Source organism: Microbacterium sp. FG3, assembly GCF_057809335.1.
In genome coordinates this window covers 1-56925 of sequence record NZ_JBMDJT010000003.1, presented here as the reverse complement: position 1 = coordinate 56925, position 56925 = coordinate 1, and the positions used below count along the sequence as shown (strand labels likewise).

49 protein-coding genes, 1 tRNA gene and 1 riboswitch (1 of these 51 only partly in view) are annotated in these 56925 nt (G+C 72.6%); of the genes, 22 read left to right on the top strand and 28 right to left on the bottom strand.

Translation table 11 applies throughout. The features are described 5' to 3' along the window. On the top strand, window positions 1–307 hold the 3' portion of the coding sequence (locus ACODR5_RS01760) for an NUDIX domain-containing protein (RefSeq protein WP_488982534.1). It extends 176 nt beyond the left edge of the window; the window shows 307 of its 483 coding nt (coding positions 177–483); its start codon lies off the left edge, out of view; it ends in the stop codon at window positions 305–307. A gap of 25 nt (window positions 308–332) precedes the next feature. Here ACODR5_RS01760 and hisS read toward each other — a convergent pair whose 3' ends face one another. Further along, window positions 333–1610 (bottom strand): histidine--tRNA ligase, encoded by a 1278-nt coding sequence (gene hisS, locus ACODR5_RS01755; RefSeq protein ID WP_488982533.1) that lies wholly within the window; start codon window positions 1608–1610, stop codon window positions 333–335. Between the two features lie 65 nt (window positions 1611–1675). Then, window positions 1676–1769: riboswitch (TPP riboswitch) on the top strand. Here hisS and thiM point away from each other — a divergent pair. The 4 genes from thiM to ACODR5_RS01735 all read left to right on the top strand — a co-directional run bounded on the left by thiM (window position 1760) and on the right by ACODR5_RS01735 (window position 5426). Continuing rightward, entirely contained in the window at window positions 1760–2587 is an 828-nt protein-coding gene (gene thiM / locus ACODR5_RS01750) for a hydroxyethylthiazole kinase (protein WP_488982532.1), read from the top strand. Its footprint overlaps the riboswitch before it by 10 nt. Next, window positions 2584–3252: a thiamine phosphate synthase gene (thiE, locus tag ACODR5_RS01745; protein ID WP_460817947.1), complete on the top strand. Its 669-nt coding sequence runs from the start codon at window positions 2584–2586 to the stop codon at window positions 3250–3252. The genes thiM and thiE overlap by 4 nt, the downstream gene beginning before the upstream one ends. Continuing rightward, window positions 3249–4667, top strand: a complete 1419-nt coding sequence (gene thiD, locus ACODR5_RS01740; protein WP_488982531.1) for a bifunctional hydroxymethylpyrimidine kinase/phosphomethylpyrimidine kinase — start codon at window positions 3249–3251, stop codon at window positions 4665–4667. Before thiE ends, thiD begins: the two co-directional genes overlap by 4 nt. A 126-nt stretch (window positions 4668–4793) precedes the next feature. Continuing rightward, complete coding sequence (locus tag ACODR5_RS01735) at window positions 4794–5426, top strand: nucleoside triphosphate pyrophosphohydrolase (RefSeq protein ID WP_488982577.1); 633 nt, start codon at window positions 4794–4796, stop codon at window positions 5424–5426. A 21-nt stretch (window positions 5427–5447) separates the two neighbouring features. Here ACODR5_RS01735 and nhaA read toward each other — a convergent pair whose 3' ends face one another. The 4 genes from nhaA to ACODR5_RS01715 all read right to left on the bottom strand — a co-directional run bounded on the left by nhaA (window position 5448) and on the right by ACODR5_RS01715 (window position 11808). Beyond that, on the bottom strand, window positions 5448–6665 hold the full coding sequence (nhaA, locus tag ACODR5_RS01730) for a Na+/H+ antiporter NhaA (protein WP_460817949.1): 1218 nt from the start codon (window positions 6663–6665) through the stop codon (window positions 5448–5450). Between the two features lie 79 nt (window positions 6666–6744). After that, window positions 6745–10359 carry a transcription-repair coupling factor gene (gene mfd / locus ACODR5_RS01725; protein WP_488982530.1) on the bottom strand — a complete coding sequence of 1205 codons (3615 nt, stop codon included), beginning with the start codon at window positions 10357–10359 and terminating at the stop codon, window positions 6745–6747. Between the two features lie 196 nt (window positions 10360–10555). After that, window positions 10556–11143: an aminoacyl-tRNA hydrolase gene (gene pth, locus ACODR5_RS01720; RefSeq protein ID WP_460816717.1), complete on the bottom strand. Its 588-nt coding sequence runs from the start codon at window positions 11141–11143 to the stop codon at window positions 10556–10558. A 71-nt stretch (window positions 11144–11214) separates the two neighbouring features. Continuing rightward, on the bottom strand, window positions 11215–11808 hold the full coding sequence (locus ACODR5_RS01715; protein WP_460816719.1) for a 50S ribosomal protein L25/general stress protein Ctc: 594 nt from the start codon (window positions 11806–11808) through the stop codon (window positions 11215–11217). Between the two features lie 260 nt (window positions 11809–12068). Here ACODR5_RS01715 and ACODR5_RS01710 point away from each other — a divergent pair, with 260 nt between their 5' ends. Both ACODR5_RS01710 and gndA read left to right on the top strand, forming a co-directional pair. Beyond that, window positions 12069–12194 (top strand): hypothetical protein, encoded by a 126-nt coding sequence (locus ACODR5_RS01710; RefSeq protein WP_449853609.1) that lies wholly within the window; start codon window positions 12069–12071, stop codon window positions 12192–12194. 5 nt (window positions 12195–12199) lie between these two features. After that, a complete protein-coding gene (gene gndA / locus ACODR5_RS01705) occupies window positions 12200–13645 on the top strand; it encodes an NADP-dependent phosphogluconate dehydrogenase (RefSeq protein WP_449853610.1) in 1446 nt (481 codons plus the stop codon). A gap of 35 nt (window positions 13646–13680) precedes the next feature. Here the strand turns inward: gndA and ACODR5_RS01700 are convergent, their stop codons facing one another. After that, window positions 13681–13998 carry a BBE domain-containing protein gene (locus ACODR5_RS01700; RefSeq protein WP_488982529.1) on the bottom strand — a complete coding sequence of 106 codons (318 nt, stop codon included), beginning with the start codon at window positions 13996–13998 and terminating at the stop codon, window positions 13681–13683. 130 nt (window positions 13999–14128) lie between these two features. After that, window positions 14129–14614, bottom strand: a complete 486-nt coding sequence (locus ACODR5_RS01695; protein ID WP_449853612.1) for a hypothetical protein — start codon at window positions 14612–14614, stop codon at window positions 14129–14131. A gap of 86 nt (window positions 14615–14700) precedes the next feature. Between ACODR5_RS01695 and ACODR5_RS01690 the strand changes: the two genes are divergently transcribed. From ACODR5_RS01690 to ACODR5_RS01675, 4 genes are all read left to right on the top strand, one after another. Continuing rightward, a complete protein-coding gene (locus ACODR5_RS01690; protein ID WP_449853613.1) occupies window positions 14701–14913 on the top strand; it encodes a helix-turn-helix transcriptional regulator in 213 nt (70 codons plus the stop codon). Then, window positions 14900–15337, top strand: a complete 438-nt coding sequence (locus ACODR5_RS01685; protein WP_449853614.1) for a hypothetical protein — start codon at window positions 14900–14902, stop codon at window positions 15335–15337. The genes ACODR5_RS01690 and ACODR5_RS01685 overlap by 14 nt, the downstream gene beginning before the upstream one ends. A 72-nt stretch (window positions 15338–15409) precedes the next feature. Further along, a complete protein-coding gene (locus tag ACODR5_RS01680; RefSeq protein ID WP_449853615.1) occupies window positions 15410–16135 on the top strand; it encodes a response regulator transcription factor in 726 nt (241 codons plus the stop codon). Beyond that, window positions 16132–17670, top strand: a complete 1539-nt coding sequence (locus ACODR5_RS01675) for a sensor histidine kinase (RefSeq protein WP_488982528.1) — start codon at window positions 16132–16134, stop codon at window positions 17668–17670. The genes ACODR5_RS01680 and ACODR5_RS01675 overlap by 4 nt, the downstream gene beginning before the upstream one ends. Before the next feature lie 37 nt (window positions 17671–17707). On the opposite strand, the gene ACODR5_RS01670 is transcribed toward ACODR5_RS01675, so the two are convergent. From ACODR5_RS01670 to ACODR5_RS01660, 3 genes are all read right to left on the bottom strand, one after another. Next, window positions 17708–18742: a ribose-phosphate diphosphokinase gene (locus ACODR5_RS01670; RefSeq protein ID WP_449853617.1), complete on the bottom strand. Its 1035-nt coding sequence runs from the start codon at window positions 18740–18742 to the stop codon at window positions 17708–17710. Beyond that, window positions 18717–20177 (bottom strand): bifunctional UDP-N-acetylglucosamine diphosphorylase/glucosamine-1-phosphate N-acetyltransferase GlmU, encoded by a 1461-nt coding sequence (glmU, locus tag ACODR5_RS01665; RefSeq protein WP_488982527.1) that lies wholly within the window; start codon window positions 20175–20177, stop codon window positions 18717–18719. Before glmU ends, ACODR5_RS01670 begins: the two co-directional genes overlap by 26 nt. Window position 20178: 1 nt before the next feature. Next, a tRNA-Gln gene (locus ACODR5_RS01660) sits at window positions 20179–20250 on the bottom strand. 62 nt (window positions 20251–20312) lie between these two features. Here ACODR5_RS01660 and ACODR5_RS01655 point away from each other — a divergent pair. Next, window positions 20313–20813, top strand: coding sequence for a MarR family winged helix-turn-helix transcriptional regulator (locus ACODR5_RS01655; RefSeq protein ID WP_488982526.1), 501 nt, complete (start codon window positions 20313–20315; stop codon window positions 20811–20813). Between the two features lie 136 nt (window positions 20814–20949). Then, window positions 20950–22737 (top strand): ABC-F family ATP-binding cassette domain-containing protein, encoded by a 1788-nt coding sequence (locus ACODR5_RS01650; protein WP_488982525.1) that lies wholly within the window; start codon window positions 20950–20952, stop codon window positions 22735–22737. Between the two features lie 13 nt (window positions 22738–22750). On the opposite strand, the gene ACODR5_RS01645 is transcribed toward ACODR5_RS01650, so the two are convergent. The 11 genes from ACODR5_RS01645 to ACODR5_RS01595 form a co-directional block, all read right to left on the bottom strand. After that, complete coding sequence (locus tag ACODR5_RS01645) at window positions 22751–24454, bottom strand: ABC transporter ATP-binding protein (RefSeq protein WP_488982524.1); 1704 nt, start codon at window positions 24452–24454, stop codon at window positions 22751–22753. Then, a complete protein-coding gene (locus tag ACODR5_RS01640) occupies window positions 24451–26133 on the bottom strand; it encodes an ATP-binding cassette domain-containing protein (protein WP_488982523.1) in 1683 nt (560 codons plus the stop codon). The genes ACODR5_RS01645 and ACODR5_RS01640 overlap by 4 nt, the downstream gene beginning before the upstream one ends. Before the next feature lie 77 nt (window positions 26134–26210). Beyond that, complete coding sequence (locus tag ACODR5_RS01635) at window positions 26211–27119, bottom strand: ABC transporter substrate-binding protein (RefSeq protein ID WP_488982522.1); 909 nt, start codon at window positions 27117–27119, stop codon at window positions 26211–26213. A 23-nt stretch (window positions 27120–27142) separates the two neighbouring features. Then, a complete protein-coding gene (locus ACODR5_RS01630) occupies window positions 27143–27829 on the bottom strand; it encodes an ABC transporter permease (RefSeq protein ID WP_488982521.1) in 687 nt (228 codons plus the stop codon). Continuing rightward, window positions 27826–28506, bottom strand: a complete 681-nt coding sequence (locus ACODR5_RS01625) for an ABC transporter permease (RefSeq protein WP_488982520.1) — start codon at window positions 28504–28506, stop codon at window positions 27826–27828. Before ACODR5_RS01625 ends, ACODR5_RS01630 begins: the two co-directional genes overlap by 4 nt. Further along, entirely contained in the window at window positions 28503–29357 is an 855-nt protein-coding gene (locus ACODR5_RS01620; protein WP_460816738.1) for an ABC transporter ATP-binding protein, read from the bottom strand. The genes ACODR5_RS01625 and ACODR5_RS01620 overlap by 4 nt, the downstream gene beginning before the upstream one ends. Window positions 29358–29363: 6 nt before the next feature. Further along, on the bottom strand, window positions 29364–29663 hold the full coding sequence (locus tag ACODR5_RS01615) for a DUF427 domain-containing protein (RefSeq protein ID WP_449853634.1): 300 nt from the start codon (window positions 29661–29663) through the stop codon (window positions 29364–29366). Between the two features lie 108 nt (window positions 29664–29771). Continuing rightward, window positions 29772–30704 (bottom strand): 4-(cytidine 5'-diphospho)-2-C-methyl-D-erythritol kinase, encoded by a 933-nt coding sequence (locus tag ACODR5_RS01610; RefSeq protein ID WP_488982519.1) that lies wholly within the window; start codon window positions 30702–30704, stop codon window positions 29772–29774. A 7-nt stretch (window positions 30705–30711) separates the two neighbouring features. Further along, a complete protein-coding gene (locus tag ACODR5_RS01605; RefSeq protein WP_449853636.1) occupies window positions 30712–31788 on the bottom strand; it encodes an aldo/keto reductase in 1077 nt (358 codons plus the stop codon). 56 nt (window positions 31789–31844) lie between these two features. After that, the gene (gene rsmA, locus ACODR5_RS01600; protein WP_488982518.1) at window positions 31845–32687 is read right to left on the bottom strand and encodes a 16S rRNA (adenine(1518)-N(6)/adenine(1519)-N(6))-dimethyltransferase RsmA; all 843 of its coding nucleotides are present in this window, start codon (window positions 32685–32687) and stop codon (window positions 31845–31847) included. Window positions 32688–32744: 57 nt separating this feature from the next. Further along, the gene (locus tag ACODR5_RS01595) at window positions 32745–35252 is read right to left on the bottom strand and encodes a DEAD/DEAH box helicase (RefSeq protein WP_488982517.1); all 2508 of its coding nucleotides are present in this window, start codon (window positions 35250–35252) and stop codon (window positions 32745–32747) included. Window positions 35253–35506: 254 nt separating this feature from the next. Here ACODR5_RS01595 and ACODR5_RS01590 point away from each other — a divergent pair, with 254 nt between their 5' ends. Continuing rightward, window positions 35507–37081 carry an ABC-F family ATP-binding cassette domain-containing protein gene (locus tag ACODR5_RS01590; RefSeq protein WP_488982516.1) on the top strand — a complete coding sequence of 525 codons (1575 nt, stop codon included), beginning with the start codon at window positions 35507–35509 and terminating at the stop codon, window positions 37079–37081. A 14-nt stretch (window positions 37082–37095) separates the two neighbouring features. Here ACODR5_RS01590 and ACODR5_RS01585 read toward each other — a convergent pair whose 3' ends face one another. From ACODR5_RS01585 to rsmI, 5 genes are all read right to left on the bottom strand, one after another. Further along, complete coding sequence (locus tag ACODR5_RS01585; protein ID WP_460816745.1) at window positions 37096–38034, bottom strand: cation diffusion facilitator family transporter; 939 nt, start codon at window positions 38032–38034, stop codon at window positions 37096–37098. Further along, the gene (locus tag ACODR5_RS01580) at window positions 38034–38396 is read right to left on the bottom strand and encodes an ArsR/SmtB family transcription factor (protein WP_488982515.1); all 363 of its coding nucleotides are present in this window, start codon (window positions 38394–38396) and stop codon (window positions 38034–38036) included. Before ACODR5_RS01580 ends, ACODR5_RS01585 begins: the two co-directional genes overlap by 1 nt. Before the next feature lie 63 nt (window positions 38397–38459). Next, complete coding sequence (locus tag ACODR5_RS01575; protein WP_488982576.1) at window positions 38460–39332, bottom strand: TatD family hydrolase; 873 nt, start codon at window positions 39330–39332, stop codon at window positions 38460–38462. 38 nt (window positions 39333–39370) lie between these two features. Beyond that, window positions 39371–40945, bottom strand: coding sequence for a methionine--tRNA ligase (gene metG, locus ACODR5_RS01570; RefSeq protein ID WP_488982514.1), 1575 nt, complete (start codon window positions 40943–40945; stop codon window positions 39371–39373). Between the two features lie 86 nt (window positions 40946–41031). Further along, window positions 41032–41847, bottom strand: coding sequence for a 16S rRNA (cytidine(1402)-2'-O)-methyltransferase (gene rsmI / locus ACODR5_RS01565; RefSeq protein WP_488982513.1), 816 nt, complete (start codon window positions 41845–41847; stop codon window positions 41032–41034). Between the two features lie 209 nt (window positions 41848–42056). Here rsmI and phnD point away from each other — a divergent pair, with 209 nt between their 5' ends. The 5 genes from phnD to ACODR5_RS01540 all read left to right on the top strand — a co-directional run bounded on the left by phnD (window position 42057) and on the right by ACODR5_RS01540 (window position 47166). Then, window positions 42057–43076 carry a phosphate/phosphite/phosphonate ABC transporter substrate-binding protein gene (gene phnD, locus ACODR5_RS01560; protein WP_460816750.1) on the top strand — a complete coding sequence of 340 codons (1020 nt, stop codon included), beginning with the start codon at window positions 42057–42059 and terminating at the stop codon, window positions 43074–43076. 77 nt (window positions 43077–43153) lie between these two features. Next, the gene (gene phnC / locus ACODR5_RS01555; protein WP_460816752.1) at window positions 43154–43954 is read left to right on the top strand and encodes a phosphonate ABC transporter ATP-binding protein; all 801 of its coding nucleotides are present in this window, start codon (window positions 43154–43156) and stop codon (window positions 43952–43954) included. After that, entirely contained in the window at window positions 43951–44751 is an 801-nt protein-coding gene (gene phnE, locus ACODR5_RS01550; protein ID WP_460816753.1) for a phosphonate ABC transporter, permease protein PhnE, read from the top strand. Before phnC ends, phnE (ACODR5_RS01550) begins: the two co-directional genes overlap by 4 nt. Next, the gene (gene phnE, locus ACODR5_RS01545; protein ID WP_488982512.1) at window positions 44748–45623 is read left to right on the top strand and encodes a phosphonate ABC transporter, permease protein PhnE; all 876 of its coding nucleotides are present in this window, start codon (window positions 44748–44750) and stop codon (window positions 45621–45623) included. The genes phnE (ACODR5_RS01550) and phnE (ACODR5_RS01545) overlap by 4 nt, the downstream gene beginning before the upstream one ends. 37 nt (window positions 45624–45660) lie before the next feature. Beyond that, entirely contained in the window at window positions 45661–47166 is a 1506-nt protein-coding gene (locus ACODR5_RS01540; RefSeq protein WP_488982511.1) for a dolichyl-phosphate-mannose--protein mannosyltransferase, read from the top strand. 62 nt (window positions 47167–47228) lie between these two features. On the opposite strand, the gene ACODR5_RS01535 is transcribed toward ACODR5_RS01540, so the two are convergent. Both ACODR5_RS01535 and ACODR5_RS01530 read right to left on the bottom strand, forming a co-directional pair. After that, complete coding sequence (locus tag ACODR5_RS01535; RefSeq protein WP_449853649.1) at window positions 47229–48065, bottom strand: aldo/keto reductase; 837 nt, start codon at window positions 48063–48065, stop codon at window positions 47229–47231. Between the two features lie 61 nt (window positions 48066–48126). Continuing rightward, window positions 48127–49419, bottom strand: coding sequence for a glycosyltransferase (locus ACODR5_RS01530; RefSeq protein WP_488982510.1), 1293 nt, complete (start codon window positions 49417–49419; stop codon window positions 48127–48129). A 100-nt stretch (window positions 49420–49519) separates the two neighbouring features. Here ACODR5_RS01530 and hrpA point away from each other — a divergent pair, with 100 nt between their 5' ends. From hrpA to ACODR5_RS01515, 3 genes are all read left to right on the top strand, one after another. After that, window positions 49520–53581, top strand: a complete 4062-nt coding sequence (gene hrpA / locus ACODR5_RS01525; protein WP_488982509.1) for an ATP-dependent RNA helicase HrpA — start codon at window positions 49520–49522, stop codon at window positions 53579–53581. A gap of 31 nt (window positions 53582–53612) precedes the next feature. Beyond that, on the top strand, window positions 53613–54440 hold the full coding sequence (locus ACODR5_RS01520) for a sulfurtransferase (protein ID WP_488982508.1): 828 nt from the start codon (window positions 53613–53615) through the stop codon (window positions 54438–54440). Window positions 54441–54577: 137 nt separating this feature from the next. Further along, window positions 54578–56794 carry an NADP-dependent isocitrate dehydrogenase gene (locus ACODR5_RS01515; RefSeq protein ID WP_488982507.1) on the top strand — a complete coding sequence of 739 codons (2217 nt, stop codon included), beginning with the start codon at window positions 54578–54580 and terminating at the stop codon, window positions 56792–56794. Window positions 56795–56925 lie beyond the last annotated feature (131 nt).

Genomic DNA, 56925 nt, shown 5'->3' with positions numbered 1-56925 from the left:
GTCGGTGCTCGAGGCGGCCGCGCGCGAGGCGCTCGAGGAGTTGGGGGTCGCGGTCGATCCCGCCGATCTGCAGTTCCTCACCGTCGAGCACCGCACGGGCAACGGCGCGGCGATCGACGAGCGCGTCGATTTCTTCTTCGCCTGCGACCGCTGGAGCGGCGACCCGGCACTGCAGGAGGACAAGGCCGCCGACCTGCGGTGGTTCCCGCTCGCCGCGCTGCCCGATCCCGTCGTCCCGCACGAGCGGATCGTGCTGGATCGACTGCGCACCGGATCCCTCGACCCGGTGACGCCCGTCGGCTTCTGACCCGCCCGCGGGCCGGGCGGGGCGCTCAGCCGAGCGGCTTGAGCTCGAGCTCGGCGCGCGTCGCCCCGGCGGCGACCGACGCGAAGGCCGTGTAGCCGTCGGCCTCGGCGCGCGCGAGCAGGCCCTTGAGGTTCTTCGTGCGCCGCTCGAGGCGCACGCGCGACCCCTCGGCGACGAGCGCCGCCTTGAGAGCGACGAGCTCGGCGACCGGCACGTCCCTGTCGTGCACGAGCACGACGGCGGGGGCGGCATCCGGGTCGGCGAGCGCGACGAGGTCGACGATCCGCTCGAACCCGATCGAGAAGCCGACCGCCGGCACATCCTGGCCGAGGAAGCGGCCGATCATGCCGTCGTAGCGGCCGCCGCCGCCGAGCGAGTAGGTCACCGACGGGTGGGCGAGCTCGAAGATCGTGCCGGTGTAGTAGCCCATGCCGCGGACGAGGAACGGATCGAACACGAGGGGAGGCACTCCCCCGCGCGCGGCGGCGACGGCCTCGCCGATGCCCACGAGGTGCGCGATCACCTCGTCCGGCACACCCTCGGGCAGGGCGGCGCGGATCGCGTCCTGGCCGAACGCGGCCTGCGCGCCGGGCGCGCGGCCGAGGAACGCCTCGAACGCGTCGACGGCCTCGGGCGTCGCGCCGCGCTCGCGCAGCTCGGCGGTGACGCCGGCGGGGCCGATCTTGTCGAGCTTGTCGATCGTGATGAGCACGCCGGGGCGCTCCTCCGCGACGAAGCCGAAGACGTCGAGCATGGCGTCGAGCGCGCGGCGGTCGTTGATCCGCACCGTCGCGCCCTCCAGACGCAGCGCGTCGAGCGTGTCGAGCGACGCGACGATGAGCTCGGCCTCGGCGCGCGCGGTGTCGTCGCCGATGATGTCGATGTCGCACTGCAGGAACTGGCGGTAGCGGCCCTTCTGCGGCCGCTCGGCGCGCCACACCGGGGCGATCTGGATCGAGCGGAACACGCTCGGCAGCTCCGCGCGGTTCGTCGCGTAGAACCGGGCCAGCGGCACCGTGAGGTCGTACCGCAGGCCGAGGTCGGTCAGTGCGGCAGGGTCGTCGGCCGCCGCCCGGATGGCGTCGCCGTCGAGCCCGCGGCGCAGGATGTTGAACGCGAGCTTCTCGTTGTCGCCGCCGATCCCGGCGTGCAGGCGCCCGTACTCCTCGACGACGGGCGTCTCGATCTCGTCGAACCCGTGCGCACCGTAGCGCTCGCGGATGACGGCGAGCACGCGCTCGCGACGGGCCTTGTCGGCGGGGAGGAAGTCGCGCATCCCGCGCGGCGCATTCACAGAAGCCATAGCCCGACCATTCTCTCAGGTGACGCACCGAGCCCGATGCGGCGCCGCGGGGCGCTGCTAGGGTCGATCCCGACACGGGGTGCCCCGACCGGGGCTGAGATCACACCCGCCGAACCTGCTCTCGTCAGCACGAGCGAAGGGATGTCATGATGACGCTGCCGTCCGCCTCCGAGGTGTCGAGGCACCTCCGGACCGTCCGATCCACCGCGCCGCTGGTCCACTGCATCACGAACACCGTGGTGCAGAACTTCACAGCCAACGCGCTCCTCGCCGTCGGGGCCTCCCCCGCGATGGTCGACATCGTCGGCGAGGCCGGCCCGTTCGCCCGCGTGGCGAGCGGCCTGCTCGTCAACCTCGGCACGCCGAGCCCCGAGCAGCGAGCCGCCGCCGTGGAGGCCACCGAGGCGGCGGCCGACGCCGCGACCCCGTGGGTGCTCGATCCCGTCGCCGTCGGCGCGCTCCCGGTGCGCACGCCGCTCGCGCGGCGCCTCGCCGGGGCCGGTCCGCGCGTCATCCGCGGCAACCCCTCCGAGATCGCCGCGCTCGCGGGCGGCGGCCAGGGCGGGCGCGGAACCGACAGCGCGGTGGGCGTGGACGAGGTGCTGCCGGACGCCCGTTCGCTCGCGGCGCGCACCGGGGCGGTCGTCGCCGTGTCGGGAGTCGTGGACGCGATCATCGGCGGATCGAGCATCATGCGCGTGGCCACCGGCACGCCCCTCCTCACGCGGATCACCGGGGGCGGCTGCGCGCTCGGCGCCGTCATCACGGCCTTCGTCGGCGCGTGCCGCGACGACGATCCGGCGACCGTGACGACCTCGGCGGTGGCGGTCTACACGATCGCGGCCGAGCGCGCCGCACGCGCGGCGGCCGGGCCCGGATCGTTCGCCATGTCGCTGCTCGACGAGCTCGCGGCGCTCGACGACGACGCGATCGCGCGCGCCCTCGACGCCGCGGCCGCGGAGGGCGCGGCACGATGAGCGCCGACCTGTCGCTCTACCTCGTCACGGACGGCGCGCACGCGGCCGCCGCGGGGCACACCGTCCCGGACGTCGTCGCGCGGGCCGTGGCCGGGGGCGTCACGACCGTGCAGGTCCGCGAGAAGCACGCGGGCGCCCGCGACGTCCTCGAGCTCGTGCGGGCGGTCGCCGATCGCCTGCGCGCCGCTCCGCACGTGACGCTGCTCGTGAACGATCGCGTCGACGTCGCCATCGCCGCCCGCGACGCCGGGGCGCGCGTGGACGGCGTGCACGTGGGCCAGTCGGATCTGCCTGCGGCGGCCGCGCGCGCGATGCTCCGCGCCGCCGGCTTCGCGCGGCCCGTCGTCGGCGTCAGCGCGGCGACGCCCGAGCAGCTCGCCGCGGCCGAGCGCGACGGAGCCGACTACGTGGGCATCGGCGCGGTGCATCCGACGGCGACCAAGTCCGACGCGCCCGCCGCCGTCGGCCACGAGGGCTTCGGGCCGCTCGCCTCCGCCACCGCGCTGCCGGCCGTCGCGATCGGGGGCGTCACCGCGGCCGACGCCGCACCGCTGCGGGCGGCCGGGGCGGCGGGGATCGCGGTGGTCTCGGCCGTCTGCGCCGCGCCCGACCCCGAGGCGGCCGCCCGCGCGCTGCGCGGCGCCTTCGCGGGGGTGGACGCATGATCCCCCGCGTCCTCAGTATCGCGGGCACGGATCCGACCGGCGGCGCGGGGATCCAGGCCGATCTGAAGAGCATCGCGGCGCACGGCGGGTACGGCATGGCCGCCGTGACGTCGCTCGTCGCGCAGAACACGCACGGCGTGCGCTCGGTGCACACGCCGCCACCGTCGTTCCTCGCCGAGCAGCTTGACGCCGTGAGCGACGATGTCGAGATCGACGCGGTGAAGATCGGCATGCTCGGCGACGCGGCGACCGTGCGCATCGTGCGGGAGTGGCTCGAGCGGGTGCGGCCGCCCCGCGTGGTGCTCGACCCGGTCATGGTCGCCACCTCCGGCGACCGGCTGCTGGCCGCCGAGGCCGAGGAGGCGCTGCGCGAGCTGCTGCCGCTCGCCGATGTCGTCACCCCGAACGCCCCGGAGCTGGGCGTCCTCGTGGGCCGGCCCGCCGCCCGCGACACCGACGGGCTCCTCGACCAGGCGCGGCTGCTCGCGGAATCCTCCGGCACGCTGGTCGTCGCCAAGGGCGGGCACGTCCCGGGTCCGCTCGTCGTGGACGCCCTCGTCGGCCGGGAGGGCGCGCTCGCGCGCTTCGAGAGCCCGCGGATCGACACGTCGACCACCCACGGCACGGGGTGCTCGCTGTCCGCGGCGATCGCCACGCTCGCCGCGCGTGACGACGACTGGACGCTCGCGGTCGGGCGCGCCAGGGACTGGCTCGCCGCCGCGATCGCCGAGGGCCCCCGCCTGCGCGTGGGAACGGGCAACGGGCCGGTGCACCACCTCGTCGAGATCGAGCGGGTGCTGCCGGGCGCCGGGCCGATCACCTCGGCCTGGTGGCGCGACATCGCCGAGCTGCGCGCGCGGATCGACGCGCTGCCGTTCGTCCGCTCCCTCGCCGACGGCACGCTCGCCGCCGACACGTTCCGCTGGTACCTCGCGGAGGATGCCGCGTATCTCGCCGAGTACGCGACCCACCTGGCCCGGGCGGCGGAGCTCGCGCCGCGCACGTCCGACGCGGCGTTCTGGCGTGCGGGCTCCGTCGCCGCGCGCGAGGAGGCCGAGCGGCTGCACCTGCGATGGACCGCCGCCACCGCGGATGCCGCCCCCGCGACGCGCGCGTATCTCGATCACCTCGCCCGGTCGGCCGATCGCGGGTACGAGGTGCTCATCGCGGCCCTGTTGCCCTGCTACTGGATCTACGCCGACATCGGTCGGCGCATGCCCTCCCCCGATCCCGCGCACCCCTACGCCGCGTGGGTGCAGGCGTACGCCGACCCCTCCTTCGCCGCCGCGACCCGCCGGGCCACGGCGACCGTCGAGTGCGCCGCGCGGGCGGCCGATCCGGCGACGCTCGTCGACATGCGCGAGGCGTTCGTCACCTCCGCGCAGCACGAGCACGCCTTCTTCGCCGCCCCCTGAACGCGAACCGCATTCTCGCGCCGAGACAGCGTCCGAACGCCACGGTCTCGGCGCAATGATGCTGTCTCGCGGGAGGATAGGGGGGTGAGCGGATTCGGGGACGAGCTGAAGCGGGCGGCCGACACCATGCGCGAGGTGCGCGAGCGGTGCGTGTGGACGCAGCGGATGACACACGAGGAGCTCGTGCCGTATCTCATCGAGGAGTCGGCCGAGCTCGTCGACGCCGTCGAGCGCGGCGACCGCGCGGAGATGCGCGAGGAGCTGGGCGACCTGCTGTGGCAGGTGCTGTTCCACGCGGAGCTCGCCTCGCGCGACGATGACCCCTTCGACATCGACGACGTCGCCCGCGGGCTGAACGAGAAGATGATCCGCCGCCATCCGCACGTGTTCGGCGATGAGACGGCCGAGACGCCCGAGCGCGTGCTCGAGCTGTGGAACGCGGCCAAGGCGGCCGAGAAGCGCGACCGAACGTCGGTGCTCGACGGCGTGGCCGCAGGGATGCCGTCGCTCGCCCTCGCGCAGAAGATGCTCGGCAAGGGCGCGCAGGTCGGCGTGGGCGCCGAGCTGCTCGAGGACATCGCCGCGGCCGAGGCCATCGAGCAGGCCGAGGGCGTCGAGGCCCTGCCCGCGAGCGAGGAGGAGCTCGGCGACACGCTGCTCCGGCTCGTCGCCCTCGCCCGCGCCCGCGGCTGGGATGCTGAGCGCGCGCTGCGCGGCCGCGCCCGCGCCCTGGCCGACGAGATCCGCGCCGCCGAGTAGCCCGGCGGCGCGGATCGGGCGTCAGTCCAGCTGGCCCCTGAGCTCGTGCGGGTCGGGCTCGCCGCGCTCCGGCGCGGGCTCCTCGAGCCCCTCGGCCTGCAGCCGGCGGTGGTGACGCGCGCGCATCGATACGAGCACGGCCGCCATCACCAAGGAGATGACCGACCCGCCGAGCACGCCGAGGATCGCCTCGTCCCGCAGCAGCGCGTCGTCCGCGAACGCCAGGTTCGCCATCAGCAGCGACACCGTGAATCCGATGCCTCCCAGGGCCGCGGCGGCGAGGATGTCCGGGAACGCGATCGAGACGGGCTCGCCCTTGGGGCGGATCCGCACCGCGATCCATCCGAACAGCCCGATGCCGATGAGCTTGCCGACGGGCAGCGCCACGAGGATTCCCCACAGCGCCGGAGACAGCTCGGACGGCGACACCTGCGGGATTGCGACGAGGGCCGCGAAGAAGGCGAAGATCGGAAGGATCAGCCCGTTGATCCAGGGCTCGAGCGCGTGGCGCGCGTGCATGCCCTCGTCCTGACGGATCGCGAGTCCCAGCATGACGCCGGCGATCGTCGCGTGGATGCCGCCGAGGTACACGAACGCCCACGCCGCGAGCCCGAGCACGACCATCGCGATCGTGAGGACGACGGTGTTGCGGTCGTTGCGGAACCGGCTCAGCACCGCGAAGGCCACGACGAACAGGATGCCGATGGCGAGGCTGCCGAAGTCGATGTCGTGGGCGAACAGGACGGCGATGAAGAGGATGCCGACGATGTCGTCGATGATCGCGAGCGCCAGCAGGAACACGCGGACCTTCGAGGGAAGGCCCCGGCCGAACATGGCGAGCACGCCGAGGGCGAAGGCGATGTCGGTGGCGGTCGGCACGGGCCAGCCGTCGCGGGTGGCGGGGTCGCCCGCGGCGAAGAGCAGGTAGACGCCGATCGGCACGAGCACGCCGCCCGCCGCGGCGATCGCGGGCTGGATGGCCTTGCGGGCGCTGTTGAGCTGGCCCTTCGTGAGCTCGTACTGCAGCTCGACGGCGACGCCGAAGAAGAAGATGGCGAGCAGGAAGTCGCTCACCCAGTGGGAGATCGACAGGTCGAGGCCGGTGCCGGGGACCGCCAGGTGTGCGTGGCTGGCCTCGATCACGGCGCCGCCGAAGGGGAGGTTGGCCACGATCAGGCCCAGCGCCGCGGCGCCGAGCAGGAGGAAGGCCGGGAAACGCTCGGAACGGAGGAGCTTCATCAGGTCCTTTCGGGGTGACGGAGCCGCGCGCTGACCGCGCGCGACGCCGACCAGACTTCCCGGCACACCACGTTCCACCCTACCCGGCGGTCGTGGTCGAGCCGGTCGGGGCCCTGTCAGGCACCGGGAAGAGCGCGTCGAGCAGCTGGGCGACCCAGCCGATGAGCGCCGCGTCGTCGCCCGGCTCGATCCGGGTGGGCAGGGGCACGACCATCGCCTCTCCCCCGGACAGGATCTTCGCCCCGGGATACAGCCGCTGCACGCGCACCTTCATCGAGTCCGCGAGGTTCGCCGGTGCGATGCGCAGATTCTTGCCCATCGCGACGACGTCGGCCAGCCCGGCCTGCGCCGCGCGGCGACGCAGGCGCGCCACGCGCACGAGCCCCTGCACCTCGGCCGGCGGCTCGCCGTAGCGGTCCGTCAGCTCCTCGACGACGAGGTCGATCGCGTCGTCCGGTGCCGTCACGGCGGCGGCGGCCGAGAGCTTCTGGTACGCCTCGAGACGCAGGCGCTCGCTGTCGATGTACGACTCGGGGATGCGCGCGTCCACGGGCAGCTCGAGCCGCAGCTCGGTCGGCCCCTCGGTCTCCTCGCCGCGGAACGTCGCGACCGCCTCGCCGATCATGCGCAGGTACAGGTCGAAGCCGACGCCGGCGATGTGGCCCGCCTGCTCGGCGCCCAGCAGGTTGCCGGCGCCGCGCAGCTCGAGGTCCTTCATGGCCACCTGCGTGCCCGATCCGAGGTCGTTGTGCACCGCGATGGTCTGCAGTCGGTCGGCCGCCGTCTCGCTGAGCGGCTTGTTCTCGTCGTACACGAAGTACGCGTACGCGCGCTCGCGCCCGCGCCCCACGCGGCCGCGCAGCTGGTGCAGCTGGGCGAGGCCGTACTTGTCGGCGCGGTCGATGATGATCGTGTTCGCGTTGGCGATGTCGATGCCGGTCTCGATGATCGTCGTGCACACGAGCACGTCGAACTTGCGCTCCCAGAAGTCGTCGACGACCTGCTCCAGCTGGTGTTCGCCCATCTTGCCGTGCGCCACGGCTATGCGGGCCTCGGGTACGAGCTCGGCCAGGTGGGCCGCGACGGAGTTGATCGACTGCACCCGGTTGTGCACGTAGAACACCTGGCCCTCGCGCAGCAGCTCGCGGCGGATGGCGGCGGTCAGCTGCTTGTCGTTGCGCGGGCCAACGTACGAGAGGATCGGGTGCCTGTCCTCCGGCGGCGTCGCCAGCGTCGACATCTCGCGGATGCCGGTGACGGCCATCTCGAGCGTGCGCGGGATCGGCGTCGCGCTCATCGCGAGGATGTCGACGTTCGTCTTGAGCTTCTTCAGCGCGTCCTTGTGCTCCACGCCGAAGCGCTGCTCCTCGTCGACGATCAGCAGGCCGAGGTCCCTGAACGTCACGCCCTCGGTGAGGATCCGATGCGTGCCGATCACCATGTCCACGGATCCGTCGGCGAGGCCCTGCAGCGTCTCGCGGGCCTCCTTGTCGGTCTGGAAGCGGCTGAGCGCCCTGACCTTGACGGGGAAGCCGGCGAAGCGCTCCGTGAACGTCTCGAAGTGCTGCTTCACGAGCAGCGTCGTGGGCACGAGCATGGCGACCTGCTTGCCGTCCTGGATCGCCTTGAACGCGGCGCGCACGGCGACCTCGGTCTTGCCGAAGCCCACGTCGCCCGACAGCAGGCGGTCCATCGGGACCGGGCGCTCCATGTCGCGCTTGATCTCGTCGATGGTCTGCAGCTGATCGGGCGTCTCCGCGAACGGGAACGCCTCCTCCAGCTCCCGCTGCCACGGCGTGTCGGGGCCGAACGCGTGGCCCTTCGCCGCCATGCGGGCCGAGTAGAGCTTGACGAGCTCGACGGCGATGTCGCGCACCGCCCTGCGCGCCCTGCTCTTGGCCTGCGACCAGTCGCTGCCGCCCATCTTCGACAGCTGCGGGCTCTCGCCGCCCACGTACTTCGAGAGCAGGTCGAGCTGATCCGTCGGCACGAACAGCTTGTCGCCGGGGTAGCCACGCTTGGACGGTGCGTACTCGAGCACGAGGTAGTCGCGCTCGGTCTTGACGGCGTTGCGGCCGCCGCTGGAGACCTGGCGCTTGGTCATCTCCACGAAGCGGCCGATGCCGTGGGTGGAGTGGACGACGAAGTCGCCGGGCTTGAGCTGCAGCGGGTCGACGACGTTGCGGCGCCGGCTCGCGAGCTTCTTGGGACCGCGGTTCGTGCCGCCGATCGTGCGGCCGTAGAACTCGTTCTCGCTGAGGACGGCCAGCCGCGCCTCGTCCGATTCGAACCCCTGCTCGATCGCGCCGCGCACGAGCGTGACGAGCCCCGACTCGGGCGTCTCGTCCAGCGTCTCGACGACGCGCGCCGCGATCCCGCGCTCCGAGAGCACGTCCCTGGCCCGCTCGATCAGGCCCGCGCCCTCCGCCACGACGACGACGGCCCAGCCCTCGCGCACGCGCGCGGCGATGTGCTCGGTCGCGCCGTCGACATTGCCGTGGAACGACGGCACGATCGAGCCGCGGATCCGCGTGCCCTCGGCGGCCTCGTGGTCCTCGCCGGCCTCGGCGAGCTCCGCCGCGATGTCGGCCGCGCCCGAGTCGAACGGGCTGAGCGTCCACCACACGCCGCCGCCGTCGCGCACGTCCTCGCGCAGCCGCCCGATCGTGAGGAAGTCGCCGCTGGCGAGGTCGACCGGCGCGCTCGCGCCGCTCGTCGCGGCGTTCCAGGCAGCCTCGAGGAACTCGCGGTTCGTCTCGGCGAGCGACAGCGCGCGCGTGACCGCGCGCTCCGGATCGACGAGCGCCACGGCGGCGCCCGGGGGCAGATAGCTCGCGAGCGAGACGAGCGGGCCCGCCACCACCGGCGTGAGGGACTCCATGCCCTCCGTCGGAATGCCCTCCGCCATGCGCTCCAGCAGCTGGGCGATGCCGGGCAGGCTCCCCTGCAGCGAACGGGCGCGCTCGCGGATCTCGTCGGTGAGCAGCAGCTCGCGGCTCGGCACGAGCTCGACCCGGGCGACGTCGCCCGGCAGCGACCGCTGGTCGGCCACCGAGAACGCGCGGATCTGGTCGACCTCGTCGCCGAACAGCTCGATGCGATACGGGTGCTCCGCGACGGGCGGGAACACGTCGAGGATGCCGCCGCGCACCGCGAACTCGCCGCGGCGCGAGACCATGTCGACGCGCGTGTACGCACGCTCGACGAGCGCCGCGACGATCTCGTCGAGGTCGTGCCCGCGCTCGCCCGTCGCGAGCACGATCGGCTCGACGTCGGCCAGACCGGCCGCGAGCGGCTGCACCGCGGCGCGCATGGAGGCGGTGACGACGACGGGCGAGGAGCCGTCCCACGCGGCCAGCGCGCGCAGCGTCGCGAGCCGCCGGCCCACGGTCTCGGCGCTCGGGCTCAGGCGCTCGTGCGGCAGGGTCTCCCACGCGGGGAAACTCAGGACCGTCGCCTCGGGCACGAACGACTGCAGGGCCGCGCCCAGCGCATCGGCGCGGCGCCCGGTCGGCGCGATGGCCAGCAGAGCGCCGGGCCGGCCGGAGGCGGCACGGCGTGCGAGGAGCGCCGCGAGCGCCGGGGCGTCGAGCCCGTCGACGAGCGAGAAGTCGGCATCGACGCCGGCGTTCGCGACCGCGTCGCGAAAGGACTCGGAGCGGTCGAGGGCGCGCGAGATCCCGTGCACAGTCACCGATCAAGTCTACCGGGGCGCTCTTTTATTGGATCTGCGCGCGCTCGGGCACCCGCTGCGCGGGCGCCGCTCGCGTGCTTCGCTCGCACAGTGACCGGTTGCGCGGCGGCTGCTGCGTGGTCGCGCCCCACGGTTGCTGAACTTCAGCGGCGAAGCCGCGGAGATGAAGCGACCACCGCAACACCCCGCCGTCGCGTCAGGGCTTGGGGGCGTGGACCTTCTGCTGGGCCGCGACGAGGCCCTGCTCCACGATCAGCTCCACGGCATCGGCGGCATCGGCGATGAGGATCGGCAGCGTCTTGCGCTCCGCGACGCCGAAGGGATCGAGCACCCAGTCCGCGGGATCCTGCCGGCCGGGCGGGCGACCGATGCCCACCCGCACCCGGGCGAAGTCCGGCGTGCCCAGGGCCTTCGCCACATCGCGCACGCCGTTGTGGCCGCCGTGCCCGCCGCCGGACTTCAGGCGGATGGTGTCGAAGGGGATGTCGAGCTCGTCGTGGACGACGATGACCCGATCCGGATCGATCTTGAAGAACTTCGCGAGCGACGAGACGGGCCCGCCCGACACGTTCATGAACGAGTTCGGCTTGGCCGCGATGAGCTTGGGACCGCCGATGCGCAGGCGCCCCTCCGCCACGCGCGCGTTCGCCTGCCTCTGCTGCGTGAACGACGCGCTCATGCGGTCGGCGAGCTCGTCGACGACGAGCTGGCCGACGTTGTGCCGGGTCAGCTCATAGCGCGGGCCGGGGTTGCCGAGCCCGACGACCAGCCACGTCTCGGCCATGCGTCATCCTCCAGTGGACAGCGGAAGGGGGTGCGACAGAATCGTCACACCCCCTTCCGGCAGGATCGGAATTACTCGCCCGACTCCTCAGCGCCCTCGGCCGCCTCGGCCTCGTCGGCGACCTCGCCGCGCGGCGTCGAGACGCCGACGACGAGCGTCTCGCCGTCGGTCGCGAGGCTGGCGCCCTGCGGCAGCGTGACGTCGGCGGCCGTGATGTGCGAACCGTCCTCGAGACCCTCGACCGAGACCTCGATGTGCTCCGGGATGTGCGTGGCCTCCACCTCGACGGTCAGCGATGCCGTCTCGAGCGTGTGGATCGTGCCGGGGAAGGTCTCGCCGGTGATGACGATCGGAACGTCGACCTGGATCTTCTCGCCCTGCTGCACGACGATGAGGTCGACGTGCTCGATGATCTGGCGCACCGGGTCGCGCTGCACGTCCTTCACGAGGACGAGGTGCTGGGTGCCGTCGACAGTGAGGTCGATGAGCGCGTTCGCCTGGCGGACGATCAGCGCCGTCTCGTGGCCCGGCAGCGCGACGTGGATCGGCTCGGCGCCGTGGCCGTAGACGACGGCGGGGATCTTGCCGGCGGCGCGCAGGCGGCGGGCGAAGCCCTTGCCGAACTCGGTGCGGGTCTCGGCGGTCAGGGTGGCGTTCTCGGACATTGATGTTCTCCTCATGCACACGGCGATGCGGTGGCCGTGGTGGTCTGCTTTCTCGACTCGAACGCGACGCGTGAGGAGAGCCACGAGGCCCGCATCACCGCGTCGATCACGGACTCCGGAGCGCACGCGCACGAAGATCCCTCGCCGAGGTGCCTCCATGCTACCCGAACCGGCCTCCGGAACGGCAATCGCGCTCGCGGAGCCGATAGCCTGAGGGGGCGCCCCTGGTCGGGGCGTCCGTTCCGCGAAGGAGTCACCGCATGCTCGACGCTGCCGCTTGGTCGCACGTCATCACCTGGGTCATCGGCGGCGTGTCCGTCGTCGCCGCCGTCACGATCGTCGGCGCGTTCTTCTCCCTCGGCCGCTCCGGCTACCGCAAGGACTGATCGCCATGACCACTGCAGCCAACATCGGAGTCGTCGGACTCGCCGTGATGGGGTCGAACCTCGCGCGCAACCTCGCCAGCCGCGAGGGCAACACGGTGGCGGTGTACAACCGCAGCCGGTCCAAGACCGACGAGCTCGTCGCCGCGCACCCCGAGGCCGGGTTCCTGCCCGCGTACAGCTACGAGGAGTTCGCCGCGACGCTGTCGAAGCCGCGCACGGCGATCATCATGGTCAAGGCCGGCGGCCCGACCGACGCCGTCATCGAGGAGCTCGTGAAGGTGTTCGAGCCGGGCGACATCATCGTCGACGGCGGCAACGCGCTGTTCACCGACACGATCCGCCGCGAGAAGGCGGTGCGCGAGACGGGCATCAACTTCGTCGGCGCGGGCATCTCGGGCGGCGAGGAGGGCGCGCTGAACGGCCCCTCGATCATGCCGGGCGGATCGGACGAATCGTGGGTCACGCTCGGCCCGATCCTGAAGTCCATCGCCGCGGTCGCGGAGGGCGAGCCGTGCGTGACGCACGTGGGCCACGACGGTGCCGGGCACTTCGTGAAGATGGTGCACAACGGCATCGAGTACGCCGACATGCAGCTGATCGCCGAGGCGTACGACCTCATCCGCCGCGGCACGGGCAAGAGCCCGGCCGAGATCGCGGACGTGTTCGCCGAGTGGAACACTGGCGAACTGGAGTCGTACCTCATCGAGATCACCGCCGAGGTGCTGCGCCAGGTCGACGCCGAAACCGGCAAGCCGCTCGTGGACGTGATCCTCGATCAGGCGGGCGCCAAGGGCACGGGCGCGTGGACGGTGCAGACCGCGCTGTCGCTGGGCGTGCCGGTCTCGGGCATCGCCGAGGCCACGTTCGCCCGGTCCCTGTCGTCGCACCCCGAGCAGCGTGAAGCCGCCGCGGACCTGCCCGGCCCCGACGAAGGCTTCCGGGTGGACGACGTCGACGCGTTCATCGAGGACGTGCGCCTGGCGCTGTTCGCCTCGAAGATCGTCGCGTACTCGCAGGGCTTCGACGAGATCCGCGCCGGCGCCGCCGAGTACGGGTGGAACATCGACCTCGGCGCGATCGCGAAGATCTGGCGGGCCGGCTGCATCATCCGCGCCCAGTTCCTCAACCGCATCAGCGACGCCTACGCCGAGGCCCCTGACCTGCCCGTGCTCATGACCGCGCCGTACTTCGTCGAGGTGTTCGGCCGCGCGCAGGCCGCGTGGCGGCGCGTGGTCGTCTCCGCCGCGCAGGCAGGGATCCCCTCCCCCGCGTTCTCGTCCTCGCTGGCGTACTACGACGGCATCCGCGCCGACCGCCTGCCGGCCGCGCTCGTGCAGGGACAGCGCGACTTCTTCGGCGCGCACACCTACAAGCGCATCGACAAGCCCGGCACCTTCCACACCCTCTGGTCGGCCGACCGCACCGAGATCGAGGCGGAAGACACCCACTGACGCGGGCCCCACCCCGTCCCCGACGTCCGGTCCGCTCAGGCGGGCCGGACGTTGTGGTTGCGGCGGAAGACGTTCTGCGGATCCCACGCTGCCTTCACGCGGCGCAGCCGCGACATCGTCTCGACGGGGTAGACCTTGACGACGAGCTCCGGCTCCGTCGCGTTGAGGAAGTTGCCGTAGACGCCACGACCGAGCGCCTCGATCGCGGCCCAGTCCGCCTCGACGCGGGCGCGCTCGGCGTCGTCGAGATGCGGCCCGTCGAAGGCGCCCGCCATGGCGAACCACCCCGCCTCGCGGGCGGGGAACGCCGTGGCCTCCGGCGCGACGTCGCCGTAGGCGCCGCCGCATCCCACTCGGGGTCGGTCGCCGTGAGCACGGTGCCGGCGAGCCCGGCGCGCAGGTCGTCGATCGTGGTCATGGCACGAACGGTAGCGCCCACCTCCGACACGCGAACGACGGGGCCGGCCCCGCATGCGTCGCGGCTCAGCGCAGGGCGACGAGCCCGAGGTTGCCGAGAATGGCGAAGGCGACGCCCCACAGGATGATCGAGACGATCTGCCAGAAGATCACCTGATTGCGGCTGGCGCCGAACGAGACCATGAGGCCCGAGGTGATCTGGCTGGGCAGCAGCGTCTGGCCGAGCAGGCTGACGCCCGGCACGCCGAAGCGGTCGAACATCTTCTTGAAGCGCTGCTTGCGCGGCGACAGCTCCGGCTCCTCCTCGCCCGCGGCGCGCCCGGCCAGCACCTTCCGGCGCGCCCCCGCCCCGACGAAGACGAAGGCGAGCATCGAGACGACGTTCCCGACGATCGCGGCGAGCACCGCGACGACGGTCGGCACGCCGGCCAGCACGCCGATGAGCGTGCCGAAGTACGACTCGACGAACGGGATGGCGGACACGAGCATGACGCCCAGCCACTGCGCCCAGACGGGCAGGGAGTCGGTGAAGGCGACGAGCGCGTCGTACATGGGATCTCTCCTCGATGGGGGTGTAAAGTGACCTTGACATGACAAGCTTGCTTGACAATCTCGATAGTGTCAAGTGGGCTTTACACATGGATTCCGAGGAGAACGTGCGAAGCAGGGTCAGAGAGCTGCGCGGCGAACGCGGGCTGTCTCAGCAGGCGCTGGGCGACGCGCTGGGCGTCTCGCGGCAGACGATCAACGCGATCGAGACGGGCCGGTACGACCCGTCGCTCACGCTCGCGGTGCACCTGGCGCGCTACTTCGGCGCGCCCGTGGAGGAGGTCTTCGATGTCGATGGATGAGCAGGGATCGCGGGATCGGGCACGCGGACGCCGCCGGTGGCCCATCTCGATCCTCAACACCGTGATCTACGGCGCGATGACGCTGTTCGGCGTCTGGCTCATCGTGGTCGACAGGATCGGGCCCGGCGTCATCCTGATCGTGGCCGCCGTGCTCGGCGCCCTCGCATCGGCCTTCGCGCGGCGGCGCGGATCGGGCGACCTGGAGCGCGTGAACGCGCTCGAGTTCGCGGACGAGCGCGATCGCGCCGCGGCCGGCAAGGCGCTCGCCACGGTCGGCGTCGCCGCGCTCCTCGCGTCGATGGCGCAGTTCGTCGTCGCGATCATCGTCGACGATCCGCTGTTCTCGCTGATGAGCGCCGCGGTACTCCTGTTCCTGGCGATCGTCTGGCTCGTCGCGAACTGGTACTTCGTCCGCCGCGGCTGAGCGCGGGGGTTCACAGCGGGGGCATAGGCGGCACCATAGGAAACCCATAGGTGCGGGCGCAGAATGGGTGCCATGACGACCCCGCAGCCCGCCCTCACCCGCGCCGACGGCTCGCCCGTCCGCGTGCTCGTCGTCGACGACGAGCAGATGCTCACCGACCTGCTCTCGATGGCGCTGAAGATGGAGGGCTGGGACGTGCGCGCCGCCTCCAGCGGGTTCGACGCGCTGCAGGCCGCCCGCGAGTTCGAGCCCGACGCGATCGTGCTCGACATCATGATGCCCGACCTCGACGGACTGGCCGTGATGCAGCGACTGCGCCAGGCGGGCGACGACGTGCCGATCCTGTTCCTCACGGCCAAGGACGCCGTCGCCGACCGGGTGGCCGGGCTGACGGCGGGCGGCGACGACTACGTGACCAAGCCGTTCAGCCTGGAGGAGGTCGTGGCGCGGCTGCGCGCGCTGATGCGGCGCGCCGGGGTGCAGACGGCGGACGCCGAGCCGATCCTGCGCGTCGCCGACCTCACGCTCAACGAGGACAGCCACGAGGTCGAGCGCGGCGGCGAGCCCATCGAGCTGACCGCCACGGAGTTCGAGCTGCTGCGCTACCTCATGCGCAACCCGCGCCGCGTGCTCTCGAAGGCGCAGATCCTGGATCGGGTGTGGCAGTACGACTTCGGCGGCAAGTCGAGCGTCGTCGAGCTGTACATCTCGTACCTGCGCAAGAAGATCGACGCCGGGCGCGAGCCGCTGATCCACACGATCCGCGGCGCCGGCTACATGATCAAGGCGCCGCAGTGACCGAAGCGGCCGACGACACCCGGGCGGGGGCACCGCCCGGCCCCCCGCGGCCCGGCGACGCCGCGCTCCACGGCGCCGACGCCCCGGCGACCGGCACCGTCTCGTCCGGGCGGGCGCCGATGTCGTTCCAGACCAAGCTCATGCTCACGGTCTTCACGATCGTGGCGCTGATCCTCGTCGTCGTCTCGGCCGTCATGAGCCTCGTGCTCGGCCGCGTGCTCGAGTCGTCGCTCTCGCAGCAGGTCGAGTCGCTCGCCGACAGCGCGTCGTCGTGGGTCTCACCGGGGCAGGACGCCGCCTCGCAGCTCGCCAGTGCGCGCACCTTCCCCGGCACGATCCTCATCGTGCTCTCCACGACGAACGGGACGATCTCCGGGGCGATCAGCGACGGCCCGCGCGTGACGGGCCTCAGCACGGCTCAGCTCGCCGACGCCCGGAGCACGCGTAGCGAGACCGCGACCACGGTCACGATCGCCGGGGAGGGCGAGTTCCGGATCGCCTCCGGCCAGGTGCCCGGCGGCGTCTACCTGATCGGCGTGTCCACCTCCGGCGTGCGGGCCACCGTGGGGCAGATGCTCTCGACGATCGCGTTCGTCACGGCGGGCGGCCTGCTCGTGCTCGGCGCGGCCGTCACCGCCGTCATCCACCGCGGACTGCGTCCCCTGCGCGCCGTCGCCGACACCGCCACCCGCGTCGCCCGCCTCCCCCTGCACGCCGGCGCCGTCTCGATCGACGAGCGCGTGCCGGCGGACCAGGCCGACCCCCGCACGGAGATCGGGCAGGTCGGCGCCGCGCTCAACACGCTGCTCGATCACGTCGACTCCTCGCTCGACGAGCGCCAGCGCAACGAGGAGCGGATGCGGCGCTTCGTCGCCGACGCGAGCCACGAGCTGCGCACGCCGCTGGCGTCGATCCGGGGCTACTCCGAGCTGTCGCTGCGCGATCCGGCGCTGTCGGACACGACCGGGCAGTCGCTCGAGCGCATCCAGGCGCAGTCGATCCGCATGACGAGCCTGGTCGAGGATCTGCTGCTGCTGGCGCGGCTCGACGAGGGCACCGAGATCGTCGTGGGGGCCGTGGATCTCACACAGGTGGCGGTGGAGGCGCTCGCGGATCAGCAGGTGGCCGCGCCCGACCACGAGTGGCAGGCGGAGGTGCCCGACGATCCTGTCGTCGTCGCGGGCGATGCCGCCCGGCTGAGCCAGGTCGTTCTGAACCTGCTCGCCAACGCCCGCACCCACACGCCGGCGGGAACCGCGGTCACGCTGCGCATCGCCCGCGAGGGCAGCGGAGGCGCGACCCGCGCCGTGCTGCAGGTGCACGACGACGGCCCCGGCATCGACCCCGCGCTGCAGAAGGAGCTGTTCGCGCGCTTCGCCCGCGGCGACGTCTCCCGCGCCCGCAAGACGGGCGGCACGGGCCTGGGACTCGCGATCGCGAAGGCCATCGTCGAGGCCCACCACGGCACCATCACGGTGCGCAGCGAGCCGGGCGACACGACCTTCGAGGTGCGTCTGCCCGCCCGGCCGGCCTGAGCCGACCGAGCGCACGAGCCGGGGGCGAAAGGAAGGACTACGCCGCGCCGTCGAACATGCTCGTGACGGAGCCGTCGTCGAAGACCTCTCGGATGGCGCGGGCCAGCAGCGGGGCGCTCGAGAGCACCGTGAGCTTCTCGAAGCGGCGCTCCTCGGGCACCGGCACGGTGTCGGTCACGACCACTCGGTCGATCGCGTCGTCCTGCAGACGCTCGGAGGCGGGGTCGCTGAAGATCGCGTGCGTGGCGCCGACGATCACCTTGCGGGCGCCGTTCTCCTTCAGTGCCTGCGCGGCCTTCACGATGGTGCCGGCCGTGTCGATCATGTCGTCGACGAGCAGGCAGGTGCGGCCCGCGACCTCGCCGACGATCTCGTGCACGGTCACCTGGTTGGCGACCTTCGGGTCGCGGCGCTTGTGGATGATCGCCAGCGGCGCGTTCAGCGAGTCCGACCACTGGTCGGCCACGCGCACGCGGCCCATGTCGGGCGAGACCACCGTGAGCGTCTCGCGCTCCTCGTCGGTGATCGTCTCGCGGAAGTGGCTGAGCAGCACGGGCTTGGCGAACAGGTGGTCGACGGGACCGTCGAAGAAGCCCTGGATCTGCGAGGCGTGCAGGTCGACGCTCATGATCCGGTCGGCGCCCGCCGTGGCGATGAGATCGGTGACCAGGCGCGCCGAGATCGGCTCGCGGCCGCGCCCCTTCTTGTCCTGGCGCGAATACGGGTAGTACGGCAGCACGACCGTGACGCGCTTGGCCGAGGCGCGCTTGAGCGCGTCGAGCATGATGAGCATCTCCATGAGATCCTCGTTCACGTTCGCGCCGAACGACTGGATGAGGAACACGTCGCTGCCGCGCATCGACACCTCGAAGCGCGTGTAGATCTCACCGGAGGCGAAGGTGCGGTGCTCGGTCGGGGCGACCTGGATGCCCAACTGCGCCGCGACGGCCTGCGCGAGCTCGGGATGCGAGCGGCCGGTCACCACCACGAGACGCTTCTTCGTCTTCGCGACGACGCCCGGGGCGATGCCCCGCTCGCGGTCGAGTTCAACCTTCTTCTGCTTCTGAGCCACCGGCCGCCTCTTCTGCTTCGCGGGCCTGCCGCGCGGCGTCTGCCGCGGCGGTGCCCGCTCTGTTCTTCTCGACCCACCCCAGGGAATTGCGCTGGGGAGCCACGCTGAGCGCGAGCGCTCCGGCCGGGACGTCCTTGCGGATGACGGCCCCGGAACCCGTCTTCGCGCCGACCCCGAGTCTAACGGGCGCCACGAGGTCGTTGTGCGTGCCGGTGTGCACGTGGTCCTCGATGACCGTGCGGTGCTTGTTCACGTCGTCGTAGTTGGCGGTGATGGTGCTGGCACCCAGGTTCACGTGCCGCCCGATGGTCGCGTCACCCACGTACGACAGGTGCGGCACCTTGCTGCCGTCGCCGATCTGCGAGTTCTTGCTCTCCACGAAGGTGCCGATCTTGCCGTCGTCGCCGAGCGTCGTGCCGGCGCGCACGTAGGCGAACGGGCCGACGGTGCTGCGCGCTCCGAACACGGCGAGGGTGGCGTCGGAGCGGCGGATCACGGCGTCCTCCCCCACCTCGCAGTCGGTCAGCGACGTGTCGGGGCCGATCGTGGCGCCCTCGGCCACGGTCGTCGCCCCGAGCAGATGCGTGTTCGGCAGGATCGTGACGTCCTGCGCGAGCGTGACGGTGTCGTCGATCCATGTCGTCGCCGGGTCCTGGATCGTGACACCCTCCAGCTGCCAGCGCCGCACGATCCGCTCGTTCAGGATCCGCGCCGCCTCCGACAGCTGGGCGCGGTCGTTCACGCCCAGCGCGACGCGCGCGTCCGCCGCGACGCTCGCGGCGACGCTGCGGCCGGCCTCGCGCAGCAGGCGCACGACGTCGGTGAGGTACAGCTCGCGCTGCGCGTTGTCGGCGCTCAGCAGCGGCAGGCTCTCGCGCAGGCCCGCGGCGCGGAAGACGTACACGCCGGCGTTGATCTCGCCGATGGCGCGCTCGTCGTCGCCGGCGTCCTTGTGCTCCACGATCCGCTCGACGGTGCCGTCGGCCCCGCGCACGATCCGGCCGTACCCGGTGGCGTCGTCGAGCAGCGCGCTCAGCACCGTGGCCTCCGCCTGCGCGGTGCGGTGCTCGGCGATGAGGGCCGACAGCGCCTCGGCGTCCAGCAGCGGCACGTCACCCGAGAGCACGAGCACGTCGCCGTCGAAGTCGGCCGGCAGCGCGTCGACCGCCAGCTGCACGGCTCGACCCGTTCCGGGCACGTCGTCCTGGTCGACGACGGCGACGCCCGGGTGCGACGACACGGCCTCGACGACGAGGTCGCGCTCGTGGCGCACGACCACCTCGATCAACTGCGCGCCGAGCGCCTCGGCCGTATGCAGCACGTGCCCGACGAGGGGCCTGCCCCCGATCCGGTGGAGCACCTTCGGGGTCCGCGACTTCATGCGCGTGCCCTGCCCCGCGGCCAGCACGACGATCGCCAGATTCTCGTGGTTCATGCTCCGCCACCAGGATTCGAACCTGGTCCTCACAGCTCCAAAGGCTGTCGTGCTGCCGTTACACCATGGCGGACCCGCGGCCGCGCCGCACGCGGGCGACCGCGGATTCAGTCTCTCACGCGCGATAATGACCGGATGGGCGCAACGGATGAGGTCGACCGGATCGTCGCGGCGTGGCGCACGCAGCGGGCGGACCTCGACTTCTCGCCCATGGAGGTGCTCTCGCGCGTCGACCGGCTCTCGCGCCACCTCGACCGCGCGCGGCGGGAGGCGTTCGACCGCACCGACATCGAGCCGTGGGAGTGGGACGTGCTCTCGGCGCTGCGCCGCGCCGGCGAGCCGTATCAGCTCAGCCCCAAGCAGCTGCTGCAGCAGACCCTCGTCTCCAGCGGCACGATGACCAACCGCATCGACAAGCTGCTGCGCCGCGGCCTGGTCCACCGCGAGGCCGATCCCGGGGACGGTCGCAGCATCCTCGTCACGCTGTCGGAGCAGGGCCGGATCCGGGTCGATGCGGCGATCACGCGGCTGATGGATGCGGAGGCCGAGCTGCTGCGCACGCTCTCGGCCGCCGAGCGCACGCGCCTGGCCGCGCTGCTGCGCCACCTCAGCCTCGGCTTCGAGTCCGGCGCCTGAGGCCGTCTGCGTTCTCCTTGATCCGCGAGAATCCACCCTTGCGCCGAGAATCCTTGCGTCCACGGATTCTCGGCGCGGAGATGGATTCTCACGGGGACGGACGGCGGGCGCGGGCGGGCCGCTTAGGCTGGATGCGATGGCACATCTCCTGGGCGGCGAGAACCTGCGCATCGAGTTCCCCGCGAAGGTGATCCTCGACGGCGTGACCGTGGGCGTCGCGGACGGCGACCGGGTGGGCATCGTCGGTCGCAACGGCGACGGCAAGTCCACGCTCATGCGCATCCTCACGGGACGGATGGAGCCGGACGACGGCCGTGTCACGCGCCGGGGCGGGCTGCGCGTCGGCATGCTCGCGCAGACCGACGAGCTCACCGAGAGCGACACGGTACGGCACGCGATCGTCGGCGACGCCCCCGAGCACGAGTGGCGCGGCGACGCGCGCATCCGCGACATCCTCGGCGGCCTCACACGCGACCTCGACCTCGAGGCCGACGTCTCGACGCTCTCCGGCGGGCAGCGACGCCGGGTCGCCCTGGCCCGGCTGCTCGTGGGCGAGTGGGACGTCGTCGCGCTCGACGAGCCGACCAACCACCTCGACGTCGAGGGCATCGCATGGCTGGCCGAGCACCTGCGCACCCGCTGGGCGGCGAACCAGGGCGCCCTGCTGCTCGTCACCCACGACCGCTGGTTCCTCGACGCGGTCTGCACCCGCATGTGGGAGGTCCACGACGGGATCGTGGATCCGTTCGAGGGCGGGTACGCCGCCTACGTGCTGCAGCGCGTGGAACGCCAGCGGCAGGCCGCGGTCGCCGAGGAGAAGCGCCAGAACCTCATGCGCAAGGAGCTCGCGTGGCTGCGCCGCGGCGCTCCGGCCCGCACGTCGAAGCCGAAGTTCCGGATCGAGGCGGCCAATCAGCTGATCGAGGACGAGCCACCCGTGCGCGACTCGGTGCAGCTGGCACAGCTGGCCACGGCGCGGCTCGGCAAGGACGTCGTCGACCTCCTCGACGCGGGCGTCGCCTACGACGGCCGGGAGGTGCTGCGCGACGTGGAGTGGCGGATCGCGCCCGGCGAGCGCACGGGCATCCTCGGTCCGAACGGGGCGGGCAAGTCGACGCTGCTGGGCCTCGTCGCCGGCACGGTGGAGCCGACGAGCGGCCGCGTGAAGCGCGGCAAGACCGTGCGCGTGGCGTACCTCGATCAGCGCCTGGCCGAGCTCGACCCCGTGATGGACCGCCGCGTGCGCGAGATCCTCGCCGAGCAGCGCTCGACGTACGTCTCGGGCGGCAAGGAGATGACGCCGGCCCAGCTGCTCGAGCGGCTCGGCTTCCGCTCCTCCGAGCTGTCCACGCCCGTGCGCGACCTCTCGGGCGGCCAGAAGCGCCGCCTGCAGCTGCTGCTCGTGCTGCTGAACGAGCCGAACGTGCTCATCCTGGACGAGCCGAGCAACGACCTCGACACCGACATGCTCGCCGCGATGGAGGACCTGCTCGACTCGTGGCCGGGCACGCTGCTCGTCGTCTCGCACGACCGGTACCTGCTGGAGCGCGTCACCGACCAGCAGTACGCCGTGCTCGACGGCCGGCTGCGGCACCTGCCGGGAGGCGTGGACGAGTACCTGCGCCTGCGCCGCGAGGACGTGGGGTCGGCCCGACCGGCCGCACCCTCCCCCGCCACCGCAGCGGCCGCGCCGGGCCTGTCGGGCGCCGAGCGCCGGGCGGCCGAGAAGGAGCTGGCGTCGATCGACCGCAAGCTGCAGAACCTGCAGGCGGGCATCGAGCGGATCCACGCCGACATGGCCGCGCACGATCCGGGCGACTACGACGGCCTCGCCGCCCTCGGCGCCGAGCTGCGCGCCCGTGAGGCCGAGGTCGCCGAGCTCGAGGAGCGCTGGCTGGAGCTGGGCGAGCAGCTCGACGGCTGAGCCGCCGCGCCGATCAGACCCGCGCCTCGAGGCGCGCGAACGCTCCGCCCGCGGCGCGCAGCTCGCCCGCGGTCCCGGCGTCGACCGCGCGGCCCGCGTCGAGCACGAGCACGCGCGCGTCGTCGGGCACGAGGTCGACGCGGTGCGTGATCTCGATCACCGTCAGGCCCGCGCGGCGCGCGCGCAGGCGGTCGCGCACGCGGGCGGCCGTGGGGCCGTCGAGCTGGCTGAGCGCCTCGTCCAGCACGAGCACCTCGGGATCGGCGACGAGGGCGCGCGCGAGGGCGAGGCGCTGCAGCTGGCCACCCGAGATCGACGTGCCCCGCTCGCGGACCGGGGTGTCGATACCGCGCGGCAGGGACGCGATCCACTCGTCCAACGCCGCGTCGGCGAGGGCCTCGCGCAGTCGCTCGTCGGCGGCATCGGGCGCGGCGAGGCGCAGGTTCTCGGCGATCGTGCCGCTCAGCATGGTGGGTCGCTGGGAGACGAGCGCGACGCGGCGGCGCAGCTCGTCGAGCGGGATGCCCCGCACGTCCGCGCCGCCCAGGAGCACGGCGCCGGACGCGACGTCACGGCCGCGCGGCAGCAACGAGGCGAAGGTGGACTTGCCGCTGCCGGACACGCCCGCGACGATGCTCCACTCCCCCGCCGGGAACCGGGCGGAGACGGCGTCGAGCGCCGCGAAGTCGCCGTGGCGCACGGTCGCCTCGCGCAGCTCGACCGAGGCGTCGGCCGGGGCCGGCCCGGGCCTGGCGGGCTCGCGCACGGCCGGCTCGCCGTCGACGATGCGGCGCACGCGCTCGGCGGCGGCGAACGACGCATCGAGGCTCGTGGCGAACTCGTCGATGCCGCGGGCGGGTCCCCACAGCGCGACCGCGACGGCGAGTGCCACGGCGACCGTCTCGGCCGGCAGGCCCGCCGCGGCGGCGACCGCCGCGACCGCCGCGACGCCGAGGCCCTGCAGCAGCACGATCGCGCCGCCGCGCACGGCCTGCACGCGGCCGGACGTCGAGCGGGCCGCCGCCAGCGCGCGATCCGCCTGGTCCAGCTCGCGCAGCCGCGCGGGAGCGGCGCCGAGGGCGAGCACCTCGCGCACGCCCTGGATGTCGTCGCCCACGCGGGCGGCGATCGCGCCCCGCGCCGCCGCGACCCCGCGCGCCGCGCGCCACGTCGCCGAGCCCGCGGCGAGCGGGATGAGCAGCGCGCCGAGCACGAAGGGCACCAGCGTCAGGGCGAGGCGCGCGTCCACGACCACGGCGAGCCACGCGAGGGCGGCGGCCGGCACGACCACGGCCGACACGGCCGGGGGCAGCGTGTGCGCGAAGAACACCTCGACGCGGTCGATGTCGCGCGTGGCGCGCTCGGTGAGCTCCGCGCCCGCGCGGCCCTGCGTGGCGGCGGGCGCCTGCGGGATGAGACGCGCGAAGAGCAGCTCGCGCAGCCGCTGCAGCGCCGTGAACGCCACCCAGTGCCCCGCGTAGTGCTCGAGGTAGCGCAGCGCGGCCTTCGCCAGCGCGATCCCCACGAGGCCGAGCACGAGCGGCAGGGTCTCGAACGGCGCCGCGCTCGCCGCCCGCACCACCGCGGTGGCCGCGAGGGCGAGCAGCGCGACGCCGAGGAGCTGATTCGCGGTCCGCGCCGCGACCGAGGCCGCCAGCGGCGCGAGCAGGCGCCGGGTGTGGCCGATGAGCCAGCGGGTCAGGTCGATCCGGTTCACGCGTCCCCCTCCGCTCCCAGCGCGATCACGCGATCGGCGGCAAGGATGGCGCCCGGACGGTGGGCGATCATGAGCACGGTGCGGCCCGCCGCGAGCCGATCGAGCGCGGCGAGGATCGCGGCCTCGCCCGCCAGATCGACCTGCGACGTGGGCTCGTCCAGCACGAGGATCGGCGCGTCCCGCAGCGCGGCGCGCGCGATCGCCAGGCGCTGCGCCTGCCCGCCCGACAGCAGCGCGCCGTGCTCGCCGACGGGGGTGTCGAGCCCGCCGGGCATGCGCTCGACCTCGGCGCTCAGGCCCGCGACCTCCAGCGCGTGCCAGAGGCGCTCGTCCGGCGCGCTCGGAGCGGCCAGCCGCAGGTTCTCGGCGATCGATCCGAGGAACAGGAATGGGCGCTGTTCGACGACGGCGAGCCGCGCGCGGATCTCGTCGGCCGGCGTCTCCGAGGCGTCGAGCCCGTCGACGAGCACGGTGCCGGCGGAGGGCCGCAGGTGCGCCTGCACGAGCGCCGACACCGTGGACTTGCCGATGCCGCTCGGGCCGACCAGCGCCACCCGCTCCCCCGGCTCGACGCGCAGCGACAGACCGCGCAGCACGGGCTCGCCGCCGGGGTAGCCCGCCGTGACGCGCTCGAGCACGATCGAGCCGGGCGGGGCCTGGCCTCGGCTCGCTGCGCTCGCTCGGCCCATCTCCGCTCCGGGCACTGCGCGCCCTCCGGTCGACGACCGGGGCCCGCCAGACAGGTGGCCGGCGATCTGCTGCTGCGCGGCGCGGCCGCCGATGCCGATGTAGAAGAACGAGCCGATGACGTCGACGGGCCCGATGACGAGCACGGTCATGAGCACGATCGCGACGGCCGCGCCCGCCGTGATCGCCCCGTCGGCCGCACGCGTCGCCGCGATCACGGTGGCGGCGACGACCACCGTGAGCGAGAAGGCCGCATCGACGACGAGGATGAGCAGCTGGTTGCCCGCGAGCATCCTCATGAGCCCGCGCCGGTGCTCCTCGCCGCGCGCCGCGAGGTCGTCGGCGACGCGCTCGGCCGCGCGGGCGTACACGAGCGTGTCGAGCGCCTGGATCGCCTCCAGGAACCCCGCCGTCAGTCGGCCCTGCGTGCGCCGATACGCCGCCCCGATCGGGCGGACGAGCCGGCGGAAGCCGCCGATCAGCACGGGCACGAGCAGGATGAGCAGGGCCAGCCAGCCGGCCGTCACGGCGTCCGCGGTCAGCGCCATGACGCCGAGCACGATCAGCGGCGTCGTGAGCGCGCCGAGGATCGGCCCGAGGAAGCCCGCGCGGTAGTGCGCGGTGCGCTCGACGGCGTCTGTGGCGACTGAGAGCAGCTGCCCCGACCGGCCGGCGGTGCCCGCCACGCCGAGGTCGAACACGCGGCCCACGACCGCCCGGCGCAGGCGCCCCTCGGCCTCCGATCCCGCCCACTGCGAGAACCAGGGCCCCGCTCCGGCGCAGACGGCCGCGACCGCCGCGCACGCCACGGGCACGGCCCAGCCCGGCTCGTCGCCGTCGAGCACCCGCCCGAGCCACGCGAACAGCAACGCCGTCGCGATCGCGCCGGCCCACGCGATCCCGGCCGAGACCCCCATCACCCAGGTCGGCGTCGAGGCGCGCACGGCGGCGGGCAGCGGCAGCGCGGGTCCGCCGGCGTGAGGGTGAGACATGTCCCTTCGATCGTATGACCGGCGTTGCTGGGGAATCGGTGGTGGCCGCTCGCGGGACCGGTCACCGCCGCCCAAGGTCAGACGAGCCCCTGCTCCTCCAGCCACTGCGCGGCGATGTCGGCCGGCGACATCTCGTCCTCGGTGCTCTGCACGTTCATGGCGACGAGCGCCTCGGGGGTGAGCGCGGCGCTGATCGGGTCGATGACGTCGGCGATCTCGTCGGCGATGTCGGACGACGCGATCGGCACGACGTTCGAGGCGAGGAAGAGGCCCTCCGGGTCCTCGAGCGGCACGAGGTCCTCGGTCTGGATGCGCGGGTCGGCCGTGAAGACGTTGGCGACCTGGATCGTGCCGGCCAGCAGGTCCTCGACGGTCGTGTCGCCGGTGGCCGAGAACTGCAGGTCGAGGCCGTAGACCGACTCCGCGCCGCGGGGGCCGTACGGGCGCTCCTCGAGCTCGGGCGGGCCGCCCAGGGTGAGCGGCTCGTCGACGTTCGCGAGGTCGGCGATCGTCTCGAGCCCGTGCTCCTCGGCGAACTCCGCCGTCACGGTGTACGAGTCCTGGTCGCTCGCGGTCGACTGCTCGAGCGCCGTGAGGCCCTCGGGCAGCGCCTCGACGAGGGCGTCGTAGACCTCGTCCGGGGTGCGCGCCTCGGTCTCGGGGTCGTACTGCTGCTGCAGCAGGCTGCCGGTGTACTCGGGGAACAGGTCGATCTCGCCGTTCTCGAGCGAGGGCATGTACGCCTCGCGCTGCCCGATGTTGAACTGCTTCTCGACCTCGAAGCCGGCGTCCTCGAGCGCCTGCGCGTAGATCTCGGCGATGATCTCGTTCGAGTAGTAGGCCTGCGAGCCGACGACGATCGCGTCGCCGGAGCCGCCGCCGGGCTCCTGGGTCTCGGTGCCGAGCGGGTCTGAGGACGCGCAGCCGGCCAGTGCGAGGCCGAGCAGAGCGGTGGCCCCCAGGGCGAGGGTCCTGGATGCGTTCATGTGGATCGCCTTCTTTCGTTCGGTCAGGAGGCGCGGGGCGCCGGGTCGAGGGTGCCGCGCGGGACGGACGCGCGCTGGATGAGGGCGAACACGCCGTCGAGCACGAGGGCGAGGGCCGCGACGGCGAGCGCGCCGCCCAGCACCTGCTCGAAGCGGCGCAGCTGGATGCCCTGGATGATGTCGTAGCCGAGGCCGCCGAGGTTGACGTACGCCGCCAGTGTGACGGTCGCGACCACCTGCAGCACGGCGGAGCGCAGCCCGCCCACGAGCAGGGGCAGCCCGAGCGGCGCCTCGATGCGCCACAGCACCTGCCACCCCGTCATGCCCATCGCGCGACCCGCGTCGATCGTGCGCCGATCGATCGCCTCCACGCCGGTGTATGCCCCCGCCAGAATGGACGGGATGGCGAGCAGCACGAAGGCGGTGATCGCGGCCTCGGGCTTGCGCGCCACCCCGAGCAGCAGCACGAGCAGCAGGATGAGCCCGAACGACGGCAGCGCGCGAGCGGCGCCCGACAGCGCGACGGCGATCTCGCGACCCCGCCCCGTGTGCCCGATCAGCCAGCCCAGTGGGATGGCGACGACGGCGGCGATCGCGACGGAGACGAAGGTGTAGAACAGGTGCGCGAGCAGCGCCGCGGGCAGCGCGTTCGAGCCGCTCAGCCGATCGGGAGAGAACAGCCACGCGAGGGCGTCCAGCAGCAGGTTCACGCGTGGCCTCCCACCGTCGCCGCCGCGGCGCGCGGCGCCCCGGCCGTCGCCGTCGTCCACGGCATCAGCACGCGGCCGGCGAGCACGAGCAGCACGTCGACCACGAGCGCCACGAGCGCCACGGCGACCACGCCCGCGAGGATCTCCTCGACGATGCGCCGCTGGAAGCCGTTCGTGAACAGGTAGCCGAGGTTGGTCACGCCGATGAGGACGCCGACCGTCGCGAGCGAGATCGTGCTCACGGCCGCGACACGCAGCCCCGCGAGAATGACGGGACCGGCCAGCGGCAGCTCCACGGCCCAGAACCCGCGCAGCGGCCCGTACCCCATCGCCACCGCCGCGCGCCGCACGTCCTCGTCCACGGCGTCGAAGCCGTCGGCGACCGAGCGCACGAGGATCGCGACGGCGTAGATCGTGAGGGCGAGCACGAGGTTGAGCGGGCTCAGCGTGCTCGTGCCGAAGACGAGCGGCAGCAGCGGCAGCAGCGCGAGCGACGGCAGCGTGTAGAGGATGCCCGTCACGGTGAGCACGAGGCCGCGCGCGCGGCGGAAGCGGTGGGCGACCCACCCCAGCGGCACCGCCAGCAGCAGCCCGTACAGGATGGGCGGCACGCTCTGGCGCAGGTGCTCGGCCGTGAGCGCGCCGATCAGCCCCAGATTGTCGAGCGTCCAGCTCACGGGCCCTCGCTCCCCGCGCCGGCGACCCCGCCCGCGGGCTCGGGGCGCAGCATGCCCTGGATCCGCCCCGACCCGTCGACCACGGCGGTGCCGTGCCGCGTCTCGCGCAGCGTCATGCCGCGGCGCCCGTCGACGAGCCCGACGAACTCGCGCACGAAGTCGTCGGCCGGGTCCTCGAGGATCTCGTCGGGCGTGCCCCGCTGCACGACGCGGCCGCCCTGCGCCAGGATGACGACCTCGTCCCCCAGCAGGAACGCCTCGTCGATGTCGTGCGTGACGAACACCGTGGTCTTGCCCAGCTCGCTCTGCAGGCGCAGCAGCTCGCGCTGCAGCTCGCGCCGCACGATGGGGTCGACGGCCCCGAAGGGCTCGTCCATGAGCAGGATGTTCGGATCCGAGGCGAGCGCCCTGGCCACGCCGACACGCTGCTGCTGGCCACCGGAGAGCTGCCCCGGGTACCGGCCCGCGAGCGCGCGATCGAGCCCGACGGTGTCCATGAGCTCGCGGGCGCGCTCGCGCGCCTCGCGCTTGGGCACGCCGTTCAGGATCGGCACCGTGGCGATGTTGTCGATCACGCGCAGGTGGGGCATGAGGCCGGCGCTCTGCATCACGTAGCCGATGCTGCGGCGCAGGCGCACGGGGTCGCGGTCCTTCACGTCCTCGCCGTCGATGAGCACGGCGCCGCTCGTGGGCTCGACCATGCGGTTGACCATGCGCAGCAGCGTCGTCTTGCCGGAGCCGGACGACCCGACGAGGGCGACGGTCTTGTGCGACGGCACGACGAGGTCGACGTCGGCCACGGCGACCGTGCCCCCCGCGTACTCCTTGCGGACGGAGCGGAACTCGATCATCCCGCGTCAGACCAGCGTCACCGCGGGACCGAACGCGAGGTACTGCCGCGCGTCGGTGCCGATCCGCTGGATCGCCTCCGGCGGCATCGACGGGTAGCACCACGCCGCGTCGTGCGCGACCTCGCCGTCGGCCGCGAGCGAGTAGTACTGGATGTCGCCGCGCCAGCTGCAGGTGTACGGCGTGGGCGACGCCAGCAGCAGCTCGCGGTCCACGTTGCTCGGCGGGAAGTACCACGCCCCGTCGATCCGCAGCAGCTCGTCCTCGGGTGCCTCCGCGACCACGCGGTCGCGCCACAGTGCCTTCATCGCCCCTCCAGTCGTTCGGTTTCGGGCGTTTCCCCGACGATACCGCCGGGCACGGACATCGGGGACGGATCCGTGCGAATCCGCGCCGTGGATCGCCGGCCCCTCGGATCAGCCGACGACGCGGGCGCCGGGCACGGGGCCGTGCACGTGGAGGGCGACATGCCCGGCGGCGCTCATGGTGATCTGCAGGTCGATCGCCTCCTCCGGCCCGCCGCACAGGAACGCGAGGGTGGGGCCGGATCCCGACACGATGCCGGCGAGCGCGCCCGAGCGCTCCCCCAGCTCGAGGATCGGGGCGAGGTCGGGCCGCATCTGCAGCGTGGCGGCCTGCAGGTCGTTGCGCAGCGTCGAGGCGAGCATCGCCGCGTCGCCGGCGCGCAGGGCGTGCAGCACGTCGGCGTCCACCTGCGGCACCACCGGCACGGGGCCGATGTCCACGCGGTGCCGCTCGCGGTGCCGGTCGAGCTCGCCGTACACGGCCGGGGTCGACACGCCCTCCTCGCTCGTGACGAGCACCCAGTCGAAGCGCCCGCGGGCCAGCGCGGGGCTGAGCTGGTCGCCGCGCCCCGAGCCGATGGCCGTGCCGCCCATCAGCGCGAACGGCACGTCGGCACCGAGGCGCGCGGCCAGCCGCTGCAGCGTGGCCGTCGACAGCTCGGTGCCCCACAGCGCGTCGCAGGCCACGAGCGCCGCGGCGGCGTCGGCCGATCCGCCGCCCATGCCGCCCGCCACGGGCACCTGCTTGTGCACCTCGAGGTGCACGCCGCCCTCGTAGCCCGTCTCTGCGGCCAGCAGCCGCGCGGCGCGCAGCGCGAGGTTGCGGTCGTCGACGGGCACGCCGTCGAGCGCGACCGACCCCGTCACGGCCATCGTGAAGTCCTCGGCGTACGTGGCCACGACGTCCTCGTAGAGCGAGACGGCCTGGAACGCCGTCGCCAGCTCGTGGTAGCCGTCGTCGTCGAGGCAGCCCACCTCGAGGAACACGTTGATCTTGCCCGGCGCGCGCACGCGCACCGAGGGGAAGATCTCCGCGAGGGTCATCGGCGCCTCACTCGGTCGTGGCCGCTTCCGCCCAGAGGTCCGCGCCGGCCGCCGCGGCCAGCGCGTCGATGCGCTCGAGCTCCTCGGCGGTGAGGGCCGGACCCTCGAGGGCCGCGAGGTTCTCGTCCAGCTGCTCCACGCGCGAGGCGCCGATGAGCGCCGAGACGACCACCGGATCGCGCAGCACCCACTGGATCGCCAGCTGCGCGAGCGTCTGGCCGCGCTCGGTGGCGATCACGTCCAGGCCGCGCAGCGTGGCCAGGGCGCGCTCGGACAGGCGGGTGTTCGGCAGCGAGCGGCGCTGCTGCGCGCGCTCGGCCGTGCCGTCGCCGAGGTACTTCGCCGTGAGCAGGCCCTGCGCGAGCGGCGTGAAGGCGATGGCGCCCATCCCCTCCTGTCGCAGCACGCCCGTGAGGCCGTCCTCGATCCAGCGGTTCAGGATCGAGTACGAGGGCTGGTGGATGACGAGCGGCGTGCCCAGCGAGCGGGCGATCGCCTTCGCCTCGGCCGTGCGCTCGGCCGAGTACGACGAGATGCCCACGTACAGCGCCTTGCCCTGCCGCACGAGCGTGTCGAGCGCCCCGATCGTCTCCTCGAGGGGCGTGACCGGATCGGTGCGGTGCGAGTAGAAGATGTCGACGTAGTCGAGGCCCATGCGCGTGAGCGACTGCTCGGCGCTGGCGACGATGTACTTGCGCGATCCGAGGTCGCCGTAGGGCCCGGGCCACATGTCGAAGCCCGCCTTCGACGAGATGATGAGCTCGTCGCGATAGGGGCGCAGGTCCTCGGCGAAGATGCGGCCGAAGTTCTTCTCGGCCGAGCCGTACGGCGGGCCGTAGTTGTTGGCGAGGTCGAAGTGCGTGATACCGCGGTCGAACGCGTGGCGCAGCAGCCGGCGCTGGTTGTCGATCGGGAAGTTGTCGCCGAAGTTCCACCACAGGCCGAGCGAGAGCGGCGGCAGGTACAGGCCCGAGTCGCCCACCTGCCGGTAGTCGTTCCGCTCGTAGCGCCCCTCCGCCGCCGCATAGGGCCGATGCAGGTCGGCGATGTCGGCGGCAGTGCGGAACCGGGGGCTGTCGCTCATGGATTCACCCTACCCAGGCGCGGCGCGGCGCCGACACACGGCGTGTTCGAAGCGGATCAGAGGGCGCGCGCGATGCGGTGGAAGTCCGCGATGCCCAGCGCCTCGCCGCGCGCGGTCGGGTCGACGCCCGCGCGCTCCAGCACCTCGGAGGCCGCGGCCGCCGATCCGCCCAGCGCGCCGGCGAGCGCCTGCCGCAGCATCTTGCGGCGCTGCTGGAAGGCCGCATCGACGATGCGGAACGTCGCCTCGCGCTCGGCTTCCGATCCGCGCGGCGCGGGGTCGCGCTCGAACGCGACGAGCACGCTGTCGACGTTGGGCACCGGCCAGAACACCTGGCGCGACACGTTGCCCGCCAGCCGCCACGGCCCGTACCAGGCCGCCTTGGCGCTCGGCGCGCCGTAGACCTTGCTGCCGGGCGGGGCGGCCAGCCGCTCCCCCACCTCGGCCTGCACCATCACGACGCCGCGCTCGAGGCCGGGGAAGGTCTGCATGAAGTGCAGCAGCACGGGCACCGAGACGTTGTACGGCAGGTTGGCCACGAGCACGCGCGGGTCGCCCGGCAGCTCCGTCACGCGCAGGGCGTCGGCGTCGACGACCGCGAGCGCGCCGTCGGGCACGCCGTGGGCGCGCGCGGTGGCGGGCAGCTCGCGCGCGAGCCGGTGGTCGATCTCGACCGCCGTCACCGACGCCCCGGTCTCGAGGATCGCGAGGGTGAGCGATCCGAGCCCGGGGCCGACCTCGACCACGCGGTCCTCCGCCGACACGCGCGCGACCTGCACGATGCGGCGCACCGTGTTGGCGTCGACGACGAAGTTCTGCCCCAGCTTCTTCGTCGGCGTGACGTCGAGTCGGGCGGCCAGGGTGCGGATCTCCGACGGGCCGAGCAGCGTCACGGTCATCCCGCCATCATCCCATCCGGACCTGTCGAACCACCCCGCCTCGCCTCTCGCCGCGGCTCAGAGGCGCCCGGCCCAGGTCACGCGCACGACGGCGGCGCCCTGCTCGTCGCTGGCCGCGAGATCGACCTCGGCGCGGATGCGCCAGTCGTGATCGCGCGCGGGATCGTCCAGCGTCTGCTCCACGCGCCACATGCCCGGCTCGGAGTCGTCGATCCGACACAGCGCGGGCGAGCGCGCGGGGCCGCCGGTGAGCAGCTCGTCGTGCTCGGCGTAGTACCCGTCGAGCACCGCGGGCCAGTCGATGTGCGGATCGAGCTCGGCGAGCTCCTCGTCACGCTGGAGCGCGGCCAGCTGCACACGGCGGAACAGCTCGTTGCGCACGAGCACCGTGAAGGCGCGGCGGTTGGCCACGAGCGAGGGCGGCGCGGGCGGCAGCGCGTCGGGCTCGTCGCGCGCGTCGGCCCCCGCCGCGAGCGACTCCCACTCGTCGACGAGGCTCGAGTCCACCTGCCGCACGAGCTCGCCGAGCCAGGCGACGATGTCCTCGAGCTCCTCGGTGCGCGCGTCGGCCGGCACGGTCTGGCGGATCGCGCGGTACGCGTCGCTGAGGTAGCGCAGCACGAGGCCCTCGCTGCGGCCCAGCTGATACCAGTTCACGAACTCCGCGAAGCTCATGGCGCGCTCGTACATGTCGCGCACGACCGACTTCGGCTTCAGCGCGAAGTCGCGGATCCACGGCTGGCTCGACGCGAACACCCCGTACGCCTGCTCGAGCAGCTCCTGGAGGGGCTTGGGGTAGGTGACCTCCTCGAGCGCCTCCATGCGCTCGTCGTACTCCATGCCCTCGCGCTTCATGGCCGCGACGGCCTCGCCGCGCGCGCGGTACTCCTGCTGCGACAGGATCTGCCGCGGATCGTCCAGGGTCGCCTCGATCACGCTGACGACGTCGAGCGCGTAGTGGCCCGTGCCGGCGCCGCCCGGCGCATCGTCGGGATCGAGCAGGTCGATCGCGGCGAGCGCGAACGGCGACAGCGGCTGGTTGAGGGCGAAGTTCGGCTGCAGCTCGACGACGAGGCGGATCTCGCCTCGGTCCGTGACCTCGACGACCCCCGCCTCGCGCAGCGTGCGGAAGATCGCCAGGGCCCGGCGCGCGAGCGCATAGCGCTGCGCCGCCGGCTGATGGTTGTCGAAGACGAGGGCGCGCACGTTGCCGAGGACATCGCCGCCGCGGCCGATGACGTTGATGAGCATCGCCGAGGTGATCTGCAGCTGCGGCTGCAGCGGCTCGGGCTGCGCCTGCACGATGCGCTCGAAGGTCTCCTCGCTCCAGTTCACGAAGCCGTCGGGCGCCTTCTTCCTCGTGATCTTCTTGAGCTTCTTGGGGTCGTCGCCCGCCTTGCGCCGCGCCTGCTCGTTCTCGATCTCGTGCTCGGGGGCCAGGGCGATCACGTTGCCGTACGGGTCGTATCCGGCCCGGCCGGCGCGCCCGGCGATCTGGTGGAACTCGCGCGCCGAGAGGCGGCGCATCCGCGTGCCGTCGAACTTCGACAGCGCCGTGATGAGCACGGTGCGGATCGGCACGTTGATGCCGACGCCGAGCGTGTCGGTGCCGCAGATCACCCGCATCAGGCCGCGCTGGGCGAGGGTCTCGACGAGGCGGCGGTAGCGCGGCAGCATGCCGGCGTGGTGCACGCCGATCCCGGCGCGCACGAGCCGCGAGAGCGTCTTGCCGAACGCGGTCGTGAACCGGAAGTCGCCGATGGCCTCGGCGATCGCGTCGCGCTGCTCGCGCGAGACGACCTTGACGCTCGACAGCGCCTGGGCGCGCTCCATCGCGGCCGCCTGCGAGAAGTGGACGATGTAGACGGGGACCTCGGACTCCTCCAGCAGCCGCTCGACGACGTCGTGCGCCGGGCGCTTCTCGTACGAGAAGTGCAGCGGCACGGGTCGCTCGGCGCCGGCGACGAGCGTCGTGGCGCGGCCGGTGCGGCGGGTGAGGTCCTTCTCGATCGCGGTCGTGTCGCCGAGGGTCGCCGACATCAGCAGGAACTGCGCGCCCGGCAGCAGCAGGAGCGGCACCTGCCACGCCCAGCCCCGCTCGCGGTCGCCGTAGAAGTGGAACTCGTCCATCACGACCATGTCGACCTCGGCCTCGGCGCCGCGCCGCAGCGCGATGTTCGCGAGGATCTCGGCGGTGCAGCACACGATGGGCGCGTCCGGATTCACGGAGGAGTCCCCCGTGACCATGCCGACGCTCTCCGCCCCGAAGATCTCGACGAGGGCGAAGAACTTCTCGCTCACGAGGGCCTTGATCGGCGCCGTGTAGTAGCTGCGCCCGCCGCGCGCCGTGCTCACGGCGTGCGCCGCGACCGCGACGAGCGATTTGCCGGTGCCGGTCGGGGTGGCGAGGATCACGTTCGAGCCGCTGACGAGCTCGATCACGGCCTCGTCCTGTGCCGGGTAGAGGGTCACTCCCCCATCGGCCGCCCAGCCGACGAAGGCGTCGTAGAGTCCGTCCGGGTCGCTGCCGGTGCCGGCGATCCGATCACGCAGCGAGGTATCCATCGCCTCCATCCTCGCAGGCCCGACCTTGACGGACGGCGCGGGCGTGCGCGTACAATCGACGCGACCTGTCCCCGACGATCGGAACGAACCGTTGAAGCTCATCGACGTCCTCGCGTAATCCGCGCTGATCGTCGACTCCGGTTTCGGAGCATCGCGCAGCGCCTCTCGCGCTGATCCGTCGATGCTCGTTCCGAGCTCCGCAGGCATCCCTGCCCGGTATCAGCGCGCCCCTGCTCTGATCCCCGGGAGGTCCCATGCCTGCTCTTGTCCTCGACCATCTCTCCTTCACCTGGCCCGACGGATCCGTCGGCCTGCGTGAGCTGTGCGGCGCGTTCGGCGACCGGCGCACCGGCCTCGTGGGCCGCAACGGCGCCGGCAAGTCGACGCTGCTGCGCCTGGCGGCCGGCGAGCTCGCGCCCACGACGGGCCGCATCGCCGCCGACGGCGACGTCGCCTACCTGCCCCAGCAGCTCACGCTCGACACGGCGGCGCGCGTGGCCGAGCTGCTCGGCGTGGCCGGGCCACTCGACGCCGTGCGCGCGATCGAGGCGGGCGACGTCGACCCCGCGCGCTTCGACGAGGTCGGCGACGACTGGGACATCGAGGCGCGCGCCCAAGCCGCCCTCGCCGAGGCCGGGCTCGCGCCGGGCATGCTCGATCGCCGCATCGGCGAGCTCTCCGGCGGCGAGGCGATGCTCGCGGCGCTCACCGGCATCCGGCTGCGCGGCGCCGCCATCACGCTGCTCGACGAGCCGACCAACAACCTCGACCGCGACGCCCGCGCCCGCGTGTACGACCTCGTGCGCGCGTGGCGCGGGGCGCTGATCGTCGTCTCGCACGACCTCGACCTGCTCGAGCTGATGGACGAGACCGCCGAGCTGTACGACGGCGGGCTCAGCGTGTTCGGCGGGCCGTACTCGCAGTGGCGGGCCGCGCTGGAGGCGGAACAGGAGGCCGCGCGACAGGCCGAGGTCGATGCGCGGAAGGTCCTCGCGAAGGAGAAGCGCCAGCGGATCGAGGCGGAGACGAAGATCGCGCGGCGGCAGCGCTACGCCAAGACCGACTACGAGAACCTCCGCCGGCCGAAGGTCATCATGAAGCTCAAGGCCGGCGAGGCCCAGGTGTCCGCCGGGAAGTTCCGCGGCGAGGTGCGCGAGAAGGAGCAGTCGGCTCGCGCCGCGCTCGAGCTCGCCGAGCGGCGGGTGCGCGAGGATGAGTCGATCCAGGTGGACCTCCCCGATCCCGCAGTCGCCGCGGGACGACGTATCGTCACGCTCGCCGATGGCACGCGCGAGTGGATCGTTCGGGGCCCCGAGCGCGTGGCGGTGATCGGGCCGAACGGGGCGGGCAAGACGTCGCTGCTCGAGGCCCTGCTGCGCGGCGAGGCATCGTCGCGACTGCACACCGATCGGGTCGCGTACCTGCCGCAGCGGATCGACGGCCTCGACGACGCGGCGTCGGCGTTCGACGCCGTGCAGGCGGCGGCGCCGGGCGTGTCGGCGGCGCAGCTGCGCAACCGGCTCGCGCGGTTCCTCATCCGCGGCGCGGCGGCGGACCGGCCGATCGCGTCGCTGTCGGGCGGAGAGCGCTTCCGGGTGGCCATCGCGCGGCTGCTGCTGGCCGATCCCCCGCCCCAGCTGCTGATCCTGGACGAGCCGACGAACAACCTCGACATCGAGACGGCCGATCAGCTGCTCGACGCGCTCCGGGCGTTCCGCGGAGCGGTGCTCGTCGTGAGCCACGACGACGCGTTCCTGCGCCGCCTGGAACCGGACCTCACCCTCGAGCTCCGCGACGGGGTGCTGAGCGAGGTCCGGCACGTGCCGTAGCGGAGGTCAGCCGTTCACGCGTGCGTGACCGAGGCCGCTTCGTGGTCGCGGATGTGCCCCGTCTCGACCTGGAACGTCGAGTGATGCACCGAGACCTCGAAGTGCTGGGCGACGCACTCCTTCACCTCGCGCAGCACCTCGGCGGCGTGCCCGTCGGTGAAGCACGAGTCCTCGACCACCACATGCGCGGTCAGCGTCGGCAGCCCCGTCGCGACCGTGGAGGCATGCACGTCGTGCACATCCCTGACGTGCTCGAGGGCGAGGATGTGCGCGCGCACCTCGTCGAGGTCGAGTCCCTCCGGGGTGAACTCCATGAGGACGCGGAAGGTGTCCCGCATGAGGAGGACAGCCCGCGGCACGATCAGCGCCGCGATGAGCAGGCCGGCGATCGCATCCGCCTGCCGGAACCCGGTCGTCGCGATCACGATCGCGGCGACGATGACACCGAGGGATCCGAGCGCGTCGTTCAGCACCTCGAGGAACGCTGCCCGCATGTTGACGTTCGCGCGGCGTGCCGACGAGAGGATGACGATGGCGGCGATGTTGGCGACCAGCCCCGCGATGCCGAAGACCAGCAGCTCCGTACCGGGCACGTCCGGCGGATCGGACAGACGTCGCACGCCCTCGATCGCCGCATAGGTCCCGACGCCGAGCAGCAGCGTGGCCTGTGCCAGCGCCGCGATCACCTCGATGCGCCGGAACCCCCATGTGCGTCGCGCGTCCGCCGGCCGCAGCACGAGCGTCGACGCGACGAGCGCGACGAGCAGACCGGAGGCGTCCACGACGGCGTGGGCGGTGTCGGTCAGCAGGGCGAGGCTGCCCGTGACGACGGAGCCGACCGCCTGCGCGACGACGATCGACGCCGTGATCGCGAACGCGATCCACAGTCGCCCGCGGTGGTCGCCGGCGCGCCCGATGCCTGCGTCCCCAGCGTGGTCGTGCTTCCCGCCCATCACGACGCCTCCTGCTCCACGTTGCGCGGGCGGCGCAGATGCACGCAGAGCTCCGCCGTCGTCCCCGTCGCCTCGAGCAGCTCACCGGCGGCGGAGATCAGCGAGGAGATGGCCGCCGGTTCCGAGAGCGCGTACCAGGACGACCTCCCCTCGGGGCGGACGGTGACGAGCCCGCACTCCAGCAGGAAGGCGAGGTGCTTGCTCACCGTGGACTGGGCCAGTCCCACGTGCTCGACGAGGTCGCGCACCCGGTGCTCGCCCCAGGCAAGGTGCTGGAGGACCGCCAGCCGCGTGGGCTCGCCGAGCGCCTGGAACAGGTGGGCGTAGACGGCCGTCGCCCGCTCGTCCAGCCGTCGCGGCATCGCATCCATCATCGCCACATGACGATGATGACACCGATCGGCGATGAACTCCAGAGCGCCCGCTCAGAACTCCCCGTAGACCTCGAGGGTGTTGGCGGCGACCCGGGCGCACAGCTCGTCGAGGTCGGCGCCGAGCTCGGCGGCCAGGAAGCGCATCGTGAGCGGCACGAGGTACGGCGCGTTCGGGCGGCCGCGGTAGGGCACGGGCGTGAGGAACGGTGCGTCGGTCTCGACGAGGATCCGCTCGCGCGGGGTCACGGCCAGAGCGTCGCGCAGGTTCTGCGCGTTCTTGAACGTGGTGTTGCCCGCGAACGACAGGTAGTAGCCCTGCGCGGCGGCCTCGCGCGCCATGTCGGCGTCTCCCGAGAAGCAGTGGAACACCGTGCGCTCGGGGGCGCCGACGCGCGCGAGCGTGTCGAGCACCTCGCGGTGCGCGTCGCGGTCGTGGATCTGCATCGCGATGCCGTGCTTCTTCGCCAGCGCGATGTGCGCCTCGAACGACGCGTGCTGCGCCGGCCGGCCGTCCTCGTCGGTGCGGAAGAAGTCCAGGCCGGTCTCGCCGATCGCCCGCACCCGCGGGTGCGCCGCCAACTCGTCGATCACGGCGATCGCCTCGTCGAGCCGCCCGGCGGCCGCGTAGGCCGGGGCGTCGTTGGGGTGGATCGCCACGGCGGCGAGCACGCGCGGATGCCGCTCGGCCGCCGCCACGGCCCAGCGTGACGACTCGATGTCGCCCGAGGCCTGCACGACGCCGGCGATCCCGACCGCCTGCGCCCGCGCCAGCTGCTCATCGAGCGAGAGCGGATCGTCGCCGTCCTGGATCTCGAGGTGGCAGTGGTTGTCGTACACCGGCACCGCGAGCGGCTCGGGCGCCTCGGGGTGCGACAGATCCTTGCGGCCCTTCGTCGACCGCTTCTCGACGTACGTCTCGCGCACGCCCTCTCCCACGGCGCCGTTGCCCGACACCGCTGCCCTCACTCGCTCTCGATGCGGGGGAACAGCGGCGCGAGCGTGCCCACGGCGGCGCCGGCGGGCAGCCGGCCCCACGCGCCCGCGGCGCGGACGTCCTGCGCGGCCAGCTCACCCAGGGCCGCCTCGGCGCCGAGCGCCGTCCAGAGCTTCGCGGTGGACTGCGGCATGATCGGCGAGAGCAGCACGGCCAGCGCACGCAGCCCCTCCGCACACGTGTAGAGCACGGTCGCAAGGCGATCGCGCTGGGCCTCGTCCTTCGCGAGCGCCCACGGTGCACTGTCGGTGATGTAGCCGTTGAGCTCGTCGACGATCGTCCAGATGGCGTCGATCGCCTGGTCGATCCGGAACCTCTCGATCGCGGCGTCCGCATCGGATGCCGCCTTCGCGACGATCTGCTGGATCCGCAGGTCCGCCTCGGCGTACGCGGCCGGCTCTGGCACGGATCCGTCGAAGTACTTGGCGATCATCGCCACGGTGCGCGAGGCGAGGTTGCCGAAGCCGTTCGCGAGCTCGGCCTGGTAGCGGGCCGCCATGTCCTCCCACGAGAACGAGCCGTCCTGCCCGAACGCGATGGCCGAGAGGAAGTAGAAGCGGAACGCGTCGCTGCCGAAAGTGCCGACGAGCGTCTCGGGCGCGATGCCCGTGGCCTTGGACTTCGACATCTTCTCGCCGCCGACGAGCAGCCAGCCGTGCGCGAAGACGCCCTTGGGCACGTCCAGCCCCGCCGCCATGAGCATGGCGGGCCAGATGACGGCGTGGAAGCGCAGGATGTCCTTGCCCACCACGTGGTAGCCGGGCCAGCGGCGCGCGAAGTTCTCCTCGTCGGCGCCGTAGCCGACGGCGGTGGCGTAGTTGAGGAGCGCGTCGATCCACACGTACAGCACGTGCGACGAGTCCCACGGGATCGGGATGCCCCAGTCGAACGCGGAGCGCGAGATCGACAGGTCCTTGAGCCCCTGCTGCACGAACGCGACCACCTCGTTGCGGGCCGACTCGGGCTGCACGAAGTCGGGGCGCTCGCGGTACAGCTCGAGCAGGCGGTCCTGGAACTCGCTGAGCCGGAAGAAGTAGTTCTTCTCGTGCAGCAGCTCGAGCGGCTTCGAGTGGATCGCGCACACCTTCAGGCCCTCGAAGGGCCCCGTGCCGTCGACGATCTCGCTCTCGGGCTTGAACTCCTCGCAACCCACGCAGTAGAGCGCCTCGTACTCGCCCGCGTACACGTGGCCGCGGTCGTAGATCGCCTGCCAGAACTTGGCGGCGGCGGTCTCGTGGCGCTCCTGCGTGGTGCGGATGAAGTCGTCGTTGGCGACGTCCAGGGTCTGCAGCAGCGGGAACCACGCCTCGGTCACGAGCTTGTCGACCCACTCCTGCGGGGTGACGCCGTTCGCGGCCGCGGCGCGCATCATCTTCTGCCCGTGCTCGTCGGTGCCCGTGAGCATCCAGGTGTCGTCGCCCGCCTGGCGGTGCCAGCGCGCGAGCGCGTCCACCGCCACCGTCGTGTACCCGTGCCCGATGTGGGGCACATCGCTCGGGTAGTAGATCGGCGTGGTGATGTAGAAGGAGCGCCCGGAAGTCACCAGAGCAGTCTAATTGCGGTGCCGCGCCGCATTTCGCCCGCGCCCACGGCGGGCGCCGCGGATGGGCGGATCACCTTCGCGCCGGCTCAGCGCGCCGCGAGGGCTGCCTGGTACAGCTCCCGCGACGACAGACCCGTCGCCTCGGCCACCTCGCGGGCGGCGTCCTTGAGCCGGGTGCCGCCCTCGACGAGCGCGCGCACCTGGGCGAGCGCGTCGTCGGGCGAGACCTCGCGGGCCGCGGCGCCCGCAACGACGATCACGACCTCGCCGCGCACGCCGTCCTCGGCCCACGTCGTCAGCTCGGCGAGGGTGCCGCGCGCCACCTCCTCGTGCAGCTTGGTCAGCTCGCGGCACACCGCGGCGCGCCGGTCGGCGCCGAAGGCGGTCGCCATGTCGGCGAGGGTCTGCGCGACCCGCGTGGGCGCCTCGAAGAACACCATCGTGCGCGACTCGGCGGCGAGCGCGGCGAGCGCCCGCGCCCGCTCCCCCGGCTTGCGCGCGACGAACCCCTCGAACGTGAAGCGATCGGTGGGCAGCCCCGCCACCGCCAGCGCGGTCAGCACGGCGCTCGGTCCCGGGATCGCCGTGACGGTCACGCCCGCCTCGGCCGCCGCGGCGACGAGGCCGTAACCGGGATCGCTCACGGTCGGCATGCCCGCGTCGGTGAGCACCACGAGATCCTGCTCGCGGGCGCGCTCGACGAGCTCGGCCGACACCTGCTTCTCGTTGTGGTCGTGCAGCGCCACGAGACGCGGACGGTTCGCGATGCCGAGCGCCGCGAACAGCCGCTGGGCCGTGCGGGTGTCCTCCGCCGCCACCACCGGCGCGGCCTCGAGCACCTCGATGAGGCGGCGGGAGGCGTCCCCGAGGTTGCCGATGGGCGTCGCCGCGAGGATGATCACCGCTCCAGGCTACGGGGAACGCCGGACCGTCGCGCGAGGCCGGGCCGCCGGCCGCTCCGGTCCGTGGACCAGTCGACCATCCGGTTACATCCTCGTGAACGATCTGTCCGAACCGGATCGGGCGCGTTACTTTCGGGATGGCACCGCTTCTCGGGTGTCGTCCCGCCCGCACGCGCTCGCACGGCGCGTCGTCCCGAAGGAAGAGAACCTTGACTCACAGCACGTTCCCGAAGCGCGCGGCCCTCGCCCTCACCGGCGCCGCGACGCTCGCCCTCGTCCTGGCCGGCTGCGCCGGGTCGGGTGACACCGCCGGCGATGGCGGCGACACCGGCTCGGGCGAGGCGCCCACCGAGCTCGTGCTCGGCCTCGTCCCCTCGCAGGACGTCGACCAGCTCGTGCTCGACGCCGAGGAGCTCGGCGGCCTGCTCTCGGACGAGCTCGGCATCCCCGTCACCGCCGAGGTCACCACCGACTACGCCGCACTCGTGACGGCCATGCAGGCGGGCCAGGCCGACATCGGCATGTTCGGCCCGATCGCCCTCGTGCAGGCCGCCGACCAGGCCGGCGCCGTGCCGATCCTGCAGTCGGTGCGCTACGGCTCGTCGACCTACGTGACCCAGTGGTTCACGAAGGACACCGACCGCTTCTGCCTCGACGAGATCGTCGAGAAGGAGACCGAGGACGGCGTCTTCACCTTCTGCAACGGCACCGACGCCGACGAGGTCACCGGCCCGAAGGGCGAGGAGGCCATCGCGCTCATCGAGCAGGACGAGAAGATCGCGTTCGTCGACGAGGGCTCGGCTTCGGGGTACTACTACCCCGCCACGCAGCTGCAGGACGTCGCCGGCCTCGACCCGTTCGCCCTGACCGGCGCCACGTTCGCCGGCGGCCACCCCAACGCCGTCATCGCGGTCGACGATGGCGACGCCACGGTCGGCGTCAGCTTCGACGACGCCCGCGAGGAGGTCGTGGCCGAGCGCCCGACGATCGGCCAGGACCTGACGGTCTTCGCCTGGTCCGAGAACATCCCGAACGACGGCGTCGCGGTCTCCAGCGACCTGTCGGAGGAGTGGCAGCAGAAGATCACCGACGCGTTCCTCGCGATCGCCGACACCGAGGAGGGCGTCGAGGTGCTGCAGGCCGTCTACAACATCGACGGCCTCGTCGAGGCCGATCTCGATGCGCTCGACGCCGCCCGCCAGGTGGAGGCGAACTTCGGCGAGGAGTGATCCTCACGGGCCCCGGCCGCGGCCGGGGCCCGTACCCTCGTACCCATCACCCCCACCCTCGGCGATTGCAGCGACACGTGATCCGATTCGACGACGTCTCCGTCACCTACCCCACCGGCACGAAGGGCCTCGACGGCGTGAGCCTCGAGATCCCCGACGGCCAGTTCGTCGTGGTGGTGGGCCTGTCCGGGGCCGGCAAGTCCACCCTCATCCGCACCATCAACGGCATCGTGCGCACGAGCTCCGGCACGCTCGAGGTCGACGGCTTCCGCGTCGACGGCGCCTCGAACCGCGGGCTGCGCGAGCTGCGCTCGCGGGTGGGCATGATCTTCCAGTCCTTCAACCTCGTGTCGCGCTCCACCGTGCTGAACAACGTGCTCACGGGGCGCCTGCACGGCACGCCGTGGTGGCGCGCCCTGTTCGGGTGGTGGCGCCAGGCCGACACCGAGCTGGCGTTCCAGGCGCTCGAGCGCGTGGGCATCGTCGAGAAGGCCTACAACCGCGCCTCGGCGCTCTCGGGCGGCCAGCAGCAGCGCGTGGCCATCGCGCGGGCGCTGGCGCAGGAGCCGTCGGTGATCCTGGCCGACGAGCCCGTCGCGTCGCTCGATCCGCCCACCGCCAACATGGTGATGCGCGATCTGCAGCGCATCAACCGCGAGCTCGGCATCACGGTGGTCGTGAACCTGCACTTCCTCGACCTCGCCACCACGTACGCCGACCGGATCATCGGCATGCGCGCCGGCAGGGTCGTCTTCGACGGCACCGCGGACGAGACCGACGACGCCGTCTTCGAGCAGATCTACGGCCGCTCGCTGAGCGCCGACGACGTGCTGCCCGGCTCGGCGGCCGTGCAGATCGACCTCCCGGACGGCGCATGAGCGCTCCCGCCGCTCCCACCTCGGCGCGGCCGCGCAAGCCGGCCCCGAGGCCGTTCTTCATCGTCGTCGGCATCGTCGCCGTCGCCATGACGGTGTGGTCGGCCGTCCAGATCGACTTCACGATCATGCCGTTCATCGAGGGCAATCCGCGCTCGTGGGGCATCATCCAGCAGTACCTCACTCCGAACTGGGCGTACGTGCTCAAGGTGTGGCCGCAGTGGATCGAGACGCTGCTGATGGCCGTGATCGCCTCGTTCGCCGGCGCCGTGCTGGGTCTCGCGTTCGCGCTCATGGGCTCGCACACCTCGAACCGCTCGTCGTGGTTCCTGCGCGTGGTGCGCTGGTTCCTCTCGGTGCTGCGCTCGCTGCCCGAGATCGGCTGGGCCTACCTCATGGTCGCGATGGTCGGGATCGGCTCGCTGGCCGGCGTGCTCGCCCTCGTCATCTTCAACATGGGCATCATCGCCAAGCTCACAAGCGAGACGATCGACGGCATCGACCGCGGCCCCCTCGAGGCGGCCGACGCCTCCGGCGCCTCGACGATGCAGCGGATCGTCACGGCCGTGCTGCCGCAGATCTGGCCCGGCTACTTCTCGTACGTGCTCTATGTGTTCGAGATCAACCTGCGCGCCTCGGCGATCATCGGCATGGTGGGAGCCGGCGGCATCGGCCAGGCCCTGAATGTCGAACGCGCCCGATTCAACTACGACAACGTCTCGGCGATCGTCGTCGGCTTCATCGTCATCGTGATCGTGCTCGACGTCGTGTCCCAGTCGCTGCGGAAGAGGCTGATGTGAGCGCCGCCGTGAACACCGCCGCCAGCGCCGCGGGCGCCGTGCAGCGCCCGAAGGCGCCGTCCAAGCTGCCTGCCACGATCGCCTTCGTCGCGGTCGCGGCCGTCATCGTCGTGTGCGCCGTCGCGCTGCGGGCCGACTGGCTGGCCCTGCTGGGCCTGCCCGAGCGCGTCGTCCTCTACGCCCGCCTGCTCACCGAGGGCTTCTGGGCGAACCCGTTCGCCGATCCGCATCGCGAGTGGTGGGCCGTCGCGTTCGACTTCATGTTCGACTCGGTCTACATCGCATGGATCGGCACGCTCATCGGCGCCGTGCTGTCGGTGCCGTTCGGCTTCGCCGCCGCGCGCAACGTGGCACCGCAGTGGCTCGTGTGGATCAGCCGCACGATTCTGAACGTCATCCGCGCGATCCCCGAGTTCATCCTCGCGATCGTCTTCCTGCTGCCGCTGTTCGGCTTCCACCCCGCCGCCGGCGCCATCGCCCTCGGCGTGGGATCGGTGGGCACGCTCGGCAAGCTCACGAGCGAGGCACTGGAGGACCTGCAGCCCGGCCCGGTCGAGGCGCTGCGCGCCACGGGCGCGTCGGGACTGTCGGTGCTGCGCTGGGGCATGCTGCCGCAGGTGATGCCCGAGATCGTCTCGTTCTGGCTCTACCGCTTCGAGGTGAACATCCGCGCCGGCGCCATCCTCGGCATGCTGGGCCTGGGCGGCATCGGCTTCCTGTTCGACCAGCTCTTCAACGGGCGCGAGTGGGCGCGGGCCGGCATCGCGCTGCTCGTGACGGTCGTCGTCACGATCATCGTCGACCAGCTCTCGGCGGCCGTCCGCCACCGCATCATCGGCCGCGAGCAGTTCTCCCACCGCGAGGTGTTCTGACCCGCGGGTGCGAGCCCGCGCGCTCTAGGCTGGGCGGGTGAGGATCCGGGCGCGCGCGTGGGAGTGGCTCGCGCCGCTGCTCGTCGCGGTGCTCGCGGCGCTGCCCCGGCTGATCGCGCTCGGCCGGCCGGGCGAGCTCGTGTTCGACGAGACCTACTACGTCAAGGACGCGTGGTCGCTGTGGAACCTCGGCTACGAGGCGCAGTGGCCCGATGACATCGACGCGGCCTTCGCCGCCGGCGACACGCAGTCCTTCACGACCGATCCGTCGTTCGTCGTCCATCCGCCGCTCGGCAAGTGGCTGATCGGGCTCGGGATGGCGGCGTTCGGACCGGGCGACCCGACGGGATGGCGCATCGCGGTCGCGCTGGCGGGCGTCGCGACGGCCGTCGTGCTGTACGCGATCGGGCGGCGGATCTCCGGATCCGTGGCCGTCGGAGCGATCGCGGGCGGCCTGCTGGCGGTCGACGGGCTCGGGATCGCGATGAGCCGCGTCGCGATGCTCGACGGCTTCCTCGCCCTGTTCATCCTGCTCGCCGTGCTGTTCCTCGTGATCGACCACGAGGGCGCGCGGCGCCGCCTCGCATCCGCGCGCGGCACGGCACTGGGGCCCGTGATGTGGCGCCGGCCGTGGGTGCTCGCCGCCGGCATCGCCCTCGGCGCCGCGACGGCGGTGAAGTGGTCGGGGCTCTACGCGCTTGCGGGGCTCGGCCTGTGGCTCGTCGCGCGCGACGCGATCGACCGGCGCCGGGCGCGGATCGAGGGCTGGCTGCCCTCGGCGATCGTGCGGCAGGGGCCGGCGTCGTTCCTGCTGCTCGTGCCCGTCGCGGCGCTGACCTATCTCGCGTCGTGGACCGGGTGGCTCGTCACCGCGGGCGGCTACGACCGTCAATCCGACGCGAACCCCCTCGTCGCGCTGTGGAACTACCACCGCGCCGTCTACGGCTTCCACGTGGGGCTGAGCGCGGGCCATCCGTACGCGAGCCCCGGCTGGGAGTGGCCGCTGCTGCTGCGCCCCACGGCGATGTGGACGGATCGGCCCGACGTCGGCCACGCCTCGTGCCTCGGCAGCGACGACTGCCTGGCGGTGATCACGAGCCTGCCGAACCCCATCGCGTGGTACGCCGGCATCGCGGCGCTCGTCTTCCTGGCCGTCGCGCTCGTGCGCACGCGCCGCATCCGCTTCGCCGTGCCGCTCGTGGGCGTGGCCGTCACGTGGCTGCCGTGGCTGCTGTACCCCGAGCGCACGACGTTCCAGTTCTACTCGATCGCGATGCTGCCGTTCGTCTGCCTGGCGGTCGCGCTGGCGGTGCAGCACCTGTGCCGGGAGCGCGAGCCGGTGCTGCTGCCCGATCCGACCCCGGACGAGGGCATCCTCGCGTCGTTCGATGCCGCCCGCCGGCGCCGGGCCTGGATCGTCGTCTCGGTCGCGTTCCTCGTGCTCGCCGGCCTGTCGGCGCTGTGGTTCCTGCCGCTGTCGACGGGCATCCTCCAGCCGTACCGGCTCTGGTACCTGCACATGTGGCTGCCCGGCTGGATCTGACGCGATCACCGCAACGCGAAGGGCCGGCCCCCGAGGGAGCCGGCCCGTGCGATCCGCAGGGATCAGTTGAACTCGAGCGGGTGCGTCGCCACGCGGCCCGAGCCGTCGCCCGGGTCGATCGCGGTGATCGCGTCCATCTCGGCGGCGGTGAGCTCGAAGCCGAAGACGTCGAAGTTCTCGGCCATGCGCTCCTTGCGCACCGACTTGGGGAACACGATGAATCCGCGCTGCAGGTGCCAGCGGATGACCACCTGGGCCGGCGTCTTGCCGTGGGCCTCGGCGGCCGCCGCCACGGCCGGGTTCTCGAAGAGCGGGTACTTGCCCTGACCCAGCGGACCCCACGACTCGATGTGCATGCCGTTCGCCTCGCCCCACGCGAGCACGTCGGACTGCTGGTGCGCCGGGTGCAGCTCGATCTGGTCGACGGCCGGCACGACGCCGGTGTCCTTGACGAGGCGGTCGAGGTGCTCGGGCAGGTGGTTCGAGACGCCGATCGAGCGCGACAGGCCCGCGTCGCGGATCTCGATGAGCTTCTGCCACGCGTTCGAGTAGGTGTCGCGCTGCGGCGTGGGCCAGTGCGTGAGGTACAGGTCGACGTACTCGAGGCCGAGCTTGTCGAGGCTCTCGCGGATCGCGTCGTGCGGCTGCTCGCCCGCCTGGCGGTCGTTCCACAGCTTGGTCGTGATGAACAGCTCCTCGCGCGGGATGCCGCTCTTCGCGATGGCCGCGCCGACGCCCTCCTCGTTCTTGTAGATGGCGGCGGTGTCGATGTGGCGGTAGCCGACCTCGAGCGCCTCGCTGACGGCCTTCTCGGCCTCGGCCGGCGGCACGAGGAAGACGCCGAAGCCGAGCTGGGGGATGTCGAAACCGGAGTTGAGCTTCACGGTGGGAACGGTCATGGCTCCACCCTATGACCCCCGTGCGCGCGTGCAGCGTGGTGCTCGCCGCCTCCGCGCCCGCTCACGACAGGGCGCGCACCCGCTCGCGCTCGGCCTCGACCGCGGTCACGCGCTCGAACAGCGCGTCGAACACGCTCGCGCGGTCGAACTGCAGCGCGTGCTCGCGCGCGCGCTCCTCCCACTCCGCCCGCTCCCCGGCGCCCATGCCGAGCGCGCGGTCGATCGCCGCGGCGATCTGGTCGGGAGCGTCGACGTCGATGATGATCGCGGTGTCGCCCACGGCCTCGCCCACTCCCCCGGTCAGGGTCGTGATCGACGGCCCGCCGCCCGAGAGCGCCTTCTCGGCGAGCGCGATGCCGAACGTCTCGACGAACTCCGGGCGCGGCTTCGTCGGCAGCACGTAGGCCGCCGCGCCGGCGAAGAGGAACGGCTTCTCGGCGTCGTCCACGTCGACGAGGAAGCGGATGCGATCGGCGGCGGGCGAGGCCGCGGCGATCTCCCGCAGCTCCTGCTCCTCCGGCCCGCGGCCGGCGATGATCAGCTCGCGGCCCTGGGCCTGCTCCGACGCGGCGAAGCCGGCGATGAGGTCGTCGACGCCCTTGGCCCGTGCGAGGCGCGACAGGTAGAACACGTAGCCGTCGCGCTCGAGGCCCCGTCGGGCGAGGTGGCGGTCCACCTCGTCCTGGTCCAGCCCGATGAACAGCGCCGCGTTGATCGCGGGGTACGAGATGGCCACCCGCTCCTCGCAGCGCGCCGCGTAGTTCGTGCCGTGCCGCGCGTCGAGGTGGCGCGCCTCCTCGACGATGAGGTCCTTCGTGTACTGGCTCACGGCCACGCACACGTCGCTGGCGAGGTACGACTCGAGCACGTGCGCGGCCGCGCCGAAGCGATCGGCCTCGATGCACTGGCGCACGACGTTGGTGATGTCCGATCCGACCGCCTCCGCGACCGTGATGACGTTCACGGGCAGGCCCGTGCGGCGCGCGACCTCCACGGCGTCGGTGACGGCGGTGGTGTGCGGCGAGAGGTACAGCGACATCGCGACGGTGGGCACCCCGTCGGTGAACAGCTCGACGAGGCGCCCGACGAGCCCGCCGATGTAGCGGCCGTCGACCACCTTGTAGTCGCCGACCGGCTCGGGCCGCTCCACCGTGATCCCGTCGCTGTACGGCAGCACGGTCTCGAGCGGCTTCAGCGGCAGGCCCGCCGCCTGCAGCCGCTCGATCGGCCAGGTCACGATGCGCACGTCGTCGAACCCGCGCAGCAGCGCCGCCTCGGCGAGGTTGCGGGCTTCGCCGGAGTGCCCGCAGATGACGGGATCGGCACGGACGACGATGACGAGTCGACGGGTCATCGCGCCAGTCTGCGGCTTCGAATGCGTCATGCGTGTTACGGAACCAGGAACGTCCGTTGAACGCCAGAGGCGTGCCGCGCGAGCCATAGACTGGAGGGCTATGCCCGAGCCCACCATCTCCTACCCGCCGGAGCTGCCCGTCAGCGCCGCGCGGGACGAGATCGCCGCCGCGCTGCGCGCGCACCAGGTGGTCATCGTCGCCGGCGCCACCGGTTCGGGGAAGACGACCCAGCTGCCCAAGATCGCCCTCGAGCTGGGCAGGCAGCGGATCGCGCACACGCAGCCGCGGCGCCTCGCCGCCCGCACGATCGCCGAGCGCGTGGCCGAGGAGCTGCAGGTGGAGCTCGGCGGGCTCGTCGGCTACAAGGTGCGCTTCACGGATCAGGTGTCGGATGCGACGCGGATCGCGCTCATGACCGACGGCATCCTGCTCAACGAGATCCACCGCGACCGGCTGCTGCGCCGCTACGACACGATCATCGTCGACGAGGCGCACGAGCGCTCGCTCAACGTCGACTTCCTGCTCGGCTACCTCAAGCGGCTCCTGCCCCAGCGCCCCGATCTGAAGCTCGTCATCACGTCGGCGACGATCGATCCCGAGTCCTTCGCCGCGCACTTCGCCGCCCCCGACGGCACGCCGGCCCCGATCATCGAGGTCTCGGGGCGCACGTACCCCGTGGAGATCCGCTATCGCCCGCTCGTGCCCGAGGGCGCAGCCGGCACAACGAAGGAGAAGACCCCTCCCGCGGGCGCGGACGGGGCGGATCCCGCGGATCCCGATGCGGATCTCCTTCGTTATGCAGCGGAGGACGAGGTGTCGGGCATCGTCGCGGCGTTGCGCGAGCTCGATCGCGAGGCGCCGGGCGACGTGCTCGTGTTCCTGCCCGGCGAGGCCGAGATCCGCGACGCGGCCGACGCCGTGCGCGGCGCGTTCGCGAACCAGGCCGCCCCCACCGAGGTGCTGCCGCTCTACGGCCGCCTGAGCGCGGCCGAGCAGCATCGCGTGTTCGAGCGCTCGACCGTGGCCGGCGTGCGGCGCCGCGTCGTCCTCGCCACGAACGTCGCCGAGACCTCGCTCACCGTGCCCGGCATCAAGTACGTCGTCGACACCGGCACGGCGCGCATCTCGCGCTACTCGAACCGGGCCAAGGTGCAGCGCCTGCCGATCGAGCCGGTCTCGCAGGCCTCCGCGCAGCAGCGCTCCGGGCGCGCCGGGCGCACGAGCGACGGCATCGCGATCCGCCTCTACTCCGAGGAGGACTTCGCGCGCCGCCCGGAGTTCACCGAGCCCGAGATCCTGCGCACCTCCCTCGCCTCGGTGATCCTGCAGATGCTCTCGCTCGGCTTCGGCGACATCTCGGAGTTCCCTTTCCTCACCCCGCCCGACTCGCGCGGCGTCAAGGCCGCGCTCGACCTGCTCGTCGAGCTGGGTGCGGTGCAGCCCGGGCGCGGCGAGCCGCGGCTGACGCGGATCGGCCGCGACATCGCGCGCCTGCCGATCGACCCGCGCTTCGCCCGGATGCTCGTGGAGGCCGGCCGCACGGGCGTGCAGGAGGAGGTGCTCGCGATCGTCGCGGGCCTGTCGATCCAGGACGTGCGCGAGCGGCCGGAGGAGCAGCGCGAGCAGGCGGATCAGGCGCACGCGCGCTTCGCCGACCCGGCCAGCGACTTCCTGGGGCTGCTCAAGCTCTGGGACCACCTGCGCGAGAAGCAGCGCGAGCTCGGCTCGAGCGCCTTCCGCCGCATGTGCCGCCAGGAGTTCCTCAACTACGTGCGCGTGCGCGAATGGTTCGACGTCCACCGCCAGCTCCGCGGCATGCTCCCCAAGCCGAAGCGGGCGGATGGAGCCGACGATTCCGCGCGAGCTGCCGAAGCCGACGTGCGAGCGCGCAGCGCGCGCGTGGAGCGAAGCGACCCCGCAGCGCGAAGCGCCGCCCGAGGCGTGCGAGACGCTTCTGAAAGGAACGGTCCCGAAACCGGCCACCCCCAGGGCGAGGCCATTCACAAGGCCCTGCTCGCGGGCCTGCTGTCGCAGATCGGCACGCTCGACACCCGGGACGCGAAGCCCGCGGGCCGCGGCCGGCCTGCCCCGGCCGAGTACCGCGGCGCGCGCGGCATCCGCTTCTCGATCTTCCCCGGCTCGGCGCTGCGCAAGCAGCGGCCGCAGGCCGTCATGGCGGCCGAGCTCGTCGAGACCTCGCGCCTCTTCGCGCGCACGGTCGCCCGCATCGATCCGTCCTGGGCCGAGCCGCTCGCCGGCGACCTCGCCAAGCGGCAGGTGAGCGAGCCGCACTGGTCGAAGGACGCCGGCGCCGCCGTCGCGTACGAGAAGGTCACGCTCTACGGCGTCGAGATCGTGCCGCGCCGGCGCATCCAGTTCGCCCGCGTCGACCGACCTGCGGCGCGCGAGCTGTTCCTGCGGCACGCCCTCGTCGAGGGCGACTGGGACCCGTCGGCGCTGCCCCAGAAGGTCACCCAGTTCCTGCGTCAGAACGCCGAGCTGCGGCGCCGCCTCGAGAAGCTCGAGGAGCGCGAGCGCCGCCGCGACATCCTGGCCGGCGACGAGGCGGTGTTCGCCTTCTACGACGCGCGGATCCCGCAGGACGTGTTCGACGTGCGCTCCTTCGAGGCGTGGTGGCGCGAGGGTCTGACGCGCCAGCCGAAGCTGCTCACGATGCGCGAGGAGGATCTCGTCGACAGCGCGGCCACGGCCGACGCGCGCGACTTCCCCACCAGGTGGACGCAGGGCGATCAGACGCTGGCGCTCGCCTACCGCTTCGAGCCGGGCGCGCCGGACGACGGCGTGACGGTCGTGATCCCGCTGCCGCTGCTGGCACAGGTCGAGTCCGCCGGCTTCGACTGGCAGGTGCCCGGCATGCGCGACGAGCTCATCACGGCCATGCTCAAGGCGCTGCCGAAGGCGATGCGCCGCCACGTCGTGCCCGCGGCCGACTGGGCCGCGAAGTTCTCGGCGGAGCTCGACGGCCAGGGCCCCGAGGACCACGCCGGCCGGCCGCCGCTGCCGCTCGCGGACGCCCTCGCGCGGCTCGTGCAGCGCCAGGCGAACCAGCCCGTCACGGCGGCGGACTTCGAGCTCGACCGCGTGCCCGAGCACCTGCGCATGTCGTTCCGCGCCGTCGACGCCCGCGGCCGCGCGGTGGGTTCGGACCGCGACCTCGAGGAGCTGAAGGCGCGCCTGGCGGGCAAGGCGCGCGACAGCGTGGCGCGCCAGCTGGATCGGGCGGGCCAGCGGGCCGCGAAGGGCGCGGATCGCGTGGCGCAGGCCACGACGGTGCACGCGTCGATCGAGCGCAGCGGGATCACCGACTGGGATCTCGGCGATCTTCCCGAGGTCGTCGACACGAGGGTCGCCGGCGGCGTGGTGCGCGGCTATCCGGCGCTCGTGGACGCGAAGGACGCGGTCGCGATCCGCGTCGAGGCGACGGCCGAGGACGCACGGCGCGCGAGCCGCGCGGGCGTGCGGCGACTCGTGCTGCTGCAGGTGCCGAGCCCCGTGTCGTACATCCAGGACCACCTCACGGCGAACGAGAAGCTCGCGCTCGCGGCGTCGCCCTACCCCTCGGCGCGCGCCGTGATCGAGGACTGCCGCGCCGCGGTGGCCGACGCCGTGCTCGCCCGTCACGGCGCGGTGCGCACGCGCGCGCAGTTCGAGGCGGCGCGCGATGAGGTGAGCCGCGGATCGGTCGACGACGTGCTCGCGACGGTCTCGCTCGTCGCGCGCATCCTCACGGCCGCCCGCGAGGTCGAGAAGGCCATGAAGCGCGCGAACTCCATGACGCTGCTCGGTGCGCTGAACGACGTGCGCGGGCAGCTGGCGGGCCTCGTCCATCCCGGATTCGTGCTCGCCACCGGCGTCGACCGGCTGCGGCACCTGCCGCGCTACCTCGAGGGCGCGCGCATCCGGCTCGAGCAGCTGCCCGACAATCCGGGGCGCGATCGCGCCTGGATGACCGAGTACGAGCGCGCGGCGGCCGCCTTCGCCGAGGCGGGCGGCGCCATCCCGCTCCCCGCCGACGCGCCCGCCCGGCTCGTCACGGCCCGCTGGCTGCTCGAGGAGCTGCGCGTGAGCCTGTTCGCCCAGCGCCTCGGCACGGCCGAAGCCGTCTCGGTGCAGCGCGTGCAGAAGGCCCTGGAGGCCTGACCCGGCCTGCGCGAGCGCCTATCGTGGGGTCATGGCCGACATCCTGATCACCGTCGACGAGCTGGCCGCGCGGATCGGGCGCGACCCCCGCCTGCGGGTGCTCGACGTGCGGTGGTGGCTCGACGCCCCCGACGGCCGCCCCGCCTTCGAGGCCGGTCACCTCCCCGGCGCGGTCTACGTCGACCTCGAGAGCGAGCTGTCGGCGCACGGCGCGCCCTCCGACGGCCGCCACCCGCTGCCCGAGCCCGCCGCGCTGCAGGCGGCCGCGCGGCGCTGGGGGCTGCACGACGGCGACGAGGTCGTCGTCTACGACGACGCCCGCTCCATGGCGGCCGCGCGCGCGTGGTGGATGCTCGCCGACGCGGGCGTGGACGTGCGGATCCTCGACGGCGCCCTGTCCGCCTGGACGCGCGCAGGCCACCCGCTCGAGACGCGGCCGAGCGCCCCCGAACCGGGATCGATCACGCTCGGCTCCGGCCGCCTGCCGCGCCTCACGATCGACGAGGCGGCCGAGCTCGGCCGATCCGGCACCCTGCTCGACGTGCGCGCGCCCGAGCGCTTCCGCGGCGAGACCGAGCCCATCGATCCGGTCGCCGGCCACATCCCCGGCGCCCGCAACCTGCCCACCGCCACGCTCGCGGACGAGGACGGCCGCTTCCTGCCCGCCGACGAGCTCCGCGCCCGGTTCGCCGGCGTGGGCGCGGGCGATGAGGTGGGTCTCTACTGCGGCTCGGGCGTGAGCGCCTCGCACGCCTTCGTCGCCGCCACGCTCGCGGGCCTGCGACCCGCCCTGTACCCGGGCTCGTGGTCGCAGTGGTCGAACACGCCCGGCCGCCCCGTCGCCACCGGCGACGCCTGAGCCCCACGCGGCGGCGCCGCGAGTTGCCCGCCGGGCGGCCAGCCGGGAGGATGGACGTCGGGTCCCGCGACCCGCCTCAGGTATCTTGATATCGAGATAGTTTCCCGGCACATCCCCGATCACTGGAGCGCCACCGCATGTCGAAGATCATCTACACCCACACCGACGAGGCGCCGCTGCTGGCGACGTACTCGCTGCTGCCGATCATCTCGGCGTACGCGGCGAAGGCGGGGGTGGAGTTCGAGACCCGCGACATCTCCCTCGCGGGCCGCATCATCGCGCAGTTCCCCGAGCGCCTCACCGAGGAGCAGCGGATCGGCGACGCTCTGGCCGAGCTGGGCGAGCTCGCGCTCGAGCCCACGGCCAACATCATCAAGCTCCCGAACATCTCGGCATCGGTCCCGCAGCTGAAGGCCGCGATCGCCGAGCTGCAGGCGCAGGGCTACGACGTGCCGGACCTGCCGGAGGACCCGCAGACCGCCGAGGAGAAGGACATCGCGGCCCGCTACGACAAGGTCAAGGGCTCGGCCGTGAACCCGGTGCTGCGCCAGGGCAACAGCGACCGCCGCGCCCCCGGCGCCGTGAAGGCCTACGCCAAGGCGCACCCGCACTCGATGGGCGCGTGGAGCGCCGACTCGAAGACGCGCGTGGCGACCATGGGCCACGACGACTTCGCCTCGAACGAGAAGTCGTACGTCTCCCCCGCCGACGACACGCTGCGCATCGAGCACGTGGCCGAGGACGGCACCGTCACGGTGCTCAAGGAGAAGCTGCCCGTGCTCGAGGGCGAGGTCGTCGACGCGACCTTCATGAGCGCCGCGGCCCTCGACGCGTTCCTCGCCGAGACCGTGCGCCAGGCCAAGGAGGAGGGCGTGCTGTACTCGGCGCACCTCAAGGCCACGATGATGAAGGTCAGCGACCCGATCCTGTTCGGCCACATCGTGCGCGCCTACTTCGCGCCGGTGTTCGAGACCTACGGCGCCGATCTCGAGGCCGCGGGCCTGTCGGCCAACGACGGCCTCGGCGCGATCTACGCGGGCCTCGAGCAGCTGCCGAACGGCGCCGAGATCCGCGCCGCCTTCGACGCACAGCTGGCCGAGGGCCCGGCGCTCGCGATGGTGAACAGCGACAAGGGCATCACCAACCTGCACGTGCCGAGCGACGTGATCGTCGACGCCTCGATGCCGGCGATGATCCGGATCGGCGGGCACATGTGGGGCCCGGACGGCAAGGAGGCCGACACCCTCGCCGTCATCCCCGACTCGTCGTACGCCGGCGTCTACCAGACGGTGATCGACGACTGCAAGGCCAACGGCGCGCTCGACCCGACGACGATGGGCACCGTGCCGAACGTGGGCCTCATGGCCCAGAAGGCCGAGGAGTACGGCTCGCACGACAAGACGTTCGAGGTCGCCGCGGCCGGCACCATCCGCGTCGTCAACGCCGCCGGCGAGGCCGTGCTGAGCCACGACGTGCAGCCGGGCGACATCTGGCGCGCCTGCCAGACCAAGGACGCCCCGATCAAGGACTGGGTCAAGCTCGCCGTCACCCGCGCCCGCCTGTCGAACACCCCCGCGGTGTTCTGGCTGGACGAGAAGCGCGCCCACGACGCCAACCTCATCGCCAAGGTGAACGCCTACCTGCCCGAGTTCGACACCGAGGGCCTCGACATCCGCATCATGGCGCCGGCGGAGGCGACGAAGTTCTCGCTCGACCGCATCCGCCAGGGCCTCGACACCATCTCGGTGACCGGCAACGTGCTGCGCGACTACAACACCGACCTGTTCCCGATCCTCGAGGTCGGCACGTCGGCGAAGATGCTCTCGATCGTCCCGCTCATGGCGGGCGGCGGCCTGTTCGAGACGGGCGCCGGCGGATCGGCCCCCAAGCACGTGCAGCAGCTCGTGGAGGAGAACTACCTGCGCTGGGACTCGCTGGGCGAGTTCTTCGCGCTGGCGGCCTCGTTCGAGCACCTCGCCCAGACCGAGGACAACGCGAAGGCACAGGTGCTCGCCGACACGCTCGACGCCGCCACCGCCTCGTTCCTCGAGAACGACCGCTCCCCCGGCCGCAAGCTGGGCACGATCGACAACCGCGGCTCGCACTTCTACCTCGCCCTGTACTGGGCGCAGGAGCTCGCGCAGCAGACGGCCGACGCCGAGCTGGCGGCGGCGTTCGCCCCGCTGGCCGAGAAGCTCGCCGCCGAGGAGCAGACGATCGTCGAGGAGCTGATCGCGGTCCAGGGCACGCCCGCCGACATCGGCGGCTACTACCGCCCCGACGCGGCGAAGACGGCGGCCGTGATGCGCCCGTCGGCCACGCTGAATGCGGCGATCGACGGTTTCTTTTCTTGATCTGCGCCGCGCTTTCTTTTTAGAAGCGTCTGCGCCGCTCGGGCACCGCTTCGCGGTGCCGCTCGCGTGCTCGCGCTCTCGCTCCCGCGAGAGCGAGGCGGCGCTGCGCGCCGCGGGGCGGGCGCATGCTG

Bases quoted from the DNA above. Each gene is read 5' to 3' on its own strand.
- hisS (WP_488982533.1), bottom strand. From the start codon at position 1,610: ATGGCTTCTGTGAATGCGCCGCGCGGGATGCGCGACTTCCTCCCCGCC.
- thiM (WP_488982532.1), top strand. From the start codon at position 1,760: ATGACGCTGCCGTCCGCCTCCGAGGTGTCGAGGCACCTCCGGACCGTC.
- thiE (WP_460817947.1), top strand. From the start codon at position 2,584: ATGAGCGCCGACCTGTCGCTCTACCTCGTCACGGACGGCGCGCACGCG.
- thiD (WP_488982531.1), top strand. From the start codon at position 3,249: ATGATCCCCCGCGTCCTCAGTATCGCGGGCACGGATCCGACCGGCGGC.
- ACODR5_RS01735 (WP_488982577.1), top strand. From the start codon at position 4,794: ATGCGCGAGGTGCGCGAGCGGTGCGTGTGGACGCAGCGGATGACACAC.
- nhaA (WP_460817949.1), bottom strand. From the start codon at position 6,665: ATGAAGCTCCTCCGTTCCGAGCGTTTCCCGGCCTTCCTCCTGCTCGGC.
- pth (WP_460816717.1), bottom strand. From the start codon at position 11,143: ATGGCCGAGACGTGGCTGGTCGTCGGGCTCGGCAACCCCGGCCCGCGC.
- ACODR5_RS01715 (WP_460816719.1), bottom strand. From the start codon at position 11,808: ATGTCCGAGAACGCCACCCTGACCGCCGAGACCCGCACCGAGTTCGGC.
- ACODR5_RS01710 (WP_449853609.1), top strand. From the start codon at position 12,069: ATGCTCGACGCTGCCGCTTGGTCGCACGTCATCACCTGGGTCATCGGC.
- gndA (WP_449853610.1), top strand. From the start codon at position 12,200: ATGACCACTGCAGCCAACATCGGAGTCGTCGGACTCGCCGTGATGGGG.
- ACODR5_RS01695 (WP_449853612.1), bottom strand. From the start codon at position 14,614: ATGTACGACGCGCTCGTCGCCTTCACCGACTCCCTGCCCGTCTGGGCG.
- ACODR5_RS01690 (WP_449853613.1), top strand. From the start codon at position 14,701: ATGGATTCCGAGGAGAACGTGCGAAGCAGGGTCAGAGAGCTGCGCGGC.
- ACODR5_RS01685 (WP_449853614.1), top strand. From the start codon at position 14,900: ATGTCGATGGATGAGCAGGGATCGCGGGATCGGGCACGCGGACGCCGC.
- ACODR5_RS01680 (WP_449853615.1), top strand. From the start codon at position 15,410: ATGACGACCCCGCAGCCCGCCCTCACCCGCGCCGACGGCTCGCCCGTC.
- glmU (WP_488982527.1), bottom strand. From the start codon at position 20,177: ATGAACCACGAGAATCTGGCGATCGTCGTGCTGGCCGCGGGGCAGGGC.
- ACODR5_RS01655 (WP_488982526.1), top strand. From the start codon at position 20,313: ATGGGCGCAACGGATGAGGTCGACCGGATCGTCGCGGCGTGGCGCACG.
- ACODR5_RS01650 (WP_488982525.1), top strand. From the start codon at position 20,950: ATGGCACATCTCCTGGGCGGCGAGAACCTGCGCATCGAGTTCCCCGCG.
- ACODR5_RS01640 (WP_488982523.1), bottom strand. From the start codon at position 26,133: ATGTCTCACCCTCACGCCGGCGGACCCGCGCTGCCGCTGCCCGCCGCC.
- ACODR5_RS01635 (WP_488982522.1), bottom strand. From the start codon at position 27,119: ATGAACGCATCCAGGACCCTCGCCCTGGGGGCCACCGCTCTGCTCGGC.
- ACODR5_RS01620 (WP_460816738.1), bottom strand. From the start codon at position 29,357: ATGATCGAGTTCCGCTCCGTCCGCAAGGAGTACGCGGGGGGCACGGTC.
- ACODR5_RS01615 (WP_449853634.1), bottom strand. From the start codon at position 29,663: ATGAAGGCACTGTGGCGCGACCGCGTGGTCGCGGAGGCACCCGAGGAC.
- ACODR5_RS01610 (WP_488982519.1), bottom strand. From the start codon at position 30,704: ATGACCCTCGCGGAGATCTTCCCCTCGGTGCGCGTGCGCGCGCCGGGC.
- ACODR5_RS01605 (WP_449853636.1), bottom strand. From the start codon at position 31,788: ATGAGCGACAGCCCCCGGTTCCGCACTGCCGCCGACATCGCCGACCTG.
- rsmA (WP_488982518.1), bottom strand. From the start codon at position 32,687: ATGACCGTGACGCTGCTCGGCCCGTCGGAGATCCGCACCCTGGCCGCC.
- ACODR5_RS01595 (WP_488982517.1), bottom strand. From the start codon at position 35,252: ATGGATACCTCGCTGCGTGATCGGATCGCCGGCACCGGCAGCGACCCG.
- ACODR5_RS01590 (WP_488982516.1), top strand. From the start codon at position 35,507: ATGCCTGCTCTTGTCCTCGACCATCTCTCCTTCACCTGGCCCGACGGA.
- ACODR5_RS01585 (WP_460816745.1), bottom strand. From the start codon at position 38,034: ATGGGCGGGAAGCACGACCACGCTGGGGACGCAGGCATCGGGCGCGCC.
- ACODR5_RS01580 (WP_488982515.1), bottom strand. From the start codon at position 38,396: ATGCCGCGACGGCTGGACGAGCGGGCGACGGCCGTCTACGCCCACCTG.
- phnE (WP_460816753.1), top strand. From the start codon at position 43,951: ATGAGCGCTCCCGCCGCTCCCACCTCGGCGCGGCCGCGCAAGCCGGCC.
- ACODR5_RS01535 (WP_449853649.1), bottom strand. From the start codon at position 48,065: ATGACCGTTCCCACCGTGAAGCTCAACTCCGGTTTCGACATCCCCCAG.
- ACODR5_RS01530 (WP_488982510.1), bottom strand. From the start codon at position 49,419: ATGACCCGTCGACTCGTCATCGTCGTCCGTGCCGATCCCGTCATCTGC.
- hrpA (WP_488982509.1), top strand. From the start codon at position 49,520: ATGCCCGAGCCCACCATCTCCTACCCGCCGGAGCTGCCCGTCAGCGCC.
- ACODR5_RS01520 (WP_488982508.1), top strand. From the start codon at position 53,613: ATGGCCGACATCCTGATCACCGTCGACGAGCTGGCCGCGCGGATCGGG.
- ACODR5_RS01515 (WP_488982507.1), top strand. From the start codon at position 54,578: ATGTCGAAGATCATCTACACCCACACCGACGAGGCGCCGCTGCTGGCG.